Source organism: Marisediminitalea alba (genome assembly GCF_002993365.1).
Classification (GTDB): domain Bacteria; phylum Pseudomonadota; class Gammaproteobacteria; order Enterobacterales; family Alteromonadaceae; genus Alteromonas; species Alteromonas alba.
Genome location: NZ_PVNP01000089.1, coordinates 1 through 57,671 on the forward strand (window position 1 = coordinate 1; position 57,671 = coordinate 57,671).

The 57,671-nt window shown below is 49.7% G+C and carries 53 protein-coding genes and 1 other annotated feature (1 of these 54 running past the window's edge); of the genes, 22 read left to right on the forward strand and 31 right to left on the reverse strand.

The annotated features are described in order from the left end of the window. Positions 1–78 precede the first annotated feature (78 nt). Positions 79–513: an IS200/IS605 family transposase gene (gene tnpA / locus C6Y40_RS09650; RefSeq protein WP_105933925.1), complete on the forward strand. Its 435-nt coding sequence runs from the start codon at positions 79–81 to the stop codon at positions 511–513. Positions 514–582: 69 nt separating this feature from the next. Here the strand turns inward: tnpA and C6Y40_RS09655 are convergent, their stop codons facing one another. Together C6Y40_RS09655 and C6Y40_RS09660 are read right to left on the reverse strand one after the other, a co-directional pair. Beyond that, positions 583–1,242, reverse strand: coding sequence for a permease prefix domain 2-containing transporter (locus C6Y40_RS09655; protein WP_105934411.1), 660 nt, complete (start codon positions 1,240–1,242; stop codon positions 583–585). Continuing rightward, positions 1,239–1,577, reverse strand: coding sequence for a PadR family transcriptional regulator (locus C6Y40_RS09660; RefSeq protein ID WP_105934412.1), 339 nt, complete (start codon positions 1,575–1,577; stop codon positions 1,239–1,241). The genes C6Y40_RS09655 and C6Y40_RS09660 overlap by 4 nt, the downstream gene beginning before the upstream one ends. A gap of 331 nt (positions 1,578–1,908) precedes the next feature. Here C6Y40_RS09660 and C6Y40_RS09665 point away from each other — a divergent pair, with 331 nt between their 5' ends. Beyond that, complete coding sequence (locus C6Y40_RS09665) at positions 1,909–4,806, forward strand: bifunctional diguanylate cyclase/phosphodiesterase (protein ID WP_105934413.1); 2,898 nt, start codon at positions 1,909–1,911, stop codon at positions 4,804–4,806. Here C6Y40_RS09665 and C6Y40_RS09670 read toward each other — a convergent pair. Together C6Y40_RS09670 and C6Y40_RS09675 are read right to left on the reverse strand one after the other, a co-directional pair. Beyond that, on the reverse strand, positions 4,797–4,991 hold the full coding sequence (locus tag C6Y40_RS09670) for a hypothetical protein (RefSeq protein ID WP_105934414.1): 195 nt from the start codon (positions 4,989–4,991) through the stop codon (positions 4,797–4,799). The two genes, C6Y40_RS09665 and C6Y40_RS09670, sit on opposite strands and share 10 nt — an antisense overlap. A 66-nt stretch (positions 4,992–5,057) precedes the next feature. Continuing rightward, on the reverse strand, positions 5,058–5,699 hold the full coding sequence (locus tag C6Y40_RS09675; RefSeq protein ID WP_105934415.1) for an arylesterase: 642 nt from the start codon (positions 5,697–5,699) through the stop codon (positions 5,058–5,060). 93 nt (positions 5,700–5,792) lie between these two features. On the opposite strand from C6Y40_RS09675, the gene C6Y40_RS09680 reads away from it, so the two are divergent. Genes C6Y40_RS09680 through C6Y40_RS09695 form a run of 4 tightly spaced genes read left to right on the forward strand, consistent with a single transcriptional unit; the run spans position 5,793 to position 10,833 of the window. Further along, on the forward strand, positions 5,793–6,503 hold the full coding sequence (locus tag C6Y40_RS09680; protein WP_105934523.1) for an ABC transporter ATP-binding protein: 711 nt from the start codon (positions 5,793–5,795) through the stop codon (positions 6,501–6,503). Next, entirely contained in the window at positions 6,493–9,030 is a 2,538-nt protein-coding gene (locus tag C6Y40_RS09685; protein WP_105934416.1) for an ABC transporter permease, read from the forward strand. Before C6Y40_RS09680 ends, C6Y40_RS09685 begins: the two co-directional genes overlap by 11 nt. Before the next feature lie 52 nt (positions 9,031–9,082). Next, positions 9,083–9,706 carry an ATP-binding cassette domain-containing protein gene (locus tag C6Y40_RS09690; RefSeq protein WP_105934417.1) on the forward strand — a complete coding sequence of 208 codons (624 nt, stop codon included), beginning with the start codon at positions 9,083–9,085 and terminating at the stop codon, positions 9,704–9,706. After that, the gene (locus C6Y40_RS09695; RefSeq protein WP_105934418.1) at positions 9,703–10,833 is read left to right on the forward strand and encodes a DUF6136 family protein; all 1,131 of its coding nucleotides are present in this window, start codon (positions 9,703–9,705) and stop codon (positions 10,831–10,833) included. Before C6Y40_RS09690 ends, C6Y40_RS09695 begins: the two co-directional genes overlap by 4 nt. Here C6Y40_RS09695 and C6Y40_RS09700 read toward each other — a convergent pair. Next, positions 10,830–11,723: a TIGR01777 family oxidoreductase gene (locus C6Y40_RS09700; RefSeq protein WP_105934419.1), complete on the reverse strand. Its 894-nt coding sequence runs from the start codon at positions 11,721–11,723 to the stop codon at positions 10,830–10,832. The genes C6Y40_RS09695 and C6Y40_RS09700 overlap by 4 nt on opposite strands. Before the next feature lie 102 nt (positions 11,724–11,825). Between C6Y40_RS09700 and C6Y40_RS09705 the strand changes: the two genes are divergently transcribed. Further along, positions 11,826–12,899 (forward strand): AI-2E family transporter, encoded by a 1,074-nt coding sequence (locus tag C6Y40_RS09705; protein WP_105934420.1) that lies wholly within the window; start codon positions 11,826–11,828, stop codon positions 12,897–12,899. Here the strand turns inward: C6Y40_RS09705 and C6Y40_RS09710 are convergent. From C6Y40_RS09710 to C6Y40_RS09755, 10 genes are all read right to left on the reverse strand, one after another. Then, positions 12,877–14,202, reverse strand: coding sequence for an ATP-binding protein (locus C6Y40_RS09710; protein WP_105934421.1), 1,326 nt, complete (start codon positions 14,200–14,202; stop codon positions 12,877–12,879). The two genes, C6Y40_RS09705 and C6Y40_RS09710, sit on opposite strands and share 23 nt — an antisense overlap. 3 nt (positions 14,203–14,205) lie before the next feature. Continuing rightward, positions 14,206–14,901: a response regulator transcription factor gene (locus C6Y40_RS09715; RefSeq protein ID WP_105934422.1), complete on the reverse strand. Its 696-nt coding sequence runs from the start codon at positions 14,899–14,901 to the stop codon at positions 14,206–14,208. Then, a complete protein-coding gene (locus tag C6Y40_RS09720; protein ID WP_420836931.1) occupies positions 14,901–15,215 on the reverse strand; it encodes a PepSY domain-containing protein in 315 nt (104 codons plus the stop codon). The genes C6Y40_RS09715 and C6Y40_RS09720 overlap by 1 nt, the downstream gene beginning before the upstream one ends. A gap of 160 nt (positions 15,216–15,375) precedes the next feature. After that, positions 15,376–15,675 (reverse strand): YciI family protein, encoded by a 300-nt coding sequence (locus tag C6Y40_RS09725; protein WP_105934423.1) that lies wholly within the window; start codon positions 15,673–15,675, stop codon positions 15,376–15,378. A 3-nt stretch (positions 15,676–15,678) separates the two neighbouring features. Next, positions 15,679–16,485 carry a tryptophan synthase subunit alpha gene (trpA, locus tag C6Y40_RS09730; protein ID WP_105934424.1) on the reverse strand — a complete coding sequence of 269 codons (807 nt, stop codon included), beginning with the start codon at positions 16,483–16,485 and terminating at the stop codon, positions 15,679–15,681. Further along, positions 16,478–17,665, reverse strand: coding sequence for a tryptophan synthase subunit beta (gene trpB, locus C6Y40_RS09735; protein WP_105934425.1), 1,188 nt, complete (start codon positions 17,663–17,665; stop codon positions 16,478–16,480). The genes trpA and trpB overlap by 8 nt, the downstream gene beginning before the upstream one ends. A 28-nt stretch (positions 17,666–17,693) precedes the next feature. Further along, complete coding sequence (trpCF, locus tag C6Y40_RS09740; RefSeq protein WP_105934426.1) at positions 17,694–19,091, reverse strand: bifunctional indole-3-glycerol-phosphate synthase TrpC/phosphoribosylanthranilate isomerase TrpF; 1,398 nt, start codon at positions 19,089–19,091, stop codon at positions 17,694–17,696. Next, positions 19,088–20,116 carry an anthranilate phosphoribosyltransferase gene (gene trpD, locus C6Y40_RS09745; RefSeq protein WP_105934427.1) on the reverse strand — a complete coding sequence of 343 codons (1,029 nt, stop codon included), beginning with the start codon at positions 20,114–20,116 and terminating at the stop codon, positions 19,088–19,090. The genes trpCF and trpD overlap by 4 nt, the downstream gene beginning before the upstream one ends. Positions 20,117–20,119: 3 nt before the next feature. Next, entirely contained in the window at positions 20,120–20,722 is a 603-nt protein-coding gene (locus C6Y40_RS09750; protein ID WP_105934428.1) for an aminodeoxychorismate/anthranilate synthase component II, read from the reverse strand. After that, a complete protein-coding gene (locus C6Y40_RS09755; protein WP_105934429.1) occupies positions 20,722–22,317 on the reverse strand; it encodes an anthranilate synthase component 1 in 1,596 nt (531 codons plus the stop codon). Before C6Y40_RS09755 ends, C6Y40_RS09750 begins: the two co-directional genes overlap by 1 nt. Positions 22,318–22,340: 23 nt before the next feature. Further along, positions 22,341–22,433, reverse strand: a sequence feature (Trp leader region). Positions 22,434–22,592: 159 nt separating this feature from the next. On the opposite strand from C6Y40_RS09755, the gene C6Y40_RS09760 reads away from it, so the two are divergent. The 5 genes from C6Y40_RS09760 to rluB are packed head-to-tail and all read left to right on the forward strand — an operon-like array spanning position 22,593 to position 26,428. After that, a complete protein-coding gene (locus C6Y40_RS09760; protein WP_105934430.1) occupies positions 22,593–23,459 on the forward strand; it encodes a PHP domain-containing protein in 867 nt (288 codons plus the stop codon). Next, a complete protein-coding gene (locus tag C6Y40_RS09765) occupies positions 23,456–24,076 on the forward strand; it encodes an L-threonylcarbamoyladenylate synthase (protein WP_105934431.1) in 621 nt (206 codons plus the stop codon). Before C6Y40_RS09760 ends, C6Y40_RS09765 begins: the two co-directional genes overlap by 4 nt. A gap of 20 nt (positions 24,077–24,096) precedes the next feature. After that, entirely contained in the window at positions 24,097–24,933 is an 837-nt protein-coding gene (locus tag C6Y40_RS09770; protein WP_105934432.1) for a segregation and condensation protein A, read from the forward strand. Continuing rightward, positions 24,930–25,559 carry an SMC-Scp complex subunit ScpB gene (gene scpB / locus C6Y40_RS09775; protein WP_105934433.1) on the forward strand — a complete coding sequence of 210 codons (630 nt, stop codon included), beginning with the start codon at positions 24,930–24,932 and terminating at the stop codon, positions 25,557–25,559. Before C6Y40_RS09770 ends, scpB begins: the two co-directional genes overlap by 4 nt. Further along, entirely contained in the window at positions 25,559–26,428 is an 870-nt protein-coding gene (gene rluB, locus C6Y40_RS09780) for a 23S rRNA pseudouridine(2605) synthase RluB (RefSeq protein WP_105934434.1), read from the forward strand. The genes scpB and rluB overlap by 1 nt, the downstream gene beginning before the upstream one ends. A gap of 47 nt (positions 26,429–26,475) precedes the next feature. Here rluB and C6Y40_RS09785 read toward each other — a convergent pair whose 3' ends face one another. The 4 genes from C6Y40_RS09785 to recN form a co-directional block, all read right to left on the reverse strand. Beyond that, complete coding sequence (locus tag C6Y40_RS09785) at positions 26,476–26,961, reverse strand: glutathione peroxidase (protein ID WP_105934435.1); 486 nt, start codon at positions 26,959–26,961, stop codon at positions 26,476–26,478. Beyond that, on the reverse strand, positions 26,961–27,632 hold the full coding sequence (locus C6Y40_RS09790) for a DUF4097 family beta strand repeat-containing protein (RefSeq protein WP_105934436.1): 672 nt from the start codon (positions 27,630–27,632) through the stop codon (positions 26,961–26,963). Before C6Y40_RS09790 ends, C6Y40_RS09785 begins: the two co-directional genes overlap by 1 nt. Positions 27,633–27,826: 194 nt before the next feature. Beyond that, on the reverse strand, positions 27,827–28,183 hold the full coding sequence (locus C6Y40_RS09795; protein WP_105934437.1) for an outer membrane protein assembly factor BamE: 357 nt from the start codon (positions 28,181–28,183) through the stop codon (positions 27,827–27,829). Positions 28,184–28,339: 156 nt separating this feature from the next. After that, entirely contained in the window at positions 28,340–30,025 is a 1,686-nt protein-coding gene (gene recN / locus C6Y40_RS09800; protein WP_105934438.1) for a DNA repair protein RecN, read from the reverse strand. 405 nt (positions 30,026–30,430) lie between these two features. Here recN and C6Y40_RS09805 point away from each other — a divergent pair, with 405 nt between their 5' ends. Further along, positions 30,431–34,888, forward strand: coding sequence for a PAS domain-containing protein (locus C6Y40_RS09805; RefSeq protein WP_205664758.1), 4,458 nt, complete (start codon positions 30,431–30,433; stop codon positions 34,886–34,888). 271 nt (positions 34,889–35,159) lie between these two features. On the opposite strand, the gene C6Y40_RS09810 is transcribed toward C6Y40_RS09805, so the two are convergent. Further along, on the reverse strand, positions 35,160–36,062 hold the full coding sequence (locus C6Y40_RS09810; protein WP_105934440.1) for a LysR family transcriptional regulator: 903 nt from the start codon (positions 36,060–36,062) through the stop codon (positions 35,160–35,162). Between the two features lie 158 nt (positions 36,063–36,220). Between C6Y40_RS09810 and C6Y40_RS09815 the strand changes: the two genes are divergently transcribed. From C6Y40_RS09815 to C6Y40_RS24730, 4 genes are all read left to right on the forward strand, one after another. Beyond that, positions 36,221–37,414: an MFS transporter gene (locus C6Y40_RS09815; protein WP_105934441.1), complete on the forward strand. Its 1,194-nt coding sequence runs from the start codon at positions 36,221–36,223 to the stop codon at positions 37,412–37,414. Between the two features lie 16 nt (positions 37,415–37,430). Then, positions 37,431–37,892 (forward strand): cyclophilin-like fold protein, encoded by a 462-nt coding sequence (locus C6Y40_RS09820; RefSeq protein WP_205664759.1) that lies wholly within the window; start codon positions 37,431–37,433, stop codon positions 37,890–37,892. A 373-nt stretch (positions 37,893–38,265) separates the two neighbouring features. After that, positions 38,266–38,478, forward strand: a complete 213-nt coding sequence (cspE, locus tag C6Y40_RS09825) for a transcription antiterminator/RNA stability regulator CspE (protein ID WP_105934443.1) — start codon at positions 38,266–38,268, stop codon at positions 38,476–38,478. Between the two features lie 119 nt (positions 38,479–38,597). Then, positions 38,598–38,765: a hypothetical protein gene (locus C6Y40_RS24730; protein ID WP_170308452.1), complete on the forward strand. Its 168-nt coding sequence runs from the start codon at positions 38,598–38,600 to the stop codon at positions 38,763–38,765. On the opposite strand, the gene C6Y40_RS09830 is transcribed toward C6Y40_RS24730, so the two are convergent. From C6Y40_RS09830 to C6Y40_RS09855, 6 genes are all read right to left on the reverse strand, one after another. Further along, entirely contained in the window at positions 38,762–39,820 is a 1,059-nt protein-coding gene (locus tag C6Y40_RS09830; protein WP_105934444.1) for a carbohydrate porin, read from the reverse strand. The genes C6Y40_RS24730 and C6Y40_RS09830 overlap by 4 nt on opposite strands. A 121-nt stretch (positions 39,821–39,941) precedes the next feature. Beyond that, on the reverse strand, positions 39,942–40,817 hold the full coding sequence (gene nadK, locus C6Y40_RS09835) for an NAD(+) kinase (protein ID WP_105934445.1): 876 nt from the start codon (positions 40,815–40,817) through the stop codon (positions 39,942–39,944). 102 nt (positions 40,818–40,919) lie between these two features. Beyond that, positions 40,920–41,687, reverse strand: a complete 768-nt coding sequence (locus C6Y40_RS09840; RefSeq protein WP_105934446.1) for a 3-hydroxybutyrate dehydrogenase — start codon at positions 41,685–41,687, stop codon at positions 40,920–40,922. 12 nt (positions 41,688–41,699) lie between these two features. Then, positions 41,700–42,698, reverse strand: a complete 999-nt coding sequence (locus C6Y40_RS09845; protein WP_105934447.1) for an extracellular catalytic domain type 2 short-chain-length polyhydroxyalkanoate depolymerase — start codon at positions 42,696–42,698, stop codon at positions 41,700–41,702. Positions 42,699–42,713: 15 nt separating this feature from the next. Continuing rightward, on the reverse strand, positions 42,714–43,901 hold the full coding sequence (locus C6Y40_RS09850; protein ID WP_105934448.1) for an E22 family MetX-like putative esterase: 1,188 nt from the start codon (positions 43,899–43,901) through the stop codon (positions 42,714–42,716). 9 nt (positions 43,902–43,910) lie between these two features. After that, on the reverse strand, positions 43,911–45,206 hold the full coding sequence (locus C6Y40_RS09855; protein WP_105934449.1) for a GntP family permease: 1,296 nt from the start codon (positions 45,204–45,206) through the stop codon (positions 43,911–43,913). A gap of 188 nt (positions 45,207–45,394) precedes the next feature. Between C6Y40_RS09855 and C6Y40_RS09860 the strand changes: the two genes are divergently transcribed. Together C6Y40_RS09860 and C6Y40_RS09865 are read left to right on the forward strand one after the other, a co-directional pair. Continuing rightward, positions 45,395–47,707 carry a TonB-dependent receptor gene (locus tag C6Y40_RS09860; protein WP_105934450.1) on the forward strand — a complete coding sequence of 771 codons (2,313 nt, stop codon included), beginning with the start codon at positions 45,395–45,397 and terminating at the stop codon, positions 47,705–47,707. 122 nt (positions 47,708–47,829) lie between these two features. Next, entirely contained in the window at positions 47,830–48,474 is a 645-nt protein-coding gene (locus C6Y40_RS09865) for a response regulator transcription factor (RefSeq protein WP_105934525.1), read from the forward strand. 53 nt (positions 48,475–48,527) lie between these two features. Here the strand turns inward: C6Y40_RS09865 and C6Y40_RS09870 are convergent, their stop codons facing one another. Continuing rightward, complete coding sequence (locus C6Y40_RS09870; RefSeq protein ID WP_105934451.1) at positions 48,528–49,367, reverse strand: class III extradiol dioxygenase family protein; 840 nt, start codon at positions 49,365–49,367, stop codon at positions 48,528–48,530. Beyond that, positions 49,360–49,761 (reverse strand): protocatechuate 3,4-dioxygenase, encoded by a 402-nt coding sequence (locus C6Y40_RS09875; protein ID WP_105934452.1) that lies wholly within the window; start codon positions 49,759–49,761, stop codon positions 49,360–49,362. Before C6Y40_RS09875 ends, C6Y40_RS09870 begins: the two co-directional genes overlap by 8 nt. Before the next feature lie 103 nt (positions 49,762–49,864). On the opposite strand from C6Y40_RS09875, the gene C6Y40_RS09880 reads away from it, so the two are divergent. Beyond that, positions 49,865–50,731 (forward strand): helix-turn-helix domain-containing protein, encoded by an 867-nt coding sequence (locus C6Y40_RS09880; protein WP_105934453.1) that lies wholly within the window; start codon positions 49,865–49,867, stop codon positions 50,729–50,731. Here C6Y40_RS09880 and C6Y40_RS09885 read toward each other — a convergent pair. Together C6Y40_RS09885 and C6Y40_RS09890 are read right to left on the reverse strand one after the other, a co-directional pair. Then, complete coding sequence (locus tag C6Y40_RS09885; protein ID WP_105934454.1) at positions 50,728–51,666, reverse strand: PDR/VanB family oxidoreductase; 939 nt, start codon at positions 51,664–51,666, stop codon at positions 50,728–50,730. The two genes, C6Y40_RS09880 and C6Y40_RS09885, sit on opposite strands and share 4 nt — an antisense overlap. Position 51,667: 1 nt before the next feature. Next, positions 51,668–52,726: an aromatic ring-hydroxylating dioxygenase subunit alpha gene (locus C6Y40_RS09890; protein ID WP_105934455.1), complete on the reverse strand. Its 1,059-nt coding sequence runs from the start codon at positions 52,724–52,726 to the stop codon at positions 51,668–51,670. A 257-nt stretch (positions 52,727–52,983) separates the two neighbouring features. On the opposite strand from C6Y40_RS09890, the gene C6Y40_RS09895 reads away from it, so the two are divergent. Continuing rightward, complete coding sequence (locus tag C6Y40_RS09895) at positions 52,984–53,685, forward strand: GntR family transcriptional regulator (protein WP_105934456.1); 702 nt, start codon at positions 52,984–52,986, stop codon at positions 53,683–53,685. A 6-nt stretch (positions 53,686–53,691) separates the two neighbouring features. On the opposite strand, the gene C6Y40_RS09900 is transcribed toward C6Y40_RS09895, so the two are convergent. Further along, entirely contained in the window at positions 53,692–57,069 is a 3,378-nt protein-coding gene (locus tag C6Y40_RS09900) for a PAS domain-containing hybrid sensor histidine kinase/response regulator (RefSeq protein WP_105934457.1), read from the reverse strand. A 246-nt stretch (positions 57,070–57,315) separates the two neighbouring features. Between C6Y40_RS09900 and grpE the strand changes: the two genes are divergently transcribed. Then, positions 57,316–57,671 carry the 5' portion of a nucleotide exchange factor GrpE gene (gene grpE / locus C6Y40_RS09905; protein WP_105934458.1) on the forward strand. 295 nt of this gene lie beyond the right edge of the window, so 356 of the gene's 651 nt are visible here — the first part of the coding sequence; its start codon is at positions 57,316–57,318; its stop codon lies off the right edge, out of view.

Here is a 57,671-nt window from a genome sequence, read left to right on the forward strand (position 1 = left end):
CATGGTAGGGCTTTGCCCGTATACCTACCCATGTTAAATCTCCCTTTGATTTTTAGCGAAGTCAAAAAGGAAATTAACATGAGTAGATACGAGCAAGCATCGCATGTGTTCTGGCGATGTCAATATCACATAGTTTGGACGCCGAAGTATCGGTTTAGGGTTTTGAAGAATAAATTAGGCAAAGATGTTTACAGGTGTATTCACGTGTATTGCCAGCAACTCGGCTGCATAGTAGTGGAGTTGAATGTACAGATTGACCATGTCCATCTGGTAGTAAAAATTCCTCCAAAGTTATCCATATCGAATTTAATGGGAGCTTTAAAAGGAAAAATAGCATTGAAGCTATTTAGCAAATATCCGCATTTGAGAAAGAATAAGATGTGGGGCAACCACTTTTGGCAAAGAGGCTACTTCGTTGACTCAGTTGGGATAAACGAAGAGATCATAAGACGGTATGTTCGTCACCAAGAGAAGGTTGAAAGACAAGAGCAAGCTCAGCTAGCCCTTGAATAGAAGGCCCCCTTTTAGGGGGTTAACGCAAAGCCACCTTCTTTAGAAGGTGGATTCTTTACCTGTAGAGGATTAATCGAGGTTAGGGGACAGGCCTTGTCCGAGGTAATTAATTCGCTGCGCGGCAACGTAACAGACGAGCTTAACGCCCATGGCATACAACAGCGTCAGAATAGAAACCGCAAATGCCGGCCCGATAATGGCTACGTCTTCAATGTGCGAACCCATAGCAACCCAGCCCAGCAGGGTCATCAGAGCACCCAGCCATAAGCAGGAAGTGCCCAGCACATCAAATACCATGACGCTGCTTTTCACCTGCCTTAGCGAGTCCACATGGCCAGAAAACAGGCACGAAAAAGCTTGTTTAACATTACCAGGAGTGCTCACTGCCAGGGTAAACACCAGAGCGGGGGGCAGGGTAAGAATAAGTGACGGCACGTCGAAAAACATGCTCGCTCCGCCAGATAGTTCCATAGCAAAAATGGTTAATGCGACAAAAAATAACACGCTGAATGCAAACATAATAAGCGCCTTTTGGGTTTGATTAAAATAGTGGAATGAGGTTAACAATGCCTGGCGCCAGTACCATATCTGGCAGGCCTGTTTACTCTGATTAAATTGAATTTGCTGAAACTCCTCCTCGAGGTCGCCCAGCAAGGGTTCTTTAAGATCCGCAGGAAGCACTTTTTCCAGCAAGGCCTCAGCGATACGTGGTGGTGAGCATTTGTTCACTGCTTCACCCCAACAAAACTCAGTTTTACATCGCGCCACATGGCGTCGAGCGACTGGCGGGTTTCCTGTAGCGCCCGTTTACCTTCTGCTGTTATCTCAAAGTATTTTTTTGCGCGCCCGCCACGCTCTGCTGTGGCTTCACCCATCGCCGAACGGATCAGACCTTTATCCTCAAGCCGGGTCAGGGTGGTATAAAGTGCGCCGATACTGACATCCCGCTGAATCACATCGAGCAGTATCTGACGAATGGTAGTGCCATAAGCCTGTTCTCCCAGGCGTAAAATGGCGAGTAACACAAATTGTTCAAACTCACCTAAAAATCGAGATTTAGCCATACAGGCCCCTGATATAGTTTGTACTACAAAGTAAAAGAAACTGAGGGCATTGTAATTTATTCTACAAAGTAAAACTAATAAAGATTTATACGCTCGTATTAATAGACAGTCAAAAAGGCGCTGATTTGGTTAAATCGGATCGGGTTTAAGTGTTGACGGGCCTGCTGGAATCTTTAAATCTCGCCGGAATTCCAAAAAATATCAGCAAACTACAGCAATTTGTCCTATCCTAGGGATAACTTTCTTTTGTATTTTCTTTAACCCGATTTGCCTCATCTGAGTGATGGCAGGCTAACGGTTAAATGACTTCGTTTTTTGAAATAGGATTGTCTTGCGTAGTCAAAAAAGCCCTCAACAAAAACATCGCCCTGTCTGGCTTTTTTTAGGCGTATTTACCGTGCTCGTCTCTGTCACCCTGGTAGCTGATTTTCTGGCCAGCAAGTGGCAACGGGAAGAGCAGATTAACCGTGTTAGTCAAAAGCTTGGAATGCTTCGTTCCAATCTGGAATTTGAGCTCTACACCAATATCGAACTTATCCGCGGTGCTGCGGCGTATATCTCACTGAACCCTGAAATTGATCAGGCGGGTTTTAGCCGCTACATGAGCCGTTTGTTAGAGCAGCGCAACAATATCATTAATATCGCCGGCGCGCGTGGCTTTGTGGTGAACCTGATTTACCCGGTAGCCGGTAACGAAAAAGCAATTGGACTCGATTACCGGGTTAACGAGGAGCAGCGGGAATCGGCAATCACTGCTGTGGATACCGGTTCGCCAGTACTGGATGGACCGGTAAATCTGGTTCAGGGAGGTATAGGTTTTATTGCTCGTTTACCGGTCATCAATGATAACGGTGTGTGGGGGATCATTTCGGTAGTGCTGGATTATCGCGGTGTGCTGAGTGACGCTGGCTTTATCGGTGATACCGAGCTTGATCTGCTTATTAAAGGTCGTAATGAGTTTGGTAACCTGGCCGATATTTACGACAGCCATGATGGCACCTCAATGGTTAATCCGGTGCAGTTATCCATCCAGTTACCTTACGGTGAATTGCACCTTTTTGCGCAACCTGCTGAAGGCTGGGTCACATTTCATTTTCACCCTTTGTTCTGGGTTCTTGCGTTCATTATTAACGCGATTGCCTTTTATATCATTCAACTGAGATATAATAACCTATTGCTGGAAGAGGAAAAAATAGAGGCCTTAACCACTTCAGAAGAAAAATTTCGGCAATTTTTCTCAGCTCACGCCGTGGTCATGCTAATAGTCGATGATAACGGCAACATTGTTGATGCCAACGATGCTGCCCTCAAATACTATGGTTACAGTGCTCAGCAGTTCGCTAATATGACCGTGTTTGATTTACAGGCGCTGGAAAACACATCGGTTAAGTCGAAGGTTAAACAGGCATTGTTGCAGCGCTCGACTACTTTTAATGTAAAACATCGTCTGGCATCGGGAGAAGTGCGGGATGTGGAGGTCTTTAATACTCCGGTTGACAGTGCCGGCCAGCGCTTGCTGTATTCACTGGTCATTGATATCACCGAACAACTGGAATATCAAAAGCGCTGGGAATTGAGTCAGCAGGTCTTTAATCACAGTCTGGAAGGGATTGTGGTAACCGATGTTGAATACAAAATCGTCTCGGTTAACCCGGCATTTTCTGACATCACCGGTTACTCGGAGTCGGAGGTCCTTGGGCGTTCTCCTTTCTTCCTGGGGGAAGGCATAATGGAAGAAGAATTTAAGGAAGCCATGCTGGATACGCTGGTTAAAACTGGTTTCTGGCGAGGCGAAATATTAAACCGGCGAAAGGACGGTTCGGAGTTTCCGGAGTTACTCAGCCTGTCAGTCGTAAAAAATGAGCAGGGTGAAGTCATTAATTACCTTGGCGTGTTTTCAGATATTACTAATTTAAAGCAGTCTGAAGAGAAGCTTGAACACCTCGCGCATTACGATTCTTTAACCGGCTTACCCAATCGTGTTCAGTTTCAGTTGCATCTTCAGCATGCAGTGTCACGCAGTGAACGTTCTAAGCAGAGATGTGCTTTGCTCTATCTTGACCTCGACCGCTTCAAGGTAGTGAATGACAGCCTTGGTCATGTGGCCGGGGACGACCTGCTAAAAATGGTTACTGAACGTCTGCTTTCGCGGTTACGGGCGTCTGATATTCTGGCGCGTATGGGCGGTGATGAATTTGTTCTGCTGGTAGAGGAATACCAGCAGCGTGACGAACTTGAAGTGCTGGCCCGCAAACTGATTGCTGAAATGAATCAGCCGTTTTATCTGGCGGGGGAGCAGGAGGTGAACGTAGGTGGCTCCGTGGGCATAGCCTGCTTTCCGGAAGACGCGCTTAATAGCGAAGATTTACTGGTACGGGCCGATGCGGCTATGTACAAAGCCAAACAAGCCGGCGGTGCCTCACTGGCTTTCTTTACCCAGGATATTCTGGTGGAGGCAAGTTCCCGGTTAACCATTGCCGCTGAGCTCAAACGGGCGATAGTAGATAATGAGCTTGAGTTATACCTGCAACCTCAGCTCGACAGCGCCAGTGGCGAGGTTGTCGGCGCAGAGGCATTGTTGCGCTGGAATCATCCGGTAAAAGGCTTTCTGACACCGGCGGCGTTTATTGATGTGGCAGAACAAACCCGGGCGATTCGATTGGTTACCGGCTGGCTGGTAAAAGAGTCCTTTGGCATCATTAAACGCTGGGAACAGGCAGGCCGGGACTTATTCCTGTCATTCAATATTTCCGCGCTGGATTTGGCCGACAATGAATTGTTGTTGAGAATGACCGAAGAGCTTGAGCACCAGCAGATCAAACCGGCGAATATAGAACTGGAAATCGTCGAAAGTGCGATTATCGAAAATTTTCAGTCGGCCAGTGCTATTTTGTCGAAACTGCGTGAGTTAGGTTTTCACGTGGCCATTGATGATTTTGGCACCGGGTATTCTTCCCTGGCATATTTGGACAAACTGCCCGTGGACAAGCTTAAGATCGACCGCGAATTTACCTCCAAACTTGAGCTTGGCGAGGGAGCCGGGATAGTAAAATCGATTGTCGATCTGGCGTCAAACTTCGACCTACGGGTGCTGGCCGAAGGGGTTGAAACTCTCGAACAGGAACAGTTACTTAAACAGCTCGGTTGTCACCGGGTACAAGGTTTCTATTATAGTAAACCTATACCGCTGGCCGAGTTTGAGCAAAAGTATCTGCTGCCTCAGGCGTAAGTATCGATGTTACGACCCACTGAGCCGGTGGTAGCTGTAGGCTGAGAGCCAGATTGCGTAACTGGCGCCGGAGCGTCGTTCTGATTGCTTTCAAGGCGTTCCTGACGCGGTGCCTCGTTGCGCTCTGCGGGCGTTGGTGTCGGTCGCGAGTACGCACTGTCTACAGGTGACTGTCCAATTTCCATCGTTTCCCCCTTAAAATGTCAACACAGGTTAATACCTGATTATAGGATCAATTAGCCAAAATGCGACTATTGGCCCGTTTCGGTAAAGATGAAAGGTGAGAGTTGCTTGTACATAAAGTCGGCAATAAGCGGCTGACCGTCAGCATTAGGGTGAATACCGTCGCGCTGCATCAATTCTTCATTAAGAGCAATGTCCTGCAAAAAAAACGGGATCAGCGGGATAGCTTCGGCATTCGCTACCTGCTCAAAGGTGTTGCTGAACATCTGATTATAACGCCGGCCATAGTTGGTTGGGATTTCCATATCCTGCAGGTAAACTTTGGCCCCGTAGTCCTTCACCAGTTGCACCATTTGCGTGAGGTTGTTATGCAACTTACTTACGTTGTGACCCTGCAAGCCATCGTTGCCACCCAGCTCTATTAATACGTGGGTTGGCTGATGCTGCTCAAGCAAACGGGGCAGCCTGGCCAGCCCGCCATCGGTGGTTTCGCCGCTAATCGCAGCATTTATCACATCAATCCCGCGCTGCTCGTCGTGCCAGATATTTTGTAACAAACTAACCCAACTTTGTGCTTGCAATAGTCCATAGCCGGCACTTAGGCTATCACCTAGGATAAGCAAGCGGGTATCTGATGCCGCAGAACTGCTTTGCTGGCTAACCGGTTGAGAGGCAGCCGATTGGGCCAGAAGGTGATCTGAAAACAGCATAAAAGGTATTAATAATACCAGTGTTTTTATCCACTTGAGGGTGGGTCCACGACGGAATAAAGAATGACAAATCAAAACGACAATAGCTCCCATATGATTCAAACCAAAGACATCACTAAGACAGTCACTACGAGTGAAGGTTCGCTTCAGATCCTTCAGCCTATTTCCTTTGAAGTCAAGGCCGGAGAGTCTATCGCTATTGTCGGCGCGTCGGGTTCCGGTAAATCCACACTGCTTAGCTTGCTGGCCGGACTGGATGAAGTCAGCAGTGGCGAAATATTTCTCGACGCGGCACCGCTACACTCAATGGACGAAGAGCAGCGAGCCCGCTTACGTGGCGAAAAAGTGGGCTTTATCTTCCAGAGCTTCATGCTGGTACAAAGTCTTACAGCGATTGAAAATGTGATGTTACCGGCAGAGATTGCAGGACTACCAGATGCCCACAAACGTGCCCAGGCCATCTTAGAGCAGGTGGGATTAAGTCATCGTGCCCATCATTATCCCAATCAGTTGTCTGGCGGTGAGCAACAGCGGGTGGCGATTGCCCGGGCTTTTATCGGCCAGCCTAAAATACTGTTTGCCGATGAGCCTACCGGCAACCTGGATGCCGCCAATAGCGTGAGAGTGGAGGATTTGTTGTTTAATCTCAACCGCGAAATCGGCACCACCCTGGTGCTGGTGACTCACGATAACGAGCTGGCCAAAAAATGTGAACGACAGTTACAAATGCAGGCTGGCGAACTAACCGAAATCACCGTATCTCCGGCGACCGCCGAGAATAAGGATCTCGCATATGGTAGCTAATCTTGCCTGGCGGTTATTCAAGCATGAGGCCCGGCGGGGCGAACTTACCATCATACTGTTTGCGATCATACTGTCGGTGGCGGCAGTCCTGTCTTTGTCGTTATTCAGTGAGCGGCTTCAGGGCGCCCTGGTAGAGCGCTCATCACAGTTTATTGCTGCCGACAGCCAACTGCGTTCACGTAAGCCCATAAGTGACGAGTGGATGCGGCAAGCGAAGGCGGAAGGGCTGGCCACCGCCGAGCAGGTCAGCACCCGGTCAATGGCTTTTGGCGAACAGAAAATGTCACTGGTGGACTTACGAGCCGTGAGCTCCCAGTACCCGCTAAAGGGTGAGATCCAGCTTGCCGACAAGCCTTTTGGTACAACAGCCGCCACCGATAAATCGCCCGCAGCGGGAGAAATCTGGATCGACTCAAGACTGTTTCAGCTCCTCGATGTAAAGATTGGTGAGACGGTTTATATCGGCGATGGTGAATTTACCGTAGGCCAGGTGCTGGCAGAAATCCCCGATCAGGGCTTTAGTGTGTTTAATACCGATCCTATGGTACTTATGGCGCTTGAGGACCTGGCACAAACCAACATTACCGGTCCCGGTAGTCGGGTGACTTACAAGGCTTATTTCACTGGTGAAGACTCGCTGATTGAAGCCTATTACGACTGGCTGAGACCGAACCTTGACGATGAATTACACCGCTGGCAACGGGTGGGTGATGATGAGTCGGCCATAGGTCGTTCCATAGCCCGTGCTGAACGATACTTTTTGCTGGCCAGCCTGTTAGCCATCGTGCTGGCGGCGGTGGCCATTGCCGTGGCGGCGCAACGTTACAGCCAGCGCCACTTCGATCCGGTCGCCATCTTTAAAACCCTGGGTGCTACTAAACAAATGATCCGCCGGGTTTACGTACTGCAAATCCTGTTTATCACGGTACTGGGTATCATCATTGGCATTATTGCCGGCGTGATTATTCAGCAACTGGTGGTTACGGCTCTGGCCGGGCAGGTAGATGTGTCGCTGGATGTGTGGCACTGGCGGCCATTGTTTATAGCCGTACTGACCGGCTCTATCTGTGCCATCCTGTTTTCACTGTATCCGTTGTTGCGACTGTTTTCGGTGCCGCCTCTGCGGGTATTACGCCGGGATATGGACGCTGGTTTAAGCTCTCGCGGGTTGCAGTTTGGCGCCTCAGGCGGCGCAATATTCCTGCTAATGTGGGTGTACAGCCGGGATCTGGAAATCAGTGCGATTTTGTTTGGTTCTGGCGTGCTGCTGGTGGTTGCCTTGTTGGGTGTAACCTTTGGCCTGATTGCCGTAGGCCGACGGCTGGGTCAAGGCGCAATGGGTGCCTGGCAATTAGCCTGGGCGCGAATTCGCCGGCGCGCCATGGACAACAGCGTGCAACTCATTAGTTTCTCGGTAACCATTATGTTGTTGCTTGTAGTACTGGTTATGCGCAACGATATGATAGCCCAGTGGCGGGCGCAGTTGCCGGTGGATACGCCTAACTATTTCATGGCCAATATTACCGAGGCGCAAAAAAAACCGCTGGATAACCACTTCGCCGAAAATCAGGTCACGGTAGATGAGTTTTATCCGGTAGTGCGCGGCCGTTTTGTGGCAGTCAACGATGAGCGGGTAAATACCGAAGTGACCAAAGAAGAGGAGCCGGAGCAAAGCGAAGGACGCCGGGGGCTTGGCCGGGAAGCTAACCTGAGCTGGAGCGACAAGCTACAGCGCGAAAACACTGTTGTTCAGGGCCAATGGCATGAGAACTGGGAGCCTGCAGGTAACGACATCACTGCAGAGGGGCAGCAGGTTTATCCGGTATCGGTAGAAGAGGGCGTTGCTCAGCGTCTCAATATCACGCTGGATGATTTGCTCACTTTCAACGTTGGCAGTGAAATTGTTGTCACCCGGGTTACCAGTATTCGTGAAGTGAATTGGCAAACCATGCAGCCTAACTTCTTCTTTGTGTTACACCCGGCAGCAATGCAGGAGTTTAGCGCCACCTACATTACCAGCTTCCACCTGGATGGCGCGCGTAAAGCAGATATTACTGCCTTGATGCAGCCTTTCAGTTCGGTGACGTTGTTTGACGTGGATGCCAGAATTAATCAGGTCCGGGAAATTATCGATCAGGTATCACTGGCGGTCGAGTTTATCCTGGTACTGGTATTAATTGCCGGCTCACTGGTATTGTTCGCCCAGGTGCAGGCGAGCATGGATGAGCGTCAGCAGGAACTGGCTATTCTGCGTACTCTCGGCGCCAGAGGGAGTCTGATCCGCTTTAGCGTGATCAATGAGTTTCTGATTATCGGTACGGTAGCGGGACTAATGGCGGCGATGGCCAATGAAGTCAGTTTGTATTTATTGCAAAGCCGTATTTTCGATATGCAGGGCTCCATGCATTTTGAATACTGGGTTATTGCGCCGTTGGTTGGCGCGCTCGTTGTGGGCGTGTTAGGCGGTATAGGTTGTTATCGCCTGTTACGACTCAATACCGGGCAACTATTGCGTAAGATGGTGTAAAACAGGATTAGCCCGAGGCCACGGCTTCGGGCATTTGATAAGGAATCATTGGTTGTTAAGTTTTACCCAGGTCAGCCATCACTTTGGTACCAGAACCCTATTCAGAGAGTTAACCCTTTCATTGCCTGAATCCCGTGTTGTGCTCACCGGCGCTAATGGCTCGGGAAAAACCACGTTGTTGTTGATTGCCGCCGGCATCCTGCCTCCCAGTCAGGGCGCGGTGAGTTTTAATCAGCAAAACGTGGCGGATATTGCCATGCGCCGCACTATCGGCATCAGCGCCAGCAAAGTAAACCTGCCGGGCTTTTTTACGGTAAACGACATGCTCGCCTTTCACGCACGCCAGTTTAACTGCGAGCCGGATTGCCACTGGGCGGACTATCATTGGGTGAATGCTTTTGGCTTAACCCCTTTTCTCAACACCAGGGTAGAAGACCTTTCCCTTGGCAATTATAAAAAACTGAGTTTGATCCTGGCCCTTATGCACTCGCCTGAGTTGCTGTTACTGGATGAGCCTACCAACGGGCTTGACGACCAAACCCGCAGTGCGCTTGAGGATTGCTTTGAAAGCTATGCCGGGCAGTTGATCATTGCCAGCCATGAGCCGCAGGTATTTGCCTGCAATAGCCATGTCCGCCATTTGCATCTGGATGCCAGCGGAGTGCATGACAGGTGAATTACTGGCAGTTTCGACGCCAGCTTTATCAGCATGCCCTGAAGCAATGGCTGGAAAGTCTGACCCAGGTAAGTACGGGGATTGTCGCGCTGTTTCCTATGGCGCTTTATGCTTTGTTACTTTTGCCATTACTCGCTTTGGGCGTGCTGGCAGATAAGGACTCCCAGGGAGAAAGTTTCTTTTATACGTTGTGGGGGTATCTGTTACTGGCTTATTGCTGGATCGCCATGCAGAAAGAAGCTCTGCGAGCGGCAGATTATGCCCTGTATGACAGCTCGCTACCTGTGTCAGTATGGCAGCGAGGTGCTACTGAGCTGGGATTACTGCTTTATGCCGCTAACGTATTTGTTATCGGACCTGCCGCAGTACTGGTGGCCATGGTCTATGGTCATTTTGCCGAGTTAGTCAGCGGCGAGCTGTGGGAGTCGGTCACGCGGCTTTATCCGGTAAGTGGCTTGCTGGTGCTAACCCTTTACTATTGCCAGAGTGCTATGGGGCGCGTAAAACCCTGGCTGAGCCTCGGCTTATTGCCATTGGTTGCTATGCCATGGGCCAACCAGATACATTCTCCCTGGCTTTGTTTGCTGGGACTGGCAGGATCCATTTTTATTGAACGGACGGTCCGCTTGCCAACACTCCCCCTTGCCGGGTTGCCGCAAGGATTCTGGCGCCTGTTTTTACAGCAGGACATAAACCATACCAAACCCACGTTACTCAGAGCCGTGGTGGTTTTACTTGTCCTGGTAATTGGCGCCACTTTTGTAAGGCAAATAGATAGTAGCGCGAAAGTGCCAGCCAGTTTATTTCTGGCCTTTGTACTGGGAGTGGTTGCAGCGACAAAACTGCTGGAGTTACAAAAGTTAAGAGAACGATATACCTGTTATATCGCGTCTTTACCACAAGGGCACCACCAAATAACGTTACAGGCAATGCGTTATTGCCTGGTGTTCTCGCTGCCATATGTTGTGCTTATTATCCTTTTCAACCTATTTGGGTTATCGCAATGGGCACTGTTCACTGTAACTTATGCAGTAACACAGGCGGGAATAATACTGAGGCCTGGTTACTATCTGTTTTTTCCGCTATTAACCGGCGTGCTGATTTTAGCCATTAGCATGCTTGTTTAACTTTCTGTCGCTGCGAACGCTTTATCAACGCTGTCGAATTTAAATTTAAAGCCGGCTTCGAGTAGCTTTTGCGGAATAACCCGTTGCCCGGTGAGTAACATATCAGCTGCTTCACCCATAATTACTTTTAAAGCAAACCCTGGCATAGGCATGACCGCAGGCCGGTTCAGGGCGCTGGCAAAAGCACTGACAAATGCCTTATTGGTGACTGGCTGGGGCGCGGTTAAGTTGAACGGACCGCTGCACTGATCGTTAGTCATTAAAAAACATATGCCTGCCACCATATCGTCGAGGTGGATCCACGACATATACTGCTCGCCTCTGCCAATCGGGCCGCCAAGGCCAAGCTTAAATGGCAGTCGCATCTTTTCCAGCGCGCCGCCCTCAGCCGCGAGTACCACACCAGTGCGAAGCAGGCATATCCGGCAGTGCTGCTTAACGGTTTCGGCTATCTGTTCCCAGCGCTGGCAGACTTCATGAGTAAACTCCTGGTGTGGCTGTGTATTATTTTCCGTTACTTGTTTATCGCCCTGCCGTCCATAGTAGCCGATTGCAGAGCCCGATATAAACGTATGCGGTGGGGTAGAGGATGCATTGATTTTGGTGACCAAAGCGGTAGTGAGTTGCCAGCGGCTTTGGCAAATCTGATGCTTTTGCTGACTGGTCCAGCGTTTATCTGCAATGGGTTCGCCAGCAAGGTTAATAATCACATCATAGTCATCAAAGTTTGCTATGGAGTCCAGGTTGTCTAAAACTGCTACTTCCGCAGGCAACGCGGCACGCGCTTTTGACTCTGAACGGCTGAGTACCGTGATGTGGTGTTCAGGGGCCAATCTGGCTATCAGTCGCTGGCCGATCAGCCCTGTGCCGCCGGTAATAAAAATTTGCATACACGCTCCGTTACACTAATTACACCTGGCCTTTGCTCCCAGGGCTACCTAATTCGGGTTAAATCTGGTAGCGTGACATTTTGCCTGCGAAACCAGTATTTTATGTCAACTCTGTCGCCAACCGCTAAAGCTTTGCTGATTTTTGCCAGCCTGATAGTCATTCTGGCCGGTATCAAAGCCGCCAGTACCATTATGGTGCCGTTCTTTTTGTCCGGCTTTATCGCTATTGCCTGTGGCCCTTTGATTCTGTGGATGTCGAAATACCGCATCCCGCGTTGGCTGTCTATTACTCTGGTTATACTGTTAATTGTGGTATTTGGTTTTATGCTGGCGGGGTTAGTGGGGCAATCACTGGCAGAATTCCGCGAAAATATGCCGCAGTACCGCGAAAAGCTCTCCGGTGAATTCACCTGGGTGGTCAATCAGCTCGCGCGATTTAACATCCACGTGGATAAAGATTTAATTGTGTCATATCTCGATCCCGGGATGGCCATGTCAATGGTGACCAACTTTTTAAGCGGCATGGGTGGCGTGCTCTCTAATCTGTTTTTGATTTTATTAACCGTTATTTTCATGCTGTTCGAGGCTGAGGGTATTCCAAGAAGATTGCATATAGCGCTATCCGATCCGCAAATGAAAATGCACCACATTGACCGCTTTATCCAGTCGGTTAACAGCTACCTGGCGATTAAAACCGTGGTCAGCCTGGTCACAGGCCTGCTTGCCGGTACCTGGCTGTATATTCTGGGCGTTGATCATTTCCTGCTATGGGGCGTTTTGGCCTTCCTGTTTAACTATATCCCCAATATCGGTTCTATCATTGCTGCGGTGCCTGCTGTATTGATGGCGCTGGTGCAGTACGGCGGCGGAGAAGCCGGGCTGGTGGCGTTAGGTTTTGTTGTCATAAACACAGTGATGGGCAATGTGGTGGAACCGCGGTTTATGGGCCGTGGCTTAGGGCTTTCAACACTGGTTGTGTTCCTGTCGTTAATTTTCTGGGGGTGGTTGCTGGGTAGTGTGGGCATGCTGCTATCTGTGCCGCTGACCATGATTGTGAAGATTGCACTGGAGTCACGGGAAGAGAGTCGCTGGCTGGCTATTTTACTTTCCAGTGACGGCGAAGCGGTACTCGACGAGGCTAACGGTCAATCTGCTAGCGAGGAGCCGGAAAGGTAACCTTAATACCAGCGCCGCCCAGAGTAGAACGGGTAATGGTCAGTTTTCCCTCATAGGCAGTCAGTAAGTCGGTCACTACGGCCATCCCTATACCTTGCCCATCGGTGTAGGCATCAAGTCGTTGCCCGCGGTTAAGCAGTCGCTCGACTTGCTCTGCGGGGATCCCCGGGCCATCGTCATCGATGTGAAGTTCTGTTTGTCGGGATAGTTGCCTGACAGAAACCACGACCTCACTGCGCGCTGCTTTGCAGGCGTTATCCATCAGGTTACCGAGAATTTCCATCAAATCGGTTTTATCACCAAAAAACAGTCCGTCATCGCCAGTGGCACCCAGCTCTAGGTTTTTGTCGCGATAGACCTTATTAAGCGCGGCGATTAACTGCTGGACTATCGGCATTACCGGCTCGCCCTGACTCCATGCAGAGGCACCCGCAGAGGCGCGCTTAAGCTGGCGCTTTATTAACGTATCAATTTGCTGCAGAGGCTCTCTGGCGGAGTCGGGCAGGGCAGCCGTACCAAGGGCCACCGCCAGGGGTGTTTTCAGGCTGTGAGCCAAATCGCCCAGACTGTTCTTGTAACGCTCACGTTGTTCAGCTTCGCCGGCCATCAACTGGTTAATACTTAGCTTGAGCGGGGTAAACTCCGGTGGGTAATCTTCTTTTAGCCGGGTCTGGTTGCCGCCGCTGGCCTGTTGTATTTCGCCAATCAGTAAGCGTACCGGTTTGAGCAGGGTGTTCATACCAATAATCAGCACAATTAGCAGGCCGGCCCCAAGCGCGCCAAGGTATTGCCAGACTGAACGCAGGAAGGCATCACGTTCGTGCAGAAAATCACGCCGGTCGTTAAACACATAAAAACTTACCGGCATGTACTGGTCGCCATTATCAAATTCGGCGGTAAAGGCGTAGGCGAAATGCTCACTGCCAGAGTCGTCCAGGGCATATTGGGGAATAAATACCTCGTCGCCGATAGCCGGTGTTGTCATCAGCGAGTCAAAGACGGTGTAAACGCTGGATGCGGATTGCCATACCAGTTGATTATTAATGCTAATAGCACCCACATAACCGGAGTCAGGCAGGTTCAATTGCTCATCGTATAGCATTTGCGGCATCTGGCTGTCACCGTCTTCAAACTCAAATACCGAAATCATGGCCAGGTTCATCAACTTCAGTTCGTTATATTTAGCCTGCAATAAACTGGAGGTATACGCTTTGGAGAGCGTTAAAACGGTAACCGGTATAAAAATGCCCAGGGCAAGAATGGCAATAAGCAAACTGCGCAGCCGCAGCGACAAATTTGGCATCGGTTAGCTGCCACTGGCATCCTGAGCCAGTTCGCGGCTGATTCGGTAGCCTCTGCCTCTGAGCGTTTCGATAGGCTTGAGTGTGCCTTCAGGATCGAGTTTGCGTCGTAAGCGACCGACAAAGACTTCAATCACATTACTGTCCAGATCAAAGTCCTGATCGTAAATGTGCTCGGTGAGTTCGGTTTTGGAAATCACTTTCTGTGGATGGAGCATAAGGTACTCCATTACTTTGTATTCATAGGCAGTGAGATCCAAAGCGCGGGCATTCACGCGAATTTCTTTTGCCTGCATATCCAGTACCACGGGACCAAATTCAATGGTCGAGCTGGCCTGGCCGGAAGCTCTGCGAATGAGGGCTTTAACCCGGGCAAGTAATTCTTCATTATGAAAGGGCTTGGTCAGGTAATCGTCGGCGCCGGCATCCAGGCCTTCAACCTTTTCCTGCCAGCGGTCGCGGGCGGTAAGGATCAGCACCGGGGTGCTGACATCACTGCCACGAGCCTGACGAATAACATCGAATCCATCGAGTTTAGGCAGGCCAATATCAATAACGGCCAAATCGTAATTGACTTCTTTTAGCTGGAATAACGCTTTTTCACCATCATCGGCTAAATCAACGCTAAACCCCTGTTGCTGGAACAAACTATCTAACTGCATCAGAAGACGGCTATCGTCTTCTGCAACTAATATTCTCACTAATTATCATCCTTGCGCTTGCTGGGTTTAACCTTACCAGACCGTTTGTCGACATCGAGCGAGACCACCCGGCCTGATTTTTTTAGCATTTTTACCCGGTAGGAGCTTTTTTGAGGATCGACTTTCAACACCCGCCCCTCAACATGACGTTTGGCCTGTTGTGCCGCCTGAGTTGAATTTTTCACGGGTTTTTGTTTGTCTTGCTGGGCCATTGCGCCAGGAGCACAGAGGGTCAGCATCACAAGCAATACACCGGTAACAACGCTTTTGAACATGTCACTCCACTCGTTGGGTACTACCCAATCACTAGTCATTATCAGCAGGATAACCCGGTCAGGCTGAATATTGTCTGAATTGTGCTGCGGCTCATCCCGAGCGCCAGGGCACAACTTAAGGTCGGGCTACGCTAATTATAGTACCACCGGGCGAGAAGAGCGCAAAGCCTGTGCTTGCTTTGCGCAACAGAGAGGAGATTTAAGGTAATACTTTCTTGTAGGGTTTAACGATAACGTCCTGATAAACACCGGCATCGATATACGGATCGGCATCCGCCCAGGCCTGAGCATCTTCCAGACTGGCAAATTCGGCAACTACCAGTGAGCCGGTGAAGCCGGCGCTGCCAGGATCTTCACTGTCGATGGCCGGAAAAGGACCAGCTATCAGCAGACGACCGTTATCCTTTAATTCATTCAGGCGGGCCAGATGCGCCGGGCGGGCGGCTAAGCGCTCGGCCAGGGTATCCGGCTTATCGGTGGCACAAATCATATAATACATGGCTTATTTCCCTGTAGCGGCTTTCATTGCTGTCACAAACTGACCGAGTGCAGACAGCATGGCCGGCACGTCATCGAGGTTTTGCGCGATAATATTAACGGTTGCGGAGCCTGAAATTGCCCCGGCAGCACCGCTCTCAATAGCGTGTTTTACCTGGTCTGGATTCGAGATCCCAAAACCGAGCAGGGGCGGCGCAGCATTAACGCTGGTGAGACGCTCTATCAATGATGCAGCCGGCATTGTGGCAGCGGTTTCTGCCCCGGTCACACCAGCCCTGCCCAGCAGATAGGTATAGCCAGCTGATAAGTCACCAATAGCTTTAAAGGTAGCATCGGTGGCGTTTGGTGGTGCGATAAGAATTTGCTTGATGCCGTTGGCGTTTGCCGTATCGATAAACCGTTTGGCTTCACGAATAGGCACGTCTGCAATCAGAATCGAGTCCACGCCAGCATCGGCGGCTTGCGCATAAAAACTTTCCAAGCCTTTGGCCAGTACCAGGTTACTGTAGAGCAATAAGCCAATGGGTACGTCCGGATATTTAGCCCGAATGCGCTTGAGTAATTCAAAACACGAAGTGGGCGTAACACCGCTTTCCAGTGCTCGAATACTGGCCTTTTGAATGGTCGGGCCGTCGGCTACCGGATCAGAAAACGGGATCCCCAGCTCTAAAGCATCGGCGCCGCTTTCAATCAATTGGGTGATGATTTGCTCAGAGGTTTCAAGGTCCGGATCGCCGACCATGACAAATGGCACAAACGCCCCGGCGTTTTGCTCGTTTAAACGGCCAAACATGGCTGCATATCTATCCATTAACCTGATCTCCTAAAATACTGATTACGTGCCCCAGGTCTTTATCGCCCCGGCCAGACAGGTTCACCACAATGACGGTCTCTTCTTCGGCTTCATCAGCCATGTTTAAGGCATAGGCCAGCGCGTGAGAGGACTCCAGGGCCGGAATAATACCTTCTTTACGAGCCAGTAACTGGAACGCATTGAGCGCTTCTTCGTCGGTAACCGACACATATTCAGCGCGGCCGATATCAGAAAGGTACGCATGCTGTGGACCAACGGCCGGATAATCCAGACCGGCTGATACTGAGTAGCTTTCTTCAATCTGGCCGTCCGGATTTTGCATAATATAGGTGTAGGCGCCGTGCAGTATGCCTTTAGTGCCTTTACCAATGGCGGCACCATGATCTTTGGTATGAACACCTTTACCGGCCGGCTCTACACCAACTAAGCGAACGGATGGTTCATCGATAAAGTCAGCAAACATGCCAATAGCATTGGAGCCACCGCCTACACACGCTACCACAGCGTCGGGCAGACGACCTTCTTTTTCTAAAATCTGTGCACGGGTTTCTTCACCAATCATACGGTGATATTCGCGTACGATGGTTGGGAACGGGTGCGGACCTGCTGCCGTGCCGAGCAGGTAATGGGCTTTGTCGTAATTGGCAGACCAGTCACGCAGCGCTTCGTTAACCGCGTCTTTTAAGGTGCCTGAACCAGAGTCCACCGGGATGACTTCAGCGCCCATTAAACGCATTCTGAAGACGTTTGGCGACTGTCGCTCAACGTCTTTTGCGCCCATGTAAATACGCGCTTTCAGGCCAAGTAACGCGCAGGCCAGCGCGGTTGCAACGCCGTGCTGACCTGCACCGGTTTCGGCGATAACTTCGGTTTTGCCCATGCGTTTGGTGAGTAGCGCCTGACCCAATACCTGATTGGTTTTATGCGCGCCGCCGTGAAGTAAATCCTCACGCTTTAAATACAGTTTAACGTTAGGGTTTGACACCAGATTACGAGTCAGGAACATCGCCGTTGGACGCCCTGCGTAGTCTTTTAAAAGTGACATAAACTCAGCATTAAATTCCGGATCGTCTTTCGCTTCCAGGAACGCCTGTTCAAGCTGATCCAGCGCGGGGATAAGCAGCTCAGGCACATACATGCCCCCGTATTCCCCAAATTTAGTCTCTAATTGATTCATGAAATGTCCTGTTGAATATATCGGCCGCTTAATACTGGCGACAAAGAGTAAAGAGTTCGCTGACCTGCTGTGCAGACTTGTTGCCCGGGCTGTCTTCTACCCCCGAGTTTACATCAACAATGGCAACACCGGTTGCCTGTGCCGCAGCAATATTCTGTGGATTGATACCACCTGCTATAACGAGTTTTTCGAGATCAAGCTCATTGTGGATCACTGACCAGTCAAATTGCTGGCCGGTACCACCGGTTTGTTTGCCAACCTGACAATCCAGCAGCACCTTATCCAGTGTGTCGTCATCCAGCAACGCATGAGTCAGGTAAGGTAACTCACCGGCAACGCCAATGGCCTGCCAGATTTCGCAGCCCTCGGGCAGGTTGGCCCGTAAATGCTGACGGTACATGGTGTCTTCATCACCATGCAGCTGCACGGCTTTTAAGCCCAGTTTGTTTGCGATGTCCAGCACCATTTCGATAGGCTGGTTGACAAACACACCTACGTAGCTGCCGGGCGTGGCAGCGACGATGTCACGTGCCTGATCAGATGTCACGCAACGTTTGGAGTGAGCAGCAAAAATTAATCCGCAATAACTGGCACCGCTTGCAAAGGCATGACGTACCTGTTCCGGTTGGGTCATGCCGCATACTTTAACCGTACCGTAAACCAGTTGTTTGACGGCCTGTGGCAGGTCCTGTTGTGCCATTAAGGCGCTGCCTACCAGGAAGCCCTGACACAGCGGCGCCAGACGCAGCACGTCCTGGTGGGTGTAAATACCGGACTCGCTGATCACTACGTGTTCATGGGTTGCACCTTTTAGCATCGGGACCAGTTTTTCAGTCGTCGCCAAATCAGTAGACAGGTCGCGCAGGTCGCGGTTGTTAATACCAATAATTTTGGCTTTTAACGTAATCGCACGATGCATTTCTTCTTCGTTGCTGACTTCAGTAAGGATATCCAGACCCAACGAGTCAGCCACCGCCGCAAGCTGTTGGTAAGTTTCATCATCAAGTACCGACAGCATTAATAATATGGCATCGGCATGGTAATAACGGGCCAGATAAACCTGATACTCACAAACAAAGAAGTCTTTGTTAAGCACCGGTTGGCTCACGCGCTCGGTAACATAGGCCAGGTATTCAAACTTGCCCTGAAAATATTTCTCGTCAGTCAGTACCGAAATGCCTGCCGCAAAAGGGGTATAAGCCGCGAGAATTTCATCCAGATCGAAGTTTTCACGGATCAACCCTTTTGAGGGGGAGGCTTTTTTACACTCTAAAATATACCCGGCGTTCGGGGCATTCAGGGCATCAAACAGACTTTTGGTTGATGGCGTTAACCCCTGCTTTATTTGCTCAAGAGGCGTCTCGGCCATGCGTGCTTCAATTTCGACACGTTTGTCTTCAACTATTTTCTCGAGGACGTTGCTCATGCATTTTCTTCCAATTGGCTGTGTTCAGCGACTTGTCTGATTAAATTGATGGGGGCGGCGTTCGCCATGGCATTGAGCGCCTGCTCTGCGCCATCTTTAAAAGTATTGGCGTGCCCGCTGATTTTTAACAGTGCACCGGCATTCATCGCGATGGCTTCACGGTGAGCCTGTTCACCTTCACCGCGCAGGGCGGCTTCAATCAACTGGCGGTTTTCAACTGGCTCACCGCCGGCAATAGCGCTGATAGGCGCGTGGTTCAGGCCAAAGTCGGTAGCGGTAACTGAATAGTGGGTAGTGCTGCCATGATCAATTTCTACTACCTGAGTGGGGCCGTGTAATGATAGCTCATCCAGTCCGTCACCGTGGACAATTAACGCTTTACGCTGTCCCATTAGCGTGAGGGTTTGTGCATAGATATCCAGTAACTCCGGAGTATATACGCCGTACACGCCAAAAGTCGGGCCAGCAGGGTTGGCCAACGGACCAAGGATGTTAAACAATGTGCGGGTTTTCATCTCAGCACGCACCGGTGCTGCAAAGCGCATACCGGCATGATAGACCGGCGCAAACAGGAAGCAGAAATTCACCTCATCCAGGCACTTGCGTGCTACTTCGGGGGTAATATCAAGCTTGATACCGCATTCACGGAAGAAGTCAGCTGAGCCGGACTTGCTCGATACGCTGCGGTTACCATGTTTAGCGACCTTAACACCACAACTGGCAGCTACCAGCGCCGCGGCGCTGGAAATATTGATAGTATGATGGCCATCACCACCGGTGCCGACGATATCACCAAATTCGTAATCCGGTGTTGGAAAAGGGCGGGCATTAGACACCATTGCACTGGCTGCCCCGGCAATTTCATTGGGGGACTCGCCGTTAATTTTAAGTGCGGTCAGTAAGGTGGCGAGCTTTACTTCGGAAAGTTCACCGTGCATCACCTGATTAAATACCGAAAAAGACTCGGCCTGGGTCAGATGCTGACCGTCGAAGAGTTTTTCAATTACCTTGCTGTAGTCAGCCATGAGTTAATCCTCTTTGGTCAGGTAATGAATGCTTTGTAGCAGCAGGCGACTGCCCTCTGCCGTTAGAATGGACTCCGGATGAAACTGGAATCCAAGCATTTTATCGTCGGACTGGTAGACCGCCATAACCGTTGTACCTACTTTGGCCAGTGGTGTTAAGCCTTCAGGCAACTCCAGCGCCATTAGCGAGTGGTAGCGGGCTACATGGAGTGGCTGCGGCATACCCGCAAACATGGCCTCACCGGTATGGGTAATAGCCGATGACTTACCGTGCATCACATCTTCAGCGCGGCCGACAGTGCCGCCGTAATGGGCTACTATGGCCTGATGGCCAAGACAAATCCCGAGTACCGGAAAATGGCCCTGGACCATGCTTAACAGCTGTGGCATACATCCGGCTTCATGGGGCGCACCCGGCCCCGGGGATAATAGCAATAAAACCGGCCCGCTTTCAGCCTGCATTTGCATTTTTTCGAATAACATTCTGGCGTCGACATTATTGCGGTACACCACAATATTCAATTCCATGGTGCGAAGCTCATCGACCAGGTTGTAGGTGAAAGAGTCGACGTTGTCTAACAGAAATACCGTGATAGGCTGGCTCATTATACTTCTCCCTGAACGCTAACTGAGGATTTCACCGCGTTGATCACGGCCTGTGCCTTATTCCGGGTTTCATCCGCTTCTGCCTGTGGGTCGGAATCATACACTACGCCAGCGCCTGCCTGTATATATGCTCGACCGTTTTTAACAAAAGCAGAGCGGATAACAATACAGGTATCCATATCGCCATCGTTATTCAGGTAGCCAACAGCGCCACCGTAGCTGCCGCGACGCTTGTGCTCGACCTTGCGAATTAACGAGGCTGCACTCACTTTAGGCGCGCCTACCAGGGTGCCCATATTCATGCAGGCCTGATAGGCATGCAGTGCATCCAGATCGTGGCGTAACTGGCCGACCACGCGTGAAACCAGGTGCATTACGTGGGAGTAACGGTCAACTTTAAGTAAGTCTTTCACATAGCGGGTGCCAGGCTCAGATACTTTGGCTACGTCATTACGGGCCAGGTCTACCAGCATCAGATGTTCGGCTTTTTCTTTCTGATCTTCGCGCAGGTTTAGCTCAATGCGGCTATCCATATCATGGTCTATCTCGCCATTAGCGCGTTTGCCGCGAGGGCGGGTGCCGGCAATAGGGTAGATTTCCACCACATTGCTTTGTGCGGTGTATTTAAGGGCTGACTCCGGCGATGCACCAAAAATAGTAAACTCAGCATCCTGCATGTAAAACATATAAGGGCTGGGATTTTGTTTTTTCAGAGCGGCGTAGGCAGTAAGTGGGGCGGGGCAGGGCAGAGAAAACGTTCGGGACGGCACAACCTGAAAAATATCGCCGGCCAGAATATGTTCTTTTAAGGTCAGCACGTCGTTGCAGTATTCTTCGTCTGATTTATCCACTTGTAAGGACGTGGGTTCACTAACGGCTATCGGCGATAAATCATGTGGCGCCAGACTTTGTAACTCGGCGCTAAGGGCCTCAAGGCGCTGAGCAATGGCAAAATAACTGGTGGCCACTTCGCTGCCGCTGAACACGCTGCCAAGCAACCGTGCCTGGCGGGTTTGATGGTCGAAAGTGATCAGGGTTTCTGCCAGATAAAACACATAATCGGCGCAGTCATTATCGCCTTCTTCTACCTTAGGCAGATCTTCGAAGGTCGCCAGCAAATCATACGCAAATACCCCACCTAAGAATACGGCATGCTGGTGGTCACGCAGCGGTGTGATTTGTTTAACCACCATCCGCAGTACGTCGAACACGCTGGTGGATTTCAAGCGACTGTCTTCGTCGAGGTTGGCCGTTTGGGAATGACACTCAAGGGCAATTTCAGTCTCGCTGATGATCTGGCATTTTAAATCTGCCGGACAGCTTTCCATAAATAGCGGTAGCAGTCCTTTACCGTTGGCACTCAACGCCTGAATGGCGACTTGCTGCCCGCGACATTCAAAGCGCAGGGCACCATCCACCATCAGCAGACTTTGCAGGTTATCCTTACTGTCTATCTCGGCTGATTCGAGCAGTAACGCATGGGGTTTTTCGCCACACAGCTGGGCAAATGCCGCCAAGGGATCATTGACGTAGGTTGCTGTTCTCTCAATGGTTTCCACTTTTCCCGGGACCATGCCTAATTCGGCCAAACTCATCTTTTTTCTCCGGTTAAAAATTAAAAAAAAGGCCCGTAACATTACGGGCCTTTTTTGTTTGTTCTGCGCACTAACGCTCACACCGCCCGTTATCGAAGGGAGTGCCACCACCAGATAGTTGCCATTACGGCGCTGTGTTGTGGTTGATTAAGCATTAGTTTCCTGTCTCGTTGTTTTATTTGATAACTTCGATAGGCATCGAAGCATTCAATCCGTATACTGTGCTATAGAAGAAAACAAAAACCAATTTGTGTCAACCATAAATTTGAAAATACATGAAAATTGACTTGCACAGTCACACCACTTTCTCGGATGGCCGCTTAACGCCGGCCGAACTTATTCAACGTGCGCAAACGATGCAGGTTGATGTACTGGCTATTACCGATCACGACAGTACTTATGGCCTGGCGGACGCCCACGCTGCGGCTCAGGCGCACTACCCGGCACTAAGGATTATTGACGGCGTTGAAATCTCCACGCGCTGGCACAGTTTTGAAATCCATATTGTCGGCCTGAATATCGATACCGGGCACCCGGCACTGCAGGCATTTTTGGCTGACCAGCAGCAGAAACGTGAAGAACGTGCGGCTAAAATTGCCGATAAGCTGGCAAAATGCGGTTTTGAAGGTACGCTGGAACGAGCGCGCCGTTATGCCGGAGTAGGCCAGATCACCCGGGCGCACTTTGCCCGTGTGCTGGTGGATAGTTTCCAGGTCGCGACCTTAGAAAAAGCCTTTAAGCTGTATCTGGGCAAAGGCAAGCGTGCGGCTGTGAAGGCTGAGTGGCCAGATATCGCTGCGGCGGTAAAGGTGATTCAGCAGGCAGGAGGCCGGGCGGTACTGGCGCATCCCATTCATTACGATATGACCACCAAATGGCTGCGCCGGCTAATTGCAGAGTTTGCTGAGGCGGGAGGCGATGCGGCAGAAGTAGTGTTTCCCGGTATGAGTGCCGAGAAGCAAGCCCTGTTGCAGTCGATCGTGGCTGAATATCAATTGCTGGCATCGGCCGGCTCTGATTTTCATTTCCCCGGACGTTGGACTGAGCTGGGGCGTTGTCAGTTAAAGACAGACACACTCACGCCGGTTTGGCATGACTGGAATTTAGCTGTGAGTCAATCCTCACTAAAGGACCCTGTATGAGTCAGTTTTTTTACGTACACCCTGATAATCCGCAGTCACGCCTGATCAAACAGGCCGCTGAGCTCATTCGCCAGGGGGAGGTGGTGGTTTATCCCACTGATTCGGGTTATGCCATTGGCTGTCAGATGGACGACAAACGTGCATTGGACCAGCTCTGTCGCATCCGGCAGATTGCTAATGAACACAATTTTTCACTGATGTGCCGGGATATGTCTGAGCTGTCGGTGTATGCCAAGGTAGATAATGTTGCTTTTCGAATGCTTAAAAATAACACTCCCGGGCCTTATACTTTTGTATTGAAAGCGACCCGCGAAGTGCCTAAGCGGTTACAGAATCCAAAGCGCCGTACCATAGGGATCCGGGTGCCGGATAACATTATTGCGCTGGCGTTGCTCGAAGAGCTTAATGAACCACTTATGTCCACCTCGTTAATTCTGCCCGGGCAATCGCTGGCAGAGTCAGACCCTGATGAAATTCGCGATAAGCTGGAAAAACAGGTAGGCCTGATTATTCATGGCGGCTATCTGGGTGAGCAGCCCACTACAGTGATTGATTTAAGTGAAGGCGAACCCGTGGTGGTACGTGAAGGCAGTGGCGATGTGACGCCGTTTTTATAACAGCATGAATCAGATCTGATATGAGCAATAGCGACGAGCCAGCCTCAACCCTCGCCATACCGGTACAGCAACCGCTGCCACTGGCCTTTGTGAATGGCGAGGCGGTGATTGAAAAACCGGAGGATTTATATATTCCGCCGGAAGCGCTGGAGGTGATCCTGGAGTCTTTTGAAGGCCCGCTGGACTTATTGCTGTATCTAATCCGTAAGCAGAAATTCGATATTACCACTATGCCGGTGGCGGAAATTACCCGGCAGTACATGGAATATGTCGAGGTCATGCAAACCCTTAAGCTTGAACTCGCGGCCGAATACCTTTTGATGGCTGCCATTCTGGCCGAGATCAAGTCTCGATTACTACTGCCAAGTCGCAGTGATGAAGATGACGATGAGGAAGACCCGAGAGCGGCACTAATAAGACGTTTGCAAGAGTATGAGCTCATAAAGCAAGCGGCGGAAGACCTCGATTTGCAGCCGCGCATGGAACGCGATTTGTTCAGCGTCAGCGTTGAGCCATCGGCCGATATCCAGCCGGTGATAATTCAGCCGGACGTGTCGCTACAGGAACTGGTACTGGCCTTTTCAGCCGCCATGCAGCGTGCTGCCGCATTTGAGCATCACCACATCGCTCCTGAAGCCCTGAGTACCCGGGAGCGTATGAGTAAAATTTTGCAGTTACTCAATGCCGAAGAATACACCCCGATGGAAGCGCTGTTTACTGCCGAAGAGGGGCGGGCCGGCGCGGTTGTAACCTTTCTGGCCATTTTAGAACTGGTTAAAGCTCAGAGTATTAACCTGGTACAGGCCGGGCCGTTTGCCCGTATTCATGTGAAGTTAGGTAGTTTTGAAGCACCATGAAAAAAATCAACAGTGAGCAGCTTAAACAGCTTATCGAGGCAACTATCTTTGTTTCGGATCAACCGGTTTCCGTAGATAAATTAAAAAATACTGTACTGGCCGATTTCACCGTCAGTGATAAAGCGATACAATCAGCGCTGAACGCCCTGCAGCTGGACTATCGCCCGCGCGGTATTCAACTGGTTGAGGTGGCCAGTGGTTATCGGTTTCAGTCACTGGATAGCCTTAGCCCCTGGCTGAGTCGTCTGTGGCAGGAAACCAGTCCCAAATATTCCCGGGCAATGTTAGAAACGCTGGCACTGATTGCCTATCGACAACCCATAACCCGGGGAGAGATAGAGCAGGTGCGTGGTGTGGCGGTTAGCAGCAACATTATTAAAACGCTTACTGAACGTGAGTGGATAAAAGTGATAGGCCACAAGGAAGTACCCGGTCGGCCAGCGCTGTATGCTACGACTAAACAATTTTTAGATTATTTTTCGCTGAAGTCACTCAGTGACTTACCCAATGCCGAGGAGTTTATGGCCTCGCTTGATGCCACTCAAAACGTGACGCATGTATTGCATGACGACACAGGGTCGCAGGCTGAAGGTGATAGCGACAACCAAAAAGAGTCAATACACTAATGACAGAGAAATTACAGAAGGTACTCGCCAACCATGGCATAGGTTCACGCCGTGAAATGGAGCGCTGGATTGAGCAGGGCCGTATATCGGTGGATGGCACCGTGGCAAAGCTTGGCGATCGGGTTGATGCAACAGCGCAAATTCGCGTAGACGGCCACATTTTGTCGCGCAGTAATGAAGAGCCAGTATGCCGCGTACTGATGTACAATAAGCCGGAAGGCGAGCTGTGCACCAGAATTGATCCAGAAGGCCGAAGTACCGTTTTCGATCGACTGCCAGCAATAAGCCAGGGACGCTGGATTGCCGTGGGCCGACTGGATATAAACACCAGCGGTTTACTGCTGTTTACCAACGATGGTGAAATGGCCAATCGCCTTATGCACCCACGCTGCAAAGTTGAACGTGAGTATGCCGTTCGTATCTTTGGCGATGTGTCAGCGAAATCGCTCCAGATCCTGAAAAAAGGCGTAATGCTGGAAGATGGTATGGCCAAGTTTAATACCATTAAACCTCGGCCATCCACTGATGATGAAAGCATGAATAACTGGTTTAACGTTACCCTGGAAGAAGGGCGTAACCGTGAAGTTCGACGTTTATGGGAATCTCAGGATTGTCAGGTGAGCCGGTTGATTCGCGTTCGTTACGGGCCGGTTGAACTACAGAAACGCTTACCCCAGGGAGCATGGGTTGAGTTACCCCTGAGTGAAGTGAATGCGTTGCGCCATATAGTTCAGCTACCGGCTGAAGATGAAAGCATGGTTGATGAACGCCAGACTAAGCTTGACCATGCTCGCCTGAGTCGCATGCGTCGTTCAGTTAAAAAACACAAGATCCGTAAAGAGCGGGTTCACCAACGCCGTCAGTTTTAATCAATAGGTCAGGCTAACCCTGTGTGCAACACATGTAGCGGTTAGCCTTACTGCGCCAGCAACTTTTCTATTTCCTGCTTAATTGATTCCGGACTGGTTTGCGGACCAAACCGGGTGATCGTGGCACGGTCTTTACTGATCAGGAATTTAGTGAAATTCCATTTGATAGCCTTGGTGCCAAACAGGCCTGGTGCCTGGGCTTTCAGGTATTTATATAAAGGACTGGCTGCGGAGCCATTCACCTCAATTTTCTTCATTACCGGAAAAGTAACGCTGTAATTGAGGCTGCAAAAAGACTGGATGCTGGCATCGTCGCCGGGCTCCTGCTGACCGAACTGATTGCAGGGAAAGCCTAATACGACCAGCCCGTTATCTGCATATTGCTGATGTAACGCTTCCAGCCCTTTGTACTGAGGCGTAAAGCCGCATTTACTGGCTGTGTTGACGATAAGCAGTACTTTGTTGTCAAAGGCCTGCATGGCAATATCGTCACCATGACTATTCTGAACGGTTAAATCTGAGAATTGTTGCATTACATTGCCGAGCTCTTGTAGCGGACTTTTGATGTCATAGTGTCCGGAATTTCAAGCTTAACATCACGTTCTAAAATAATCTCACCGTTTAACCGGACGGTATCAGCAATCGATAATGTCGGAGTTGAAGGGTTGTCATTATTTTCCGGATCGTCATAAATGATATCGCCGTCGATAACACTATTACCACTAATACGGATGTCACCGTTAACCGTTTCGATGTTGTCTGTGAGAGTGAGGTCGGCGGCTTCAATGTCTCCATTTACGGTAATCAGGCTGCCGTCAACTTTAGCACCGAAACCCAGGATGATATCACCATTAACCGACTCGATACTGTCACCTGAAACCAGTTGCTGACCGGCTTCAATATCACCGTTCACCACGGTAATCCCGTCAATTTCACAAAAATTGCCTACGGTAACACCACCATTGACGGTGGTTAGTTCATCCGCTTTAACATTATCGCTGAGGGTAATGCCACCATTTACCGTAGTCAGTGAACCTACCTGTCGATTTTCCGACACACTGATGCTGCCAAATACCCGGTTTACATTGCCATCATAGTCGGAAGAGCTGTGACCGCCGACATTGATAACACAACCAGAAAGCGCCGTACCCATCACGAAACACAAGGGAGCCAGGCGAAGCTTGTTCATTAAACGATTTTTCATAATGCACTTGATCAGAATAAATTAAAGACCGGCCAACCTTAGCACGAGGGGGGTAATGGGCGTACTTTAAAATAATTTCAAAATATGTCTGAAGCGGTAAAAGGCAAGCAAAGTGGGGGAGGGATTATTTGACAAAACAAGAAGCGGATAATGGCTTGCTCAGTATTTCGGGAAGCAAGCCATACTGAATGGCGTTACTGCTCAAGCGGCGTATTGAAATCTTCCGACAGTTCAAAGTCGCTGTCTACGGTTTCTACACGGTCGTCTTTAAAAGTAATAATCAGGCTTTTTTCGAAGTCTTCGCCGCGTTTTTCCATACCACGCTTCATTTCATAGTAGTAATACCAGGTGTCTTTATCGAAGGCGTCTTTGAGGATTGGGCGGCCCAGAACAAACTCAACCTGTTCTTTTGTCATTCCGATGCGCAGTTTTTTTACGTCCTGCTCGTCCAAAAAGTTACCCTGAGGAATATCTATCCGGTAAATCCAGTTAGAACATGCAGTTGATAAAAAAGTAAGTGAAAGCACAACAATCAGGTGAGACAGCTTCATTAACAGATAAATCCAATTATTACAGTAAGTATTCGTTATTATTTGGTCTGCATGCCAGGCTGTTAGGCGCGTTGGACAGTCATTGCAGACGCTATCGGTGCCGAGCATGCTAATCGCTCAACACCGGCACGTCAACTTTGACCAATGAATTGCAATTTAGTTCGCTAGAGCATTATCAAGTAATTCTTTGGCATTAGCCAGCGCATTGGGGGTAATTTTATCACCCGCCAGTAAACGTGCCAGCTCATCAATTCTGGCTTGTTCAGTAAGCGCTAAAATATGGGTTTGGGTTTCGCTGTTTTCGGTTGTTTTGGTCACAAACAGCTGATTATGCGCCTGCGCCGCTACCTGCGGCAGGTGGGTAACACACATGACCTGATTTTCCTTACCGAGACGGCGTAATAATTGACCTACTATCGAAGCCGTGGGGCCGCTGATACCGGTATCCACTTCGTCAAAAATCATCGTGGGGGTCAGACTGGTATCACGGCTGATCACCTGTAAAGCCAGGCCAATTCTGGATAATTCCCCGCCAGATACCACTTTATCCAGTCGATCCTGCGGTTGCCCCGGGTTCGTCGCTACTTTCATGACCACGGTATCCATACCCACTGCAGAGGGACGTGCCTGTTCGCCGTAGATCACATCAATGAAGAATTCTGCGTGGGGCATATTTAAGGTGCGGATCTGTGTCTGAACCATTTCGGCTAACTTTCCTGCAGCGTTATAGCGGCTTTGTGAGAGTTTTTCACTGGCTGCGATATACTTAGCGTGGCTGTTGTCCAGTTCTTCCTGCAACGATGTCAGTCTTTGTGTATTGGCACTAAGACCGGCCAGCTCTTCAGCCAGTTGCTGATGATGATCGTACAGTGTTTCGGGCATTACCTGGTGCTTTCTGGCCAGTTCCATGGCCTGGGCAAAGCGCTTTTCAACCTGCTGCAAACGCATTGGATCGATTTCCAGCTGATCGCAATAACTGCGTAGCTCATTCGCTGACTCTTCCACCTGTATGGCGGCTTCGTTTAGCATTGCTACAATGGGGGTTAATGCTGGGTCGTGATCTTCCAGATTACTGAGTTTATCAATGCTGGTCTGGATAGCTGACAAGGCGTTAAATTCGTCGGCTTCATATAAATGGTAAAAGCTCTTTTGTGCTTCCTCGAGCAGGGTCTGGCCATTGCTCAGGCGCTTGTGTTCAGCTTCAAGCTCACTGAATTCGCCTTCTGCTAAGGCAAACTCGTCCAGTTCAGCTACCTGATAGCTTAACAACTGCTCTCTGTCGGCACGTTGCTGGGCAGCCTGTTCAAGGGCGCTTAGCTCCTTTGCCAGTTGTTGCCAATGCTTATATGCCGATGCCGTTGCAGAGAGTAACGAGCCGTGTTCGGCAAAATCATCCAGCAGTTTGCGTTGTACATCGTCTTTTAATAACTGCAGGTGTGTATTTTGCCCGTGGATCGCCAGTAAAAACTGCCCCAGCTGCTTTAACTGCTGAAGCGCCACCGGCACGCCATTGATAAACGCCTTTGATCGGCCTTCTTTTGAGATCAGTCGCCGAATAAAGCAGGTGTTGGGATCGTCATCCAGTACCACGTCATTTTCATCCAGCCAGTTCCTCGCCAGAGGCGCATCAAGCAACGAAAAATAGGCAATGATTTCCGCCTTATCAGCGCCTTTTCTTACTGCCGATGCATCGGCACGCTCACCAAGGCATAAGCTTAGTGCGTCGATAGCAATGGATTTACCAGCACCGGTTTCACCGGTCATCGCTGTCATGCCGGTCTCAAAGGCAATGTTGATTTCTTTCACTACAGCGAAGTTTTTAACCGATAAATGCGATAACATAAATGCCTCACAGATTGACTAGATGAATATACAGTATGTGTAAATATATACAGTATTCCTGTAGAGATAAATGCTGCTTAGCGTAATTCACGCAATTAATCAGGCAAGATACTGATAATCCAACAAAAAAAGTTTTTCAGAAGCTGTGACAGGTTAGCATTTCTGGTGTAGTTAAATAAACCAGGCTAAAGCCATGTTATTTATACCTATCTTTGCCGGGTAAATGTCAGGTGACTGAAAATACACGGCTTAATATTTTTCACGTATACAAATTTAAACGTTTTTAAATAATCCTACATAGCAACTTTATAAATCTGACGTATAGTTTAATTTTTACCCTAATCACGTTGTCGAATGTAGATTATGAGCGCTTGTAGCCAGAGAAATTATCTTCAGAACAAGGGATTGTTACTGCTCAGTGCTGTGGCACCCAATGTTTATGCTTTCCCGTCTTCCTTGCAGGCGTTATCGCCGGGCCAGTTTAATCTGCTGGCCTATGCTGCTATTGCCTGCGCAGGCTTGTTGTTACTGGTAATTTTATTTGGCGCTTTCAAGCGTAGCCGACTCAACGCAAAGCTTAATAAAACCAATTCGCTGCTCACTGTGCAGCAGGAGCGCTTAAATGCAGTGAGTGTAGGGGTTATCCTGGTTGATGAAGCACTGACGGTGACTTATGCGAACCGCACGGGGGCATACTTACTTGGCCAGAACGCCGATACCGTGAAAGGCAAAGGGCTGGCAGACTTGCTGCCGGTCGAAGCACAACAATTAATTAGTCAGGCCAGCGGTGCCAGCCGGGAGCTGGCTATTCAGTGTGTGCTTGGTCAGCGGCAGAGGGCATACCGGTTGCGGATTAACCCAGCGCTCAGCCAGGCGGCAGAAGCACAAATGATGATCATTGTTGAGGATGTGCAGAATTACCAGCAGCGTCTGGATGATTCAGCCGCCATGCTTGACCATGTCAGCGGATTATTCGACGGCCAGAGCCTCGGCCTGGCGAAAATTAATCTTGCCGCTCAACAGCTTACAGTTAATGAAAGTTTAGCCGGCTGGCTCGGCATTGAGCCCGGCGAGCTGTCGATGGATGAGTTTATACAACGGGTAGACGCACGCGATCAGCAAATGCTTAGTGGTGCGCTGGAGCGACTGGCGAGCGGCGAAGTGCTTGAGGTGAATACGTCTTTGCTGGCAAAAGATGACAGCCTTATACCGGTAACGTGTTGTGGTGCTCTGGCTGAGCATACCAGTGAGTCTGACTTACCCATTGCGCACATTTCGGTTGCCGATTGCCGGCAGATAACTCGCGCCAAAACAGAGCGGGACGTTGCAATTCAGCGTTTTAATGCAGTGGTTTCCACTGCTACACAACCGGTCTATTTGCTCGATGCTGAGCGTAGATTTGTTGACGCCAACCGGGCATTTCTGAGCCTGTTTAAAACCGACCTGATGTACATTAAAGGGAAACCGGTTAGTGAGCTCAAGCAGTTTGATGAAGGCTTTAAATCACTCCATCAAAACCGTGACAAAATGACGACCAGGCGTCAGGCGCTCAGCGTTGAAAGGGATGACGGGCAACGCCTGTCGCTGCAAGTGGTGTTGCAGGCACTGGCGGGAGAGTCGGGTGCTGCTATGGGGATTATCGAGGATCATACCGAAGTGGAAGCCCTGACCCACGATGTCGCCGAAGCCAAAGACCGTCTGAGTATGTTTACCGATCATTCACCAATGGGTATCGCGGTATTTAATCGCGAAGGTGATATTAAAGAAGTTAACCAAACCCTTTGTCGTCAGTTGGATATGAACAGTCAGCAACTGCTGTCACAGTCATTTTATCAGTTGTTCACGGATAAAGTGGAAACCGAAAAGTTAACTCAGCGGCTGGACAGGCACGATCAGGCACGAGAGTTTCCGGCCCGTTTAAAATGCGGTACCAACAAAACCTTTTCGACAACCCTGCATGCCAACAAAATCAGTGAGATCCCTGAAGAATATGTGTGCTGGATTGGTAGCCGCGAAGAGCAGGATTACCTGAACAGTCGCTTTGAGCGCCTGGTGAAGTATGCAAGTGTGCCGGTAGCACTGCTAACCAATGATTGCTTTACGCAGTTTAACTCTGCCGCCTGTGCTTTCTTTGGTATTCAGGATGAAGAAGAAATGCTTGGACTGCAGTTAACTGCCCCTGAGCTGCATGGCGCCGCAACCAATACAGAAACCCTCAGGCAAAAGCTGGAAACCGTTGGAAGCCGTGGTCAGGTGGTTACCCTGAGCTGGCAACATCAGTATCAGCAGCGCGTATTACCTTGCGAACTCACGCTTATTCCAATTCTGAGAGACGCTAAATTACAGGGCATTATCTGTATCTGGATTGACTTACGTGCCATTGAACAAGCTAAAGCGGCTCGTGCTGAGGCAGTTAAATTACGCGAAGCGGCAGAGCTGGAAGTTGAGGCTAAACAACAGCAACTGGCCAGCAGCCAGCATCAACTGGCGCAACAGCAGGAAGCGCTGGCAGAAACGGAGCAAACTCTGGCGCAGGCCGAACTTAAGTTACAGGATGCCGAAGTCACTCTGTCTGAAAAAATTGAAACTATCTCAGAGCTGCAGCAGGCCCACAAAGATATCAGTGAGCATCTGGCCAGTCTGAAGTCTGATTACACCCAAAACCGTGAAATGCTGGAAGAAAGTCAGCAGGCTAATGCTGCATTAGAGGCGCAGCTCGAACGCTCCAGTATGAAAGTAGGCAGTCTGGAAAAACAACGCAATCAGATAGCCGACGCGCTGCAATACAGCGAGCGTAAATATCGCGAAGCACAACAGCAACTGGAGCAGAGTCAGCAGGAAACATTGCGCTTGGAGCAACAGCAGGCAGAGCAACAAAAAGCGGTCGAAAATTACGTGGCAGAAATCGCCGGTTTACAGGCTTCCATCGAAGATAAAGACAAGCAGATTGGTGATGTCAGCGGTCAGATAGCTGCTTTACAATCACAATTAACCAGTTCCAGTGAGGCATCGGAAAAATTACGCGAGCAATTGGCCAACCAGCGTAAAGCCAGTGAGCAGGCAGAGCAGGAGCGCCGGGAGCTGGCGATGGCCTATCAAAAAATGCAGGCTGAAGCCGAGGGCAAAGCGCGCCATATCGACCACTTACAGCATGAAATGGAAATGCTCGAGACAATGTCGTCCCAGCAGAAAGGCGATATGCAGGCTCACACTGAACAACTGGCAAAAGAGCTTGAGGCCAAACAGTCACAGTTGCAATCAACACAAACGGCACTGGCTGACATCAAGCAGCAGGCTGAGCAGGATAAACAGGAAAAAGCTGCCCAGCAGGAACGCCTGGCGCAGCTGCAGAATGAACTGGCTGATATTAAGAGCCGCTCGGCCCAGCAGCAGTCGAAAGTGGCAGAAGCTGATGCCCGGCGTAAGGCTGAGCACGAAGCGTTGCAGCAGGCACTGCAGGCTAAGCAGGCGGAGTTACAGCAAACTGAGCAGATCCTGTCGGATGCCAAACAACAAACCGAGGCTGAAAAACGGGAAAAAGCCCGTCAGCAGGCTATCTTTGCCAGGTTGCAGGAAGAGCTCAGTGAAATGCAGCAAAAATCCACTCAGCAACAGCAGGCCATCCAGCAAAGCGAGCAGAAATGGCAGGCAGAGCAGCAAAACCTGGCTAACGAGCTGGCCGCCAGGCAGGCTAAACTGGCAGCGGCAGAAGCGGAGCTGGATAATCGTCAGAAACAGATGGAAGCCGAAAAATTGGAGCGCGAATCACAGCAGAACAAGCTGGAGCAGTTGAAGTCGGAAATGGCTGATGTCGCCCAGCGCGCAGCTAAGCAAAAAGAAATGATGCTGGGTAGTGATGAGCAGTGGCGTAAGCATCACGAAGAAATTGAAGCGCAGAAACAACAGTTACAGCAAGCTCTTGAAGAAGCGCAGAGTCAAAACTCCGCGATGCAAAACAAGCTGCAGTCAAGTATGAATGAACTGGCTGACGCCGAAGAAAAGGTTTCTTTAACCCAAAGCGAAGAACAGAAACTCCAGCAGGAACTGAACCGCTCCAAAGAGCAGGCGCAGGCATTAGAGGCAAAGTTAGCCCAGCAGGAAGAGCAGGAAGCGAAACTTCAGGCGCAGGTGCAGGAGCAGCAGTCAGCCCTGAAATCGAGCCAGAGCAGTATCGAGCAGCTTGAGGCGCAGCAGCAATTGCTTACCGAACAATTGGCAACGGTCCAGCGTGAATACGCGGCGTCCCAACAGTCGTTAACCCAGCAGAATTCGTCACAATCCGATCTACATGCACAGCTCAGCTCGCTGGAAGGTGAACTCAGTGAACGAAAATCACAGCTCGAAAGTCGTGAGAAGGCGTTACAACAGGCTCAGGAGAAACTCAAAGACAGCGAGTCCAAACTGGCGGAGCAGGAAAAAGCACTGGTAGAAGCACAGAAGGTTGAATTGCAGCAAGCCCAGGAAGCCACTGTGCAGGTACGCGAAAAACCCGACTTTGCCGACCTGGCGATGCCGCCGGATCCCAATACCTGGTTCGATTTGCTGTATTATCTGCAAAGCAGCCATCAGGTAAGCTCAATGGCGACATCGCTAACCAGTCTGATGGATAAGCTCGCAGAGGCTACGCGGATTATGGATGAGGCCGTGATGGCCGACGACCACCGGGCCATACTCATGGGAGCCCGGCGGTTAATCAGTGTGATCAGCACCATTAACTCGGCGCCTTTAAAAGACATGGAGTCGCGTTTAAGTGCAGACTGTCACCATGACAATTCTGATAATATTTCCATTTACTGGCCGATGGCCAAGCAGAATCTGCAGCGCACCCTGAGAGTGATCTATTCTCACTTATACGATGAGTAGACTGGAACGTTAAAGCTTAATGTACCTGGCCGGGCTGGGCGACTACCCGGCGCCAGCCACTACACTCAATCACTAATCGATGTGGTAGGGGAGAGTGTTTATGGTTGCTTTGAATACCCCGTTTACATTGTCGTCAGGGGCCGGGTATTTAGTCCTGTTAGTTGCGGTTTAAGCAGATTTGTTGCGAGGTTTGTTCCCTACCGGATAACGACGGTGGGTGTGTTGTTACCATCTTAAAAAAATGCCGTTACGAAACCGGGTGAAAACGTGTTTAATCTGTCTCATGCTGGTATCGAAAGGCGTCGACAAAGGCTTTGAATGCAGGTGAATTTTGACGCCTGTTCGGGTAATAAAGATGAAAGCCGGGAAAATAATTACTCCAATCGGTGAGTACTTTTATAAGTTTTCCTTGTGCGACATAAGGTTCTGCCAATGGCTCTGGCACATACGCCAGACCAATGCCGTCAACAGCGGCATTCAGTACATGCATGGTACTGTTAAATACCAGCTGACCTTGCCCCCTGACGGTGAATTCTTTACCGTTTTCCTCAAATTCCCAGGCGTAAATATTACCATTGGGCTTGTGGCGGATGTCGATGCAATCGTATGAGGTAAGTTCATAAGGCGTCTGAGGCATCCCGTTTGCTTGCAGATAAGCCGGTGAGCCAACAACCACTAAGCGAATTTCAGGGCCTACAGGGATGGCTATCATATCCTGGCTGATTGCCTCACCCAGTCTGATGCCTGCATCAAATCGTTCTGTCACCACATTGGAAAAACCGTAGTCAACATAAAACTCAACGGTAATGTCTGGATAGGATCTGAGAAACTTATTCAGTTTCGGTCTTATACATAATTCTATTTGATCATCGGTACATGAAATTCTGAGAGTGCCGGCAGGTGTATCCCGCAATTCACCCAACGCATCGACTTCCTGATTAATGCGCTGAAATAAGGGCTGAAGTGACGTTATCAGGCGTTCTCCGGCCTCCGTGGGAGACACATTTCGGGTGGTTCGCGCCAGTAACCTCAGGCCTAAACGCTCCTCAAGTCCACGCATTTTATGACTAAGCGCCGAGGCGGATAAACCCAGCTTCGCTGCCGCCTTTACGAAGCTTCCAGCCTCGGCGATGGCAAGGAAGACCTGTAAATCATCAAGCTTATTTATCGTCACTAATGAATTATCCTCAGCAGTTCATTGAGATTAAGACTATTAATTAAATTATGTGTCTGTGTCAACATAACTGCCTCTAAACCCATTCCTGCACGGTCAATGCTGCCAGCAAAGCGTTTATACCGTGGAGGGTGATTAATCATCAAAGAAAGCCGTTTATGAATACGCAACAAAACACACTGACAACAGAGACGCCCGAAGCCTACTGGAGCGGCGTTTTTGCTATGACCATCTGTGTCTTTACCTTGATCGCCTCTGAATTTATGCCGGTTAGTCTGCTTACGCCAATCGCTGACACACTGCAGATCACCAACGGTATGGCCGGCCAGGGCATTGCCATTTCCGGCGCATTTGCGGTAGTGACCAGCCTGTTTATTTCATCACTGACTGCCAATGTGAACCGAAAAGCATTGTTGCTTTTACTTACCGTTATCATGGGCATTTCCGGGGCCATTATCGGATTAGCCGCTAATTACACCATGTATATGATTGGCAGGGCGTTGATCGGGGTTGTTATTGGTGGGTTCTGGTCAATGTCGGCAGCCATAGCCATGCGGCTTGTACCACAAGATAAGGTGTCAAAAGCACTGGCCGTTTTTAACAGTGGTAACGCACTTGCTGTGGTAATTGCTGCGCCACTGGGCGCTTACCTTGGCGAGCTGATAGGCTGGCGTGGTGCGTTTCTAAGCCTTATCCCTATTGCTGTGATCACCTTTATCTGGCAGTCACTGAGCCTGCCATCCATGCCGCCGGTAGCCAAGGAACAGGAGGCAGCGGGTATATTTGCCGTGTTTACGCAATTAAAGCGAAAAGTCGTTGTGGTTGGCATGCTGGCCGTCGGCTTGTTTTTTCTGGGGCAGTTCAGCCTCTATACTTATATCCGGCCTTTCCTGGAAACGGTAACCGGTGTAGAGGTAACCACCTTATCACTGCTGCTGATGTTTATCGGCATTATGGGTTTTGTCGGCACCATGGTGATAAACATACCGCTTAAGCATGCTTTTTATCCGACTCTTATCTTAATGCCGGTGATCCTTGCCCTTATTGCGCTTAGCCTCACGCTGTTTGGAAATCTCTTTGCTGCGGTTGTTATGCTGCTTGGCGTGTGGGGGCTCGTTGCCACCGCAGCGCCTGTGGGTTGGTGGGCCTGGGTGCCAAAAACGTTCCCCAATGATGCCGAAGCCGGTGGTGGGTTGATGGTTGCCATTATCCAGCTCTCGATTGCGCTCGGCTCAACGCTTGGCGGGGTGCTATATGATCTGGAAGGCTACATGACCACCTTTGCTGCCAGCGCCCTGATTTTGCTGGTCGCTTCGACACTTGCCGTATGGACAGCCCGGCTGTCTCGTTAACAAAGGAAAAGGCAATATGGCAACTTTCTCCCGAATTATCGCGGGTAATGCGTGCTGGATAACAGGACTCTGCCTGTTTATTAGTTTTACCGCCAATTGCGGTACATCACCAGGGAGAACCCCCATGCTGATTATTAATGTGGGTGAGCATACGCTTACCGCCGATTTTACCGATAATTCCTCGGCCGCTGCGCTAAGGAAAAAGTTACAGCAGGGGGCTATGACTATTGAAATGCGCGATTACGCCAACATGGAAAAGGTAGGAGATTTAGGGTTTAGTTTACCGCGTAACGATGAACAGATAGCGGCTCAACCCGGTGATATTATTCTCTATCTCGGCAATTCCCTGGTTATTTACTACGACAATAACAGTTGGAGTTTAACGCGCTTAGCGCGCGTTAATAACGTTTCGGCAAGTGAACTCAAATCAATTTTGGCAGGCCCCCGGTTGTCAGTCACTCTGTCACTGAGTGAATAACCTGCTGCATTGTGTGGGCTGAACCATACTATAAACCAGGCCATTGCTTAAAATGTGGGGAGTTTTTGTTCAGTGAGCTTTTAAGGGCTGTGGCTTTCATTGCTACAATGGAATGCAGCAGGGGGCGTACCATTACTGGCAAAATAATAAAAAATAAACCGCTTTACTTGCCTGCGGGATTAGCGTACCTTGGCTGGGCTTTAGAAAGTTAAAGCTTTATCCCTTACTGCATTATGCGTCTCTTTTTCTGCTTTTTATTCAATTAAGTCGAACTTGTATTTACATTTGCTTTACTGGTAAATGTTTTCTTCGTATCTATAGCTTCACCGATGGCACGCCATCGCACTTAATATTTAATAAAAAGGTTTCAATTATGTCTGATCCTGTAAACGGCGTAGTAAAGTGGTTCAATGACGATAAAGGTTTTGGTTTTTTAACACCTAATGACGGCGGCAAAGACGTTTTCGTTCATTTCCGTTCTATCGCTTCTGAAGGCTTTAAGTCACTGGCAGAAGGCCAGCAAGTTCAATTTATTATTGAACAGGGCCAGAAAGGCCCACAAGCATCTAATGTGGTTGCATTATAAAGCTTACGATTTTAAGGGCTGGTAATAACCAGCCTTTTACTTCACTAACTCTCTTTTTCTGATCGACCACCCGCCATTCAGATCTGCTTTTTCCAATAATTAAAAAAATAAGACACGCTATGATTCAAACAACTAATGGTTTACGTATTAATGTAAAACCACCTATATCCAATATTTCTGTGAACAAATTCAACGTTGCTTTTGAAGACCGTCACAATAAAAAATATGTGCCGCTGCAAAGCGCCATGGAAGCCAGAAAGTTTGTTGCCTGGTTGCAGACGATTTAGTCAAAACTCCAGCTAAAACGTAAGCCCAAAACGACGGCGTCATCCGCATCACGGGCGGCACCCGGGGAGCCAATCCATTGCAAACTGGGCTGAACAGTCAGGCCTTTATTTAACGTTACAGCATAGGTGAGTTCCAGGGCGGTTTCATCGCTACCATACTCCTCAGACCTTACGTTCGAGGTTCGGGCGTGAGCAATGGCGAGGCCGAACTTCTCGTCGCCAACGCCCCACAATTCACCGCTTACCTGCAGACCAACAGAATAAAACTCATCGAAAAAATTAAACTTGCTGGCGCCAACGCCGGCCCGACCAAACACGGTGATCTGATGATCTGAAGGTAATGGTTTAAAGCGGTGTTCGGTGCGCAAATATAAACCGTTATTTTTGCCCCGGCTGGCGCCGGCATTTTGTAGCACTACGGAGTCATCATTATAGCCCCACCATCCAGCCAGCAATTTACTTTGTGCTGACTCGTAAGCGTATTCCGTTACAACCAGCAGGTTGATCCGATTCTCTTTCTGAGCGGCAGTATGATAATAAAAAAGAGGGTTGCCGGGCTCGCCATCAGCGACAGCAAATTGCACCGAATGCTTACCGCGCTGATAGCCAAACTTGGCGGTTAAACCGGGTTGCGGATAAGTGCTCGGGCCATTGGGACCGCTGATACCGAATACGGAGCCCATGCCAAAAGCACTGTGTACAAACAGGTTGGCACTATCGAGCACGTCAAAGTAGTAATTTATGTCGTATACGCCGATTAACCACGACCAGGATTCAGTTTGGTAGCCTGCGGCTAACATACCAATGTGAAGACCGGCCTCGTTGGCCTCAATGTTACTCACTCCTTGTTCGTCGCCAACGATGTTGGAGATCGACTGGTTGTCAGTTAACCACAATTCACTATGCAAGGAAAAACCGAATTCAGTTTGATAACGGATGCCAAAACTGGCGAAGTACAGCAGGGCTTCTGAACGTTGTCTGCCACCATGTGTGTTAGCAAAAGAATCAACAGTCACTTCGGTGTATATATCAGGTAGGCTATCCGACAAATCCATACAGTTTGAGTAGTTTAATTACATTAAAAGTCAGCGGTACAAAAATACATCACATATCGTCAGGTTAGCGTAAATGCAGCCACACTGTACAGATACACTTTGGACTAATATACGAAAAGTGCTAAAACAGTTTGCTGCCCCAACCGAGCTTTTTCCGCAGTACATTAAAATAGCTGTAACCGGCAGGGTGCACCAACGACAGCCTGTCGTTGCTTTTTCTGACCCGAATTTCGTCACCGGGCAGGGCCGGGAGGACAATATGGCTGTCGCAACTAACCTGTACGCTGTCTACATTGGCTTTGGAAACCCGCATGGAAATGGTGCTGTTAGCGTCAACCACAATGGGCCGGCTACTTAAGGTATGCGGAAACATGGGCACCAGCGTTAGTGCATCAAGGTGTGGCATTAAAATGGGGCCGCCACCAGATAAGGAATAGGCTGTGGAACCTGTGGGAGTTGCTACAATCAGCCCGTCTGAACGTTGACTAAACACAAACTGATCGTCAATAAACACTTCAAACTCGGTCATGTGGGCAACTTTGCCGTGGTGCAGCACCACTTCGTTAACCGCCGAGTTGTTACTTTTTAGCTGCTCGTGGCGATACACTTCTACTTCCAGCAGAAAGCGTTGCTCAACCATGGTTTCACCGTTATAGATAAGATCCATTTGCTGAACCACTTCATCCGGATGGATATCGGTAAGAAAACCCAGGTTACCGCGGTTAACGCCTACTACGTGAATATTAAAGCGGGAGAGTACGCGAGCAGCACCAAGCATATTGCCATCGCCGCCAACCACTACTGCAAGGTCGGCCTGCTTACCAATAGAGACAAGGTCGCAAACGGTGAAGTCATCGCCATCCATTTCCTGGGCGACGCTTTCTTCAACAAGAATGGTGCATTGTTTGGCGCGAAGATAATCCGCTAATGCATTGAGGCTTACATGGGCACCTTCGTGGGCCGCTTTACCGATTAATCCAACGGTGTTGTATGGCATGTTGTTCGTCTTCCCCACTTCCTGAGGCGACATTACCATAACCTTATGCGCAAAATAAAGCAGGAGGCGATATTAAGCATCTCCTGCTCATATGGCCGGGGTTTATCTGGCGGTCCAGCCACCGTCTAAAATCATGGTTTGGCCGGTAATGTTGCGGGCAGCACTGCTCATTAAAAAGGCCGCTGTTTCGCCCAGTTCTTCCAGACTGATGAATTGCTTTTTCGGCATTGGCTCAAGCATAATTTTATTCACCACTTCTTCTTCGCTGATGCCGTTTTCCTTAGCCTGTGAAGCGATCTGTTTTTCTACCAGAGGCGTTTTCACATAAGCCGGACACACCGTATTAATAGTGATGTTGGCGTCACCGGTCTCTAGCGCAATGGTTTTCGAAAAGCCCAGTAACCCGTGTTTTGCCGCGACATAAGCCGACTTGAACGGGGAGGCAACGACTGAATGAATAGAGCCAATATTAATAATCCGGCCGAAGTCTCTTTCGCGCATACCAGGCATAAACGCCTGAGTAAGTAACGCCGGGCCAACCAGCATAATATTGATCAGCATTTGCCACTTTTCTGGTGGGAAGTCTTCAATTTTAGACACGTGCTGAATACCGGCATTATTAACCAGAATATCGACTGGCGTATCTTTGAGTTTGGCGGGCAGGGCGCCTACCTGTTCTGCGTTGGTGACGTCAACTTCAACAGGGAGTGCCTTAATGTTTTTGTCGGCCAGTTTCTGACAAGCTTCAGCGGCGGCGTCGGCGTTGATGTCGGCTACCAGAATGGTGTGTCCCTGAGCGCCTAGAAATTCGGCAATACCATAACCAATACCACTGGCACCACCGGTAATAAAAATATTGTAAGATGACATAGAAAATAATCCTTAGCGTGTGGCTAGAAAATCAATAAAAGCATTTACCGCTTTAATTTGCGGCCCTTCACTGGTTGCGTAGGCGTCTGACGTATACCCCCACCAATCCCAACATCCCTGCGGATTCATTGGCATGATTAACGATTTTCGGGTTTGCGGGTAAATCACTACTAACTGGTTGTCATCGGCCCAACGGTTAAGACCGGTCTGTTCTATATAAGCCATATCAACGGCTTGGGCATACTGATTACAACCATGGAAACTCACATGTACGCGGCAGGCTTCGCCATTACTGCATGATGCCGGGATATAAGCGTAACCTTTGTCGGCCAGCGTGCTGGCATCATCGCCGGCAATTTCCTGTTGATCAAAGGAAATTACTTCACCTTCTAATACGTCATCAGGGGTATTTAGTTCACCTAACAGCGCAGTGAGCAATTCGCCAGCGGCATCATACTCACATTTACCGATATAAGGCGAAGCGGAGTCCAGACAGCTGCCACCGGCATCGACGGTGGGAAACACGTGAGAAAAGGGTTTGTCGTTAACATAGGTCAGCTGTTCAGCCGGTACCCACTGTTGGTACTGTTGATACAAGGCGTCGCTTACGGCTGAGTTGACCCGCGTATCGGCAGTACCGTGCAGCAACCATACTTTGTCGTCTTTTAAATTAGCCAGCGGTGGAATTTTACCGGACTCTTCCCAGCTTTTGGCCTGCGCACTCAGTGCCTTAACATCCAGCGGTGAATTCACTTTATCAACACACTGACCAAGGGCTACGGCAATATCGTTTTGTGCACAGTAATAGGGGCCTGATGCCAGCATTGCCGCACCGGTCACTTTATCGCTGTTGGCCAGATGAAACTGGGTGGCCATAAAGCCGCCAGAGGATAACCCTGACACGGTAATCGCGTCGGTATCAAGCTGTAAGCTGCTTTCCTGCTGAGCGATACTGCCTTGCGCGAAAGCGACAAGGCCGAAGCCCAAAGCCGTTTTTAAGGTTGTCTTCATTAATTAATGTCCCTGTTAATACTTTAAAAATGCTTCAATCGCATCGGCTTTTTGTTTGATGCTCACTACGCCATCGAAATGACCAAGACTGCCGCTGAGCTCTTCATAGCGACTGTCTTTACCCCGCTTTTGTAAAGCTTCGTGGGCTTTTTGCGCCATGTAAGGCATTAATAATAAATCATTTGAAGCCGGCAAGAATAAGGTTTTTGCTTTCACAGACTGCATGGTTTGCGCCAGTGAGTCGCCGTTGCCGGCAAGAAACAGCTGACAGGCGCGCACCAGATACAGTAAATGATTGGCATCCATTTTTTCCGCTCTTGAGCGGGCACGATTAGTTAACCAGGTAACAATACTGTGCGATTTGCGAATACTGCTCAATGGCCCGGTTTCCAGCGGGTGATAATTGAGCTTCTCACCTTGCTGATTAAAATACAGTGGGTGCAGCGCTTGTTGGGTAATTAACATCAGTGCAGCAGCAAGGCCATCTACAGGTGGTTCGCTGTCGTAATAGTTGCCGTCCTGCCAGTTCTTATCGAGTCGAATAGGAATGGCCCATTGCTCTAAAGCCGCTGTGGTCCAGGCGTCGCTGTCACCGGTGCCAATTACTGATATCATGCGTTGCACCCAGTCGGGGTAACTGGCTGCCCATTCAAGCGCCTGCATGGATCCCATGGATGGCCCGATAACCGCGTGCAGTTTGCTTATCCCCAAACTTTCTAGCACCGCTTTTTGCACATTAACAAAATCTTTAATGGTGACTACCGGAAAATCGAGGCCGTAAGGCTTCCCGGTGTCGGGGTTAATACTGGCCGGGCCGGTGGTGATCACATTAGGATCGTTGGCGTTGAGATTGGCGAGGCTATCCACGCTGATGACAAAATACTGGTCAGTATCGATGGCTTTGCCCGGGCCGATAATCGCATCCCAATAGCCCGGCGCTGCGTCATCGGGATGATATTTACCGGCAGCGTGGGAGTTGGCGGAGAAATAATGGGTGATCAGAATCACATTATCTTTGGCCTGATTAAGTTTGCCGTAGCTTTCCCAGCCTACTTGCAGCGACTTAATTGTTCGCCCGCCAACAGTTGTGTATGAAGGCATGCTAAAGCGTTCTTTGCTGGTGAGTAACACTTCTTCAGCTGCTGCAGTTACTGCTGGCAGGGCCAACAGTAGTGCGCAGCATAATAAGAATATCCGTGCCATGGTATCTCCTTAAAACAAACTAAACAGCGCGATAGCCATTGCTAAACCGATGAGCGGCACCACAACGGTTAACGCTGCCACAGAACCATAGGCGGCTTTGTGCGTTTCATGACAAATTGCCCGAATAGTGGTCACAACGTAACCATTATGCGGCAAAGAGTCCAGTGCGCCGGAGGAGATGGCGACAATACGGTGTAATTCTTCGGGTTCAACGCCGCGGTCGATATAGTGCTGACCGATTAATGGCAATACAATGGCCTGGCCACCCGAGGCAGAACCGGTTAAACCGGCAATGACACTCACCGCGACGGCGGCGCCGATAAGTTCGTTACCGGGCAGGTTGGCCATGACCTCTACCGTTGCCTGGAAAGCTTCAGTGTTTTTGGCGATAGATCCAAAGCCTACTACTGCTGCGGTATTACCAATAGCGACCAGTGCGCCGGTGGTACCGGTGTTAACGGCTTTAGAGAGGTCGTGGAAATACTGAAAGTTAATCAGCATCAGGGTTAAAACACCTCCGGAAAGTGCCACGATAAGAGCCAGCTGTGCCAGTGATTCGTGCAACCAGAAACTCAGTACCAGAACAACCAGTAAGGGAATAACCCCGGTTAACGGATGAGGGAGATCGCGCACGGGTACTTTGGGGTCAGAAGCCCGCTCCTCAAACTTTTCACCCTTGGCAATGGCTTTACCTATCATGCGCTTAAGCCACCAGTAGCCAAAGCATGCCATGAAGATGGCTACCACCAGACTGACTTCCCAACCAGCAAAAGGCGAAGTGCCCAGGTATTTAATCGGGATCCAGTTTTGAATTTCTGGTGAACCGGCCGAGGTCATGGTGAATGTCACCGATCCAAATGCCATGGTCGCCGGAATAAAGCGGCGCGGCAAATTGGCGTCTTTAAACAGGCTTAGTGCCATGGGGTAAACTGAAAAAGCGACCACAAACAAACTCACGCCGCCGTATGTTAAGATGGCACAGGCCAGTACCACCGCCACAACCGCGTGTTTGAAGCCCAGTTTTCCTACTATCCAGCGGGCTACAGAATCTGCCGCACCGGTATCTTCCATGAATTTGCCAAATATCGCCCCCAGTAAGAACATAAAAAACCAGGCAGAAATAAACCCTGCGAAACCACTCATATAAGTGGTGACGAAATTTGCATCGCCGGTAAACAGGGGAAGGCCACTTGTTAGTGCCACAATTAACGCACACACTGGCGCAGCAATGAATAAATTCATGCCGCGTATAGTGAGTACGATAAGCAGTCCCAGTCCACCAACCAGTCCGAGTAAACTCAACATAATGTTACTTTCCTTTGATTGAAATCTGTGACCGCAGACTCTTCATCAGTGCTGCAAAGTGTGGCTCGCATTAACAAATCTGCCCATAGTACGATGGTACTAGTTACGAAATTGTTAAAAATCTCTACAGTTAACTCGACCGCGTTCTTCAGAAAGATTTTTTGATTTACTAAAACAAGGGACACCCTATGAAACACACATTCGGTAATAAAATAAATTTTAGCCGTACACTCTGCGCTACGGCGGTAACGCTGGCCTGCTTAGGATCACAAGCCGCTTTTGCACAGGATGCTGAAGACGGAATCGAAAAAGGTAAACTGGAGAAAATCGAAGTTACGGCGCGTAAAACGGTTGAGAGCCTGCAGGAAGTTCCGGTTGCTATCACCTCGCTGGGCGCTGTTGAACTTGGTAATAAAGGGATCAGTGTTTTAACAGAAGTGCAACAATTCTCGCCTAACACCACGCTGCAAACCAGCCGTGGTACCAACTCCACATTGACCGCCTTTATCCGTGGTCTGGGCCAGCAGGATCCGCTGTGGGGTTATGAGCCAGGCGTTGGTATTTATATTGACGACGTTTATGTTGCCCGTCCTCAGGGTGCGGTGCTTGACTTACTTGACGTACAGCGTATTGAAGTTTTGCGTGGGCCACAGGGCACTCTGTATGGTAAAAACACCATCGGTGGTGCGGTAAAATATGTTACCAAAGATATGGTGGGTGACCCCACCTTCAATATCGAAGGGACAGTTGGTAACTATGGACGTAAAGACGTAAAAGTGACCGGTCAGTATCCACTTGTGGAAGATAAGGTTTATCTGGGGTTTGGTTACGCCAACCTGAACCGTGATGGTTACGGTGAATTCCTGCAAAGTGCGCTGGAAGGTCAGGACCGTGAAAACTACAACAAAGATCTGTGGGCGGCCCGTTTAACCCTGGAAGCGCATATCACCGACGATTTATTTTTCCGTTTGGGCTGGGATAAAACCGAAGATACCTCAAATGCCAAAGGGGGTTACCGCTTATTGCCTAGTATCTTAACTGATGCGCCTGTACCGGATTCAGTTTATGATTCCTACACCAGTCTGCCGACCTGGAATAAAGTAGAGCTTGAGGGCTACAGCTGGTTGATGCGTTATGATGTGTCAGACAATCTGGAACTGAAATACATTGGTTCACATCGTGAAAGTTATTCACCAACCAACATTGATTTCGATAATACCGCGCTGGACATTTTTGATGTGCCGGCCATTTATGAAGATGAAAACGATACCCATGAATTACAAGCCAACTACCTGGGCGATAATTTTACGCTGGTAAGTGGTGTTTACTACTACGATGGTGAGTCATGTGGCCAGTTTGAAGCGATTTTAGGCTTCCTTGGCCGTGCAGCCTTTGGCACGCCGGGTCTTACCCGTGAAGTTTCAGGTTGTAACAACAGTGAAAGTGTTGCGGTATATGGTCAGTTAAACTACGACATCACCGATAAGTTGTCGGTTTCGGTGGGTGCCCGTTACACCGATGAGGAAAAGCAGGCTATTGTATTCAATGGTCTGGTGTTTGAAAACGTTTACCCTGAATCTGGTTGGATCCCCGGTTATGTGCGGCCAGACGGTCAACTAGTGCCTCAGGTGCTGGGTGAAGATTCCGATGGCGATGGCGTATTGGATTCGCCGGGTACTCTGGGAATTGAGAGCTGGTCGCGTTTTACCCCGCGTGTTGGGGTGGAGTATCAGATGTCCAGAGACACCATGTTCTTCGCCAGTTATTCGCAGGGTTTTAAATCAGGTACCTTTAACCCGCGTGCCAGCATCAGCGAACCTGGGGTAAATCCCGAAGTGGTAGATTCCTACGAAATTGGTATGAAAAGCGATGTCACCGACAGCTTTAGGGCTAATGTCACGTTATTCGCTTATGACCATGAAGATCGCCAGTACATTGGTATTGAGCCAGGCGGAGATAGTGCGGCAGACCTGCAGCAGCGTTTACGTAATGCATCAGCGACGGCCGCAAAAGGTGCTGAAGTGGAGCTGACGTACGTTGCGACAGATAACCTGACGTTATCGGCCGCTTACGGTTATATCGATTTTGAGATCAAAGAAAACAATGCGGTTCCACCACTGATTGGGTTGGCCAGCACGCCGGAGAACACACTTAACCTGGCCGCTAATTATGCGCTGGATACCAGTGTCGGTTATTTCAACTTTAACGCTAACTATTACTACCGTGATGACTACCTGCTGTTTGAAACCAGCGACCTGATCGCTCAGGATGCTTACGGTATGGTGAATGTCAGCGTGAACTGGGAAAGCATTGAAGGTGACTGGTACGGCGGTATTCATGCGAAAAACCTCACCGATGAAGAATATCTGGTGGGCGGCTATGATTTCGTTGAACGTAACGAAGACGGTAGCTATGGTCCTGGTACAGGGGGCGATACAACGCTTATCGGCTACTACGGTGACCCGATGACTATCCAGTTAACGGTTGGGTATCGCTTCTAATCTGGCAGAGCCCGATTAACAAAAATATGGAACCGGCCAGCTTTTGCTGGCCGTTTTGTTCTTAACATTATGATTCTGCGGTATACTTTATGAATAACGCTATGTTGAGTCAGGTAGAAGTTTTGGATACGCGTATTTTAATTGCTGATGACCATCCCTTATTTCGCGCTGCCATGCGTCAGGCGATGGTGGATATCGTGGGTGACAACATCACCGAAGTGGCATCATTTTCTGAAGCTTACAGCGCAATAGAGGCCGATGACTCACTGGAGTTGGTGTTTCTCGACTTAAATATGCCAGGCAACGAAGGCCTTACCGGTTTAACTACACTGCGCACTCAGTTTCCGGGCGTGCTGGTGGTTATAGTGTCGGCAGAAGAAGACCCGGTATTAATTCGCAAGGCTATTGATTTAGGCGCCAGTGGCTATATTCCGAAGTCCACCCCGCTGGCTGAAATTGCCGAAGCGGTTAACCATGTGCTCGATGGCGAGCAATGGCTACCGGAGAACATCAACGAAGCCATTGAAGCGCTGGAGAATCAGCAGGATAAAGCGTTTGCAGATAAACTGGCGCAATTAACGCCCCATCAGTTTAAGGTACTGCGGATGATGGCCGATGGGTTGTTAAACAAACAAATTGCCTATGAGCTGGAAATTTCTGAATCCACGGTTAAGCAGCATGCGTCGGCTGTGTTGCGTAAGCTTGAGGTGATCAACCGCACTCAGGCAGGGGTGTTGTTTAAACAAATGATGAACATGGAAGAATGAAGCCGGGTGTCACCGGCCGCCAACAGTTGCACGGCCAGTGACGGGGCACCCGATTACTGATTATCCAGCACTAGTACGCCGGCACCAGTATTGGAAATAGGCGCATGGTAATGTTTGTGCAACACCGCAGCGTCGTCTTTCAGCGCACCGCGCATCACCAGCCACATAATGGTTTCGATTCCTTCACTGCCAGCACGGCGAATTATTTCGGCATTACTGAACTGAGTCATCCACTCAGGCTCAGTGGCAATCTTATCCATGCATTCCAAATCGAATTCAACGTCGATAATCCCGGCACGCTCGCCCTGTAACTGATGGGACATGCCGCCAGTACCCAGAATAACTACCCGGGTATCTTCCGGATAAGACTCAAGGGCTTTGCCCAGCGCCCGGCCCAACTTTAAACATCGTGCTGCCGAGGGCACCGGATGCTGTACCGTATTCACTGCCAGCGGAATGGCTTTTACCGGCCAGTCTACGTGATCGCCGAACAACGCCCGGATAGGATTAACAAAACCGTGATCGACTTTCATTTCCTGGCAGGTACAAATGTCAAATTCCTGTTCAACCAGTGATTGCGCGATATGCCAGGACAGTTTCGCATCGCCGGTAAACGGTGCCGTTGGTTTTAATCCCCAACCTTCGTCGGCGTTCTCGTAGATGTCGGCACAACCTAAGGCAAAGGTTGGCATCTTATCTAAAAAGAAATTGAGGCCATGGTCGTTATAAACCACGATAACCAAATCAGGCTTAACTTCTTTTAACCAGTCTTTGGCTGGTTCATAGCCGTCGAAAAAACGTTTCCAGTAAGGCTCCTGAGTGAGCCCCTGTGAAATTGCATTGCCCACCGCGGGAATGTGTGAGCTGGTGATCCCGCCAATAATTTTAGCCATTCCAGTAGTCTCCTCGTTTCGCCAGTATGTCACTCAGCCCGTTGCCTTTATCGAGCAGACGTTGCTGGAATTCTTCGGTACTAATGCCCTGAAAGGCGGCGCCGGCGTCCTGCACCGACACGCCTCGGGGAATACACATTTTGGCCAGGAAATAGATATTGGCACCCAGGCGCAACAGGCCCAGAAAATCCTGCGTCAGTACGGCTTCTTTGTATTCGCCGGTGACGCCCATTTTGTCGCAATAGGCCGCCGGGTCGGCGTCAAATTCTGCCCGACAGGCTTCATCGTTAAAGGTATACAGCAATTTGTTGATTGCATAAGCGGGATGCGCCCGCTGACCATCGAACACGTAAGTGCCGGGAATGTCATCGTAGTCCTGTTTTTGCCAGTTCATATGAGCCCCTGATTAAGTTGATAATTGTATTTTATGTAGATATTCTGGCTTTATAAGGGTTAAATTAGTTATTTTATGGTTAATTTTGTAGATTGTAATAAAAATGTTGGGTAATCTGGAGTTTGTTGATCTTTACGGGGAAAAAGGCAGCTTCTGGCATCAGACCTTTTTATATTGTGAGCCGCTTACGCAGCGTAGCGAGCAACACGAATGGAAAATTCATCCCCATCGTCACCAGCACATCACGCAAATCTTTGTGCTCACTGAGGGCGGTGTGGATGTACAGTTTGATGACGAACATCACCGGATTACGGCGCCGGCATTGTTGTATATTCCGGATGGCGTAATGCATGGTTTTGACTGGCAGTCGCATTCTCAGGGCACGGTATTATCAGTAGCTTCGCCCATGCTGCGTCAGGTAGAGCAAAATATCGGAGAATCAGTCGAAGCGCTGGCTGGTGCCTTTGTGCTGGCCGTTAAAGATATCTATCTTTGTCCGTTACAGGCCATTTGCGGCGCAATACAGCAGGAAGCCAATGCCTCCTCGATGCATCAGGGGAGCATGCTTCAGGCCTTATTGCAGCAATTGCTCATTTTAATGCACCGTATGCAACCTGCCCGCACTGAAGAAGGGAGTCTGAGTAAACCGGAACGCAAACTAAGACAGTTTCAACACCTTATCCGCCTGCATTTCACTACTCAGCACAAAGTGGCCTGGTATGCCGCAAAAATTGGTGTAAGCCAGGCCCATCTCAACCAAATATGCCAACAGTATTTTCAGTCTAATGCGCTGGCGATGATCCATAATGTACTCATCAGCGAGGCAAAACGTTATCTGATTTTCAGCGATACGGCGGTAGCCGGCATTGCAGAGCGACTGGGATTTAACGAACCGGGTTATTTCAATAAGTTCTTTAAGCGGCATACGGAGCTAAGCCCCGCAGCCTATCGTCGCCAGAGTCAGGGTTAGAGATCCAGAATGAGGCGCGGCGTTTTAGCCCGGGAGCAGCACACGGCAACCCGGTCCATTTGTGCCTTTTCCTTATCGTTCAGAAACACGTCTTTGTGATCGGCCTCGCCACCGAGTAGCGGGGTGATACAGGTGCCACAAACCCCTTCTTCACAAGAGACAGGCACAAAGAAGCCGTTGTCTTCGAGTGCTTCCAACATGGACTCATCCTTAGCAACACTAACTATCTGCCCGGTGCTGGCAATTTCCAGTTCAAAGCTGCCGTCATTGGAATGATCAATGGGCTCTGCGGTAAAGAATTCACGATGTAATCGTGCAGAGTCGATACCTTGCCGGGCCGACAGACTAAGAAAGTCGTTAATAAAACCATTCGGGCCGCAAACAAAAATATCGCTGTCGGCCGGGGCTGCTTTGAGCAGCGCATCAATATTCAGGCGGACCCCCTGAGTCGCTTTATCGTGAACATGAACGTTTGCCAGCAAAGTGTATTGGTCACTGAGCAAATTATCAGACCCGTTGGCGACAGCATAGTACAGGCTAAATGGTCTGTTGCCAGCCAGGCACGCTTCAATCATGGGGATAAACGGCGTGATCCCGATACCCGCAGCCAGAAACAGGCAGGGGTTTTCTCCTTCCGTCAGTGGAAAGTGATTACGCGGTTCACTGATGGTCAGTTCCGCACCGCATTGCAGTGACTCATGAATATAGCGGGAGCCGCCTTTACCCTGTTCTTCCAATTGCACGGCAATCTGATAATGCTGGGCATCGAGTGCACCACACAGAGAATACTGGCGAATCATATCTCCTGGCAAAAATACATCGATATGGGCGCCGGGTGCCCAATCTGGCAGCGGCTCACCGGTGCTTGAGGTCAGCGTGAGCTTGCAGACTCGAGGAGTAAGACTCTCTTTGCCCGAAACAATAACCTGTAACATATTATGACTCTCCGTTGCTTGCAGCAGATTTTTCTTTTTTCATGGTCCGCTCAATCAACCGTCGAGCCTGCACGCCTCCTGCATCAATATCGAGTTTGAGGATCTGACGGTCAGGAAAACGGTCAAGGTTTTGTTGCTGACGCTCAAGGATTTCAAGGTCTTCAGCAAATATTTTACCCTGGCCTTCCCGGATGGTAGCGGTTAATGCGTCATCATTCGCTTTGAAATTTCTTGCCATACCCCAGAAATACCACATTGTGCCGTCGGTCTCTGGTGTAATAAAGTCAACCACGACACTGTTAGCCTTCTGATCGGCGGGTGCGTCGTACCCGCCCTTACCGGCCAGAGCCACACCTACTTCAATCATAACGTGACTGGGTAAATCGAACCGACAGATCTGCCAGCGATCGACGGGTTGGTCGGTGGGTAGTCCGTTGGCACTGAGGCCATTTTGCCAGAATGGAGGCGGCAGGATATTTTCCATAAACCGGCTGGTGACCACCTGGCCATTTTCCATAGTGGTTTTTACCGGGGTTTCATCGATTTCTTTCTGGCCAATAGAGCTGGCATGCACATAGGTTTCGTGGGTCAGATCCATTAGGTTATCAATCATCAGGCGGTAATCGCATTTTATGTAGTAAATACCCCCACCATAAGCCCAATTTGGATCCAATGCCCAGTTGAGTTCAGGGATTAAACCTTCATCCGCCGCGTCTTTATCGCCCGGCCACACCCAGATAAAACCATAGCGCTCAACCACCGGTACCGGCTTAATACAAGGAAAGTTTTCAACCCGTTGGCTGGGCATACTGCGGGTTTTACCGTCAGCGCCCATCTGCAGGCCATGATAACCGCAAACCAGGTTGTCTCCTTCTACATAGCCCAGTGATAACGGGGCACCACGATGAGGGCAAAAATCTTCAACTGCCTGAATTTGTTGTTTGCTGTCGCGGAAAAAAGCAATCTGAATATTGCATACAGTACGGCCAAGTGGTTGGGTTGCGTTAATCTCGTCACTGGTGGCTGCGACGTACCAAGCATTGCGAATAAAATGACTCATAAGTAGCATTCCTTTTTCAAATAATCTTGTATATTGGATCCAATGTTAGCAATGTTAATAGAATGTTTCTAGCTTTTTGTAAATTTTGGATCCAAAAATGGACATTGTCAGACTAATGGGCCTTAATTTTTGCCCGTTTAATAATAATTGGATCCAATTAAGAATTTACTTAAGTGCTTGTTTACAACCTCGTTACTGCGCAAAATAGAAGGGGGGCCTGGTTAGACAAGATGAATAGCCGTTCAGGAAAATTGAAAATGAAGAAAGATAAACACGCCGTACTCAGCATATTACGGAATAAAATCCTCTCTGGCGCGCTGAATCAGGGCGATAGACTGGCTGAAATACCCACCGCAGATATGTTGGGGGTATCTCGAACACCGGTTCGCATTGCTTTTCGTGCCCTTGAACAGGAGGGGTTATTAACGAAGTTGCCCCGGCGTGGTTATCAGGTTAGGAAAGTGACTAACGAGGAAATTGCCGGTTCTGTAGAAGTGCGTGGCGTGCTGGAAGGCTTAGCGGTGCGACAGATCGTTGAGAAGGGGGGGGGCAGTGCAATTATTGCCGAGCTCAGATTGTGTCTGCATGAGGGTGACACCTTGTTTGCCGAGCGCACGTTTGATGAAGAAAAGATCCAGACCTATGTAGAGATAAACCGACGGTTCCACGAGTGCCTGGTAAAAGGCAGTCAGAACAATGCGATTGTGATGGCTTTGCAGATTAATGAGCACCTTCCTATGGCATCGGTAAATGCGCTGGTGTTTAACCCTGAGCAACCTGAGCGCGAATATGAACGGCTCTATTATGCTCATCAGCAACATCACGCCATCGTGCAGGCCATTGCTGCGGGGCAGGGAGCACGTGCTGAGGCTCTGATGAAAGAGCACGCACAGGCCGCCCTGAACAGTTATGAACAAATAGCTGCCAGTGGTCTGTCAAAAACTATCCGTACTGAATAATCAGCGTTAGCCACTGGTCAGTTTATGTTGTTTCAGCATACGTTTGAGTGCCGCGGGTTTTAACGGTTTGGGTAAATACAGCAATCCTGCCTCACGTGCTTCATCACGCACGCCATCATGGCGGTTAGCGGTATTAAGAATACCGGGTACCGAACGTTGCCAGTGTTTACGCAACTGACAGGCCACGTTGATGCCTGTCTCGCCGTGATCCAGATGATAATCAACCAACATCAGGTCGGGGATTGTTTCACAAGACAGGGCCTCGGCTACCGTTTTCGCAACCATCACCTTAGCGCCCCAGTCTGACAGCAATGCTTCCATCGCGGAGCTTATTTGCTCGTCATTTTCGATAATCAGAATGCACTGCTTATCGAGTAAATTTATCTGCTCCGACCGCTTATCAGGTGCGGTGTCCGGTTGGCGCTGTAAGGTTTCACGAGACCGCTCCACACGAATACTGAATGCGGTGCCTTTGTTTGGTTGTGAGGCAACACTCACCGGGTGAACCAGTAGCTGACTGATCCGCTCCACAATGGTCAGGCCCAGTCCGAGCCCCTGGTTATGCTGTTGATCAAGCTGATGAAATTCGTTAAAAATATCCTGTAACTGGTTTTCCGGAATGCCGGGGCCGGTATCCATTACCGCAATCTCGATAAAATTCCCCGCACGATGGCGAACCCCAATTAACACCCTGCCGCTTTGCGTGTAGCGCACCGCATTAGATAACAAATTCTGAATAATCCGGCGTAACAGCTTGGGATCAGAATAAACGTTGACACTGGTGGGAACATAGCTGAGTTGCAGCGACTTTTGTTCGCCAATGATGCTGAATTCGTTAACCAGACCGGCAAGCACATCATCAAGGGCAAAGTGGGTTTTCTGTACGGTCAGGCGGCCAGACTCCAGACGTGTCATATCCAGCAGGGACGTTAGCAAGGATTCTGCACTGTTAAGCGAATGTAGCAGGCCTTCACTCATCGTGTGTAACTCAGTACCAGAGGTTTTTTGCACCAGCATTGAGGCAAACAGCGTGGCGGCGTTAAACGGCTGCATCAGGTCATGCCCGGCGGCAGCCAAAAATTTTGTTTTACTTAAATTGGCCTGGTCGGCTTCCTGCTTGGCAACTTCAAGCTGTTTGGTGCGATGGGCCACGCGGGCTTCCAGTTCGGTTTTGGCCTGTTCCAGTTGATCCTGAATTTTAATATAGGCAGTAATATCACTGTAAGTGGTGACATAGCCGCCGCCCGGTAAAGGGCTGCCGTTAAGTTCAATTACCCGGCCATCGGCCTGTTTACGCACATATTTATATTCGCTGCCCGCGGCCATGTATTGCACCCGCTTATCAATTTCTTCCTGCATATTGCTCACTTCGCCTAGCAGGCCGCGCCGGGCATTATATTGCAGCAGATCTTTAATCGGCATGCCCACCTGAATTACGCCAGTCGGGTAGTTGAACATATCCAGGTAACTGTCATTCCAGGCCAGCATGTTAAGGCTCTGGTCGAGCACCACTATGCCTTGTTGGATATGCTGGACCGAAGACATAAGCACTTCATGATTAAACTGAAAGCTTTGCGAGGCTTCTTCTACCCAGTGCACCAGATTAGAAAATCCGCGGCCCTGTGAATCGGCTATGGCAGAAAGTAGTAAGCGGGCACTGGGGTGGCCTATTTGCCCGGCCATCAGCTTTTCCACCCGTACTAACAGGCCCTGACTGGCATAGCCCTGACGACTGCTGCCGGTATCGTTGCCACTGAGTTGCCTGGCCAGCGTAGCGTGTGCACCGGGCTCAAGGACCCGCTCGGTTAGCGACAATAAATCACTTACCGGGATGGCCAGCTCCGGCTCTTCTGCAGGACTATCAGGCTGAGAGTGTTCTTTTTCATTGTTGGCTTTTGCCACAGGTAGTAGCGCTGCAACTAAAACATAAACCACGCAGTTAATAACCAGACTCAGCACATAGCTGGTGGCCAGCTCATGATCGCTGGGAATAGGATTAAAGTAGTAGCTGGACAGCAGGCTGGGGTAGAGCATCCATACCACCCAGCCAATAAAACCGGCCAGCATGCCACTGATAGCGGCGGTTTTACTGCGCTTTTGCCAGTACAGGCTAAACATCATGGCAGGCAGCATCTGCGATAGCAGCGCCATGGCAATGATGCCGCTTTTCACCAAAGGCGCGCTCTGGCTGATATTAACGTGGTACCAAAAGGCGACTGATAATACTACCAGTACTGTGAGCCGACGAATATTAAGTAACTGGCTGGCCTCCATGCTGTGGCGGGCCTGTTTTTTCAGTTTGAACTTAAACCACAGCGGCGTGATCAGGTTGTTGGCAATCATTATCCCCAGTGCCAGTGTTGCCACAATGATCATGCTGGTGGTCGCCGACAATCCGCCCAAAAAGGCGATAACCGATACGGTAAGGTTTTGCTCATGCAGTGGGATCGCCAGCACCAGCGAGTCTGACTGAGCGGTAGTCGGATCGAGCAGTACACTGCCTGCCAGCGCGATGGGCAGCAGGAAAATCGTCATGCCTAAAAGATACAGAGGAAACAGCCAGCGAGCAGTTTTTAACTCTCCGGTGCCATTATTCTCAACGAAGTTCATATGAAACTGACGGGGCAATATAAACATGGCACAAATGCCCAGCAGAATATGACTAACATAAACGCCCCAGCTTTTATCGGCATACAGGATATCGCGCCCGGGCTGGTGTTGAGCAGCCTGAGCTATAAGATCGAATAATCCTTCGAACAAGCCGTAGCACACATAAATGCCCACCACAGACAAACCAATAAGTTTAATCATCGACTCAGCGGCGATAGTGACTAACAGGCCAGGATGCTTCTCGGTGAGGCTGAGTGTTTGGGTACCAAATAAAATAGCAAACAGCGCCATTAATGCTGCCACGTATAAACCTACCGTGCCTGCCCCGCTGTCTGCATCGGCGGTCAGTAAATTAATGCTTTCAGTAATGGCGTCGAGTTGCAGAGCGATGTAAGGCACTACGCCAACAAAACAAAGCAGGGTAATGAGTGCCGCCAGGCTATGCGAGCGGTCGTAACGCAGACTGATAAAGTCCGCCAGCGAGCTGACGCTGTTTTGCTGACAAATACGGGTAATTTTAATTAACACCGGAAAGGCAAACAGCATCACCAGTGCGATGCCAACATAAGTTGGAAACACCGGCCAGCCATAATGAGTGGTTTGGGTGGTGGTGCCAAAAAACGCCCAGGACGTACAGTGAACCCCGAGTCCTAAACTATACAGGACGGGATGCTGCTTATTCTTATCAATTTTTTTGTCACCCCAAAATGCCAGCGCGAACAAACCTGCCAGATAAAGCAGGACGATAGCGCTCACACTCCAAATGTTTAGCATGATGAATAGCCCTTATTTGCTGCGCAGTTAAATTAGCACAATTCCTGTCCATGTTGATATTTTGTAAACATTTTTTATCAGTAAAACGCTCCTGATTTGGTGCAATAAACGGCCATCGACCGGCAGCGGGTAAAGAAAATTGCGGCAAACCATAAAAAAATTGTGGATACCCTTGAAGGTCGTCAAACCACCCCCATAAATAGCCTCAATGTGAAAAACGACCCAATTTAACTTGTGGAGGAAAGCATGAGCGAGCCACGCGACGTGCAATCAGAACAAAATGAAACCGTAGACCCGCAAACCGACGCCCAGACAGTTGATGCTGAGCAGGTCGAAGTGGTAGAGGGCGAAACTCCCGAAGAAGCCCTGGCTGGTGAAGTTGTCGACGAAACGGCAGAAAAAATTGCCAGTCTGGAAAAAGCGCTGGCGGCGGCAGAAGCCAAAGTGGCCGAGCAACAAGACAGCGTGTTGCGGGCTCGTGCAGAAGCTGATAACGCCCGCCGTCGTGCTGACGGAGAAGTAGAGAAAGCCCGCAAATTCGCACTGGAGCGCTTTGCCGGTGAACTGCTGCCGGTTATTGATAACCTCGAGCGTGGTCTGCA

Coding starts and splice junctions, on each gene's coding strand:
- tnpA (WP_105933925.1), top strand. CDS start 79: ATGAGTAGATACGAGCAAGCATCGCATGTGTTCTGGCGATGTCAATAT.
- C6Y40_RS09660 (WP_105934412.1), bottom strand. CDS start 1,577: ATGGCTAAATCTCGATTTTTAGGTGAGTTTGAACAATTTGTGTTACTC.
- C6Y40_RS09670 (WP_105934414.1), bottom strand. CDS start 4,991: ATGGAAATTGGACAGTCACCTGTAGACAGTGCGTACTCGCGACCGACA.
- C6Y40_RS09675 (WP_105934415.1), bottom strand. CDS start 5,699: ATGCTGTTTTCAGATCACCTTCTGGCCCAATCGGCTGCCTCTCAACCG.
- C6Y40_RS09680 (WP_105934523.1), top strand. CDS start 5,793: ATGATTCAAACCAAAGACATCACTAAGACAGTCACTACGAGTGAAGGT.
- C6Y40_RS09685 (WP_105934416.1), top strand. CDS start 6,493: ATGGTAGCTAATCTTGCCTGGCGGTTATTCAAGCATGAGGCCCGGCGG.
- C6Y40_RS09700 (WP_105934419.1), bottom strand. CDS start 11,723: ATGCAAATTTTTATTACCGGCGGCACAGGGCTGATCGGCCAGCGACTG.
- C6Y40_RS09705 (WP_105934420.1), top strand. CDS start 11,826: ATGTCAACTCTGTCGCCAACCGCTAAAGCTTTGCTGATTTTTGCCAGC.
- C6Y40_RS09710 (WP_105934421.1), bottom strand. CDS start 14,202: ATGCCAAATTTGTCGCTGCGGCTGCGCAGTTTGCTTATTGCCATTCTT.
- C6Y40_RS09720 (WP_420836931.1), bottom strand. CDS start 15,215: ATGACTAGTGATTGGGTAGTACCCAACGAGTGGAGTGACATGTTCAAA.
- C6Y40_RS09725 (WP_105934423.1), bottom strand. CDS start 15,675: ATGTATTATATGATTTGTGCCACCGATAAGCCGGATACCCTGGCCGAG.
- trpA (WP_105934424.1), bottom strand. CDS start 16,485: ATGGATAGATATGCAGCCATGTTTGGCCGTTTAAACGAGCAAAACGCC.
- trpB (WP_105934425.1), bottom strand. CDS start 17,665: ATGAATCAATTAGAGACTAAATTTGGGGAATACGGGGGCATGTATGTG.
- trpCF (WP_105934426.1), bottom strand. CDS start 19,091: ATGAGCAACGTCCTCGAGAAAATAGTTGAAGACAAACGTGTCGAAATT.
- trpD (WP_105934427.1), bottom strand. CDS start 20,116: ATGGCTGACTACAGCAAGGTAATTGAAAAACTCTTCGACGGTCAGCAT.
- C6Y40_RS09750 (WP_105934428.1), bottom strand. CDS start 20,722: ATGAGCCAGCCTATCACGGTATTTCTGTTAGACAACGTCGACTCTTTC.
- C6Y40_RS09755 (WP_105934429.1), bottom strand. CDS start 22,317: ATGAGTTTGGCCGAATTAGGCATGGTCCCGGGAAAAGTGGAAACCATT.
- C6Y40_RS09760 (WP_105934430.1), top strand. CDS start 22,593: ATGAAAATTGACTTGCACAGTCACACCACTTTCTCGGATGGCCGCTTA.
- C6Y40_RS09765 (WP_105934431.1), top strand. CDS start 23,456: ATGAGTCAGTTTTTTTACGTACACCCTGATAATCCGCAGTCACGCCTG.
- C6Y40_RS09770 (WP_105934432.1), top strand. CDS start 24,097: ATGAGCAATAGCGACGAGCCAGCCTCAACCCTCGCCATACCGGTACAG.
- scpB (WP_105934433.1), top strand. CDS start 24,930: ATGAAAAAAATCAACAGTGAGCAGCTTAAACAGCTTATCGAGGCAACT.
- rluB (WP_105934434.1), top strand. CDS start 25,559: ATGACAGAGAAATTACAGAAGGTACTCGCCAACCATGGCATAGGTTCA.
- C6Y40_RS09785 (WP_105934435.1), bottom strand. CDS start 26,961: ATGCAACAATTCTCAGATTTAACCGTTCAGAATAGTCATGGTGACGAT.
- C6Y40_RS09790 (WP_105934436.1), bottom strand. CDS start 27,632: ATGAAAAATCGTTTAATGAACAAGCTTCGCCTGGCTCCCTTGTGTTTC.
- C6Y40_RS09795 (WP_105934437.1), bottom strand. CDS start 28,183: ATGAAGCTGTCTCACCTGATTGTTGTGCTTTCACTTACTTTTTTATCA.
- recN (WP_105934438.1), bottom strand. CDS start 30,025: ATGTTATCGCATTTATCGGTTAAAAACTTCGCTGTAGTGAAAGAAATC.
- C6Y40_RS09815 (WP_105934441.1), top strand. CDS start 36,221: ATGAATACGCAACAAAACACACTGACAACAGAGACGCCCGAAGCCTAC.
- C6Y40_RS09820 (WP_205664759.1), top strand. CDS start 37,431: ATGGCAACTTTCTCCCGAATTATCGCGGGTAATGCGTGCTGGATAACA.
- cspE (WP_105934443.1), top strand. CDS start 38,266: ATGTCTGATCCTGTAAACGGCGTAGTAAAGTGGTTCAATGACGATAAA.
- C6Y40_RS24730 (WP_170308452.1), top strand. CDS start 38,598: ATGATTCAAACAACTAATGGTTTACGTATTAATGTAAAACCACCTATA.
- C6Y40_RS09830 (WP_105934444.1), bottom strand. CDS start 39,820: ATGGATTTGTCGGATAGCCTACCTGATATATACACCGAAGTGACTGTT.
- nadK (WP_105934445.1), bottom strand. CDS start 40,817: ATGCCATACAACACCGTTGGATTAATCGGTAAAGCGGCCCACGAAGGT.
- C6Y40_RS09840 (WP_105934446.1), bottom strand. CDS start 41,687: ATGTCATCTTACAATATTTTTATTACCGGTGGTGCCAGTGGTATTGGT.
- C6Y40_RS09845 (WP_105934447.1), bottom strand. CDS start 42,698: ATGAAGACAACCTTAAAAACGGCTTTGGGCTTCGGCCTTGTCGCTTTC.
- C6Y40_RS09850 (WP_105934448.1), bottom strand. CDS start 43,901: ATGGCACGGATATTCTTATTATGCTGCGCACTACTGTTGGCCCTGCCA.
- C6Y40_RS09855 (WP_105934449.1), bottom strand. CDS start 45,206: ATGTTGAGTTTACTCGGACTGGTTGGTGGACTGGGACTGCTTATCGTA.
- C6Y40_RS09860 (WP_105934450.1), top strand. CDS start 45,395: ATGAAACACACATTCGGTAATAAAATAAATTTTAGCCGTACACTCTGC.
- C6Y40_RS09870 (WP_105934451.1), bottom strand. CDS start 49,367: ATGGCTAAAATTATTGGCGGGATCACCAGCTCACACATTCCCGCGGTG.
- C6Y40_RS09875 (WP_105934452.1), bottom strand. CDS start 49,761: ATGAACTGGCAAAAACAGGACTACGATGACATTCCCGGCACTTACGTG.
- C6Y40_RS09880 (WP_105934453.1), top strand. CDS start 49,865: ATGTTGGGTAATCTGGAGTTTGTTGATCTTTACGGGGAAAAAGGCAGC.
- C6Y40_RS09885 (WP_105934454.1), bottom strand. CDS start 51,666: ATGTTACAGGTTATTGTTTCGGGCAAAGAGAGTCTTACTCCTCGAGTC.
- C6Y40_RS09890 (WP_105934455.1), bottom strand. CDS start 52,726: ATGAGTCATTTTATTCGCAATGCTTGGTACGTCGCAGCCACCAGTGAC.
- C6Y40_RS09895 (WP_105934456.1), top strand. CDS start 52,984: ATGAAGAAAGATAAACACGCCGTACTCAGCATATTACGGAATAAAATC.
- C6Y40_RS09900 (WP_105934457.1), bottom strand. CDS start 57,069: ATGCTAAACATTTGGAGTGTGAGCGCTATCGTCCTGCTTTATCTGGCA.